The sequence below is a fragment of the Vibrio sp. THAF64 genome, assembly GCF_009363455.1.
Lineage (GTDB): Bacteria > Pseudomonadota > Gammaproteobacteria > Enterobacterales > Vibrionaceae > Vibrio > Vibrio coralliilyticus.
In genome coordinates this window covers 1325571-1383241 of record NZ_CP045356.1, presented here as the reverse complement: position 1 = coordinate 1383241, position 57671 = coordinate 1325571, and the positions used below count along the sequence as shown (strand labels likewise).

Genomic DNA, 57671 nt, shown 5'->3' with positions numbered 1-57671 from the left:
CTCGGTGATCGCATCGCCATTCTAAAAGACGGCTTATTGGTTCAGCAGGGTACACCTGACGAAATCCTACTTCACCCAGCCGATGAATACGTTGAAGCTTTCGTCAAAGACGTGAACCGCGCGCGAGCATTAACTGTAGAGACAGTGATGCAACCACCAGCGTATCGTATCTCAGCAACCAACATCCAAGAAGCGATCAAACAAATGAAAGGCATCAGGCAGGACTATGCTTACCATGTCACGGATGAGGGTTATCAAGGCGTTGTCACCAAAGAAAGCCTACTGGATGCAGCGAAAGACACTTCCAGTGAAGAGTTTAACGAAGGGATTTACGAAGAGGTCCCTTCCATTTCTCCAGATGCTGCTATCGAAGAAGTACTGATGGACAGCATCTCTTGTGATTACTCACTACCAGTTGTTGATGATGAAGGTAATTTGCAAGGCGAGTTGGAACGAAGTGCCGTTGCAGAGATTTTCTCAGATCAAGTGGAGGAAGATTCCCCAGCCCCAAAGTTGGATAAAGTCTCCTAGGCTCAACGAGAGCCAAGCTGGCTCTGCAAGCACGAAGCAAGAACCCCGTACTATTGTGGTATGGGGTTTTGTATGAATAGCCGCCCTTTCTAACACTCCTCCTTACCACAGCAAACTATCAATCCATCTCGGCTAACTTTTCGCCATTGCTTCAAACTTTGAACATAATCACGCAGTTGCATTTGAAATCAAAAAATTAGTCCGTATTGTGTATGGGAAAGTCAAAAATACTGTATGGATAAACAGGTGTTAGCCAATAAATTTCAAGTCCACTATTACTTCAACGACGATTCTCACTCGATAGATGCACTGGTGCGACACCAGTGCGAAGCTGAGATCATCGCCATACTTTTTGAAGTTGCCACCACAATTGATGAGAACATTCAGATAGAAAGCGAAGCACATCAGGAAGGCGGTCTGCGTGACATCTGGAAAGTCGCCAACGCGAACGCTGGTATCCTTTCCGTAATTGTTGGCATTGCCTCGCTGGCTATCCCCCTTCTTCCAAAATCAGACTCCGAGCTTGAACGTTTACAAAAAGAAGAACTGCGTTTGAGCATTGAGGAACGTAAGCTGAGAATTGAAAAGCTAAAAGCGGAAGTAAAGTCTGAACGTGTCAACCCAGAAACGGTGTCAAAGGTTGCTGAAGTTGTTAACGAAAATTATAAGGTCATCACCCGACGTTCCAACCTGTTTAAGTATCTTAGTGCATACCCTAAAGTCACCAAAATTGGCATCAATGGACTCACCAAATCCGGCTCTGATGCGATGCCCGAGTCACACATCAGCAGGGCCGTTTTCAAAAAATTTGTCTTACCTTCTCACCGGCTGCCAATTCAAACCATCGACGATGCAGTCATAGAAATAGTTTCGCCAGTATTAAGGCAGGGCAACTATAGATGGAAAGGCATCTGGCAAGGACAAAACATCAGCTTTACGATGAAAGATATCAGCTTCAAACAAGATGTTCTGAGCAAACAAATCAGCTTCCAACATGGCTCTTCTATCCGCTGCGTCATGAATATTCGCTCGAAGCTAGACCACATTGGTGAAATCGTGATCACCAGCTTTTCCGTGGAGACGGTTCTTGAACATGGTCATGGCGTAGGCTCTCATGAAACTCCGCAGGGTAGCGCCTATCATCATCGACGAAGTTTAGAGGCCGCTCAGGGCGATCTGTTTGAAACCTCTTAAGAGCTGAGATAACTCAGCCTTTACCCACCGAAGGCTTTTCTCTCCCAAAATGTGCTCTAGAAAATCAAACACATTTTCGTCTTCAATCACTGCTTAAGGCTACGTTAATCCCCATATTCACAGCGATTTGACCGCTATCTCCCAAAAACTGAACTGTATGTATACACATATTGAATTTATAAAATTAGAATCAAAACTATTCAGTCTAGTGGTAAGGAATAATAATGATTGAACACTTAGAGTCAGGTATCCGAGAATTGGTTGAAGGGTTCATCGCAGCCGGAAAGCCTTGTCCTTCTGAGCAACCCATTGAAGCGAGACGTGCTGGTTATCAATCAACAGTTGAGTTGGCAGGCAAAGGCCCTGAGATGGCGCAGGTGTATATCGATATCGTTGACGGGATTACGCTCAAAATTTTCAGACCCAGCAACGCTTCTCACTTGCCGATAACGATTTACTTTCACGGAGGTTGCTTTATCAGTGGAGGCTTTGACACCCATGAACAGCAGTTGCGTCAACTCGCGGCTGAATCTAACAATGTGGTGATCAGCGTTCAATACCGATTGGCGCCAGAGCACACTTATCCTGCCGCTCACGATGATGCCTACAATGCCGTTGTCGCAATCCGAAAAATTGGCTCGAAATATGGTGGTGATACCGAACGTATCTCCTTGGTAGGCGATAGTGCCGGCGGCCATCTCGCGTTAGTGACAGCAATGCGCCTTAAGCAAAGACAAGACTGGCTACCTGAGCGCCAGATTCTCATTTACCCAATGCTTGATCCGCACGGTTCATCGGCCAGTTACAAAGTTAATGCAACCGACTACATCATTACCGACAAAATGCTGCTGTCTGGCTTTGATATGTATCTTGGTGATAAAAGTCCAGAGCACATTGATGCAAACCCTGAACTCAACCCGCTGTTATGTGGTGACTTTCGAGGTTTACCTCCAACTTCTATTATCACAGCAGAATTTGATCCATTAAGAGACGAAGGTGAGCTGCTTTACCGTCAGCTGTTGAAGCATGGTGTAGAAGCGCATTGTGAACGATATTTAGGTGTCATACATGGTTTTTATCAACTTTCTGCTGTCAGTCAATCAGCAGTACGTTGTATTAGTCGTATTGCCGCCGAGCTGGCTAGCTCGACTCCAAGTACATTAACCAGAGGCCACTGACATGATTGAATTGGATTACCTGGTTCAAGTCACTAAGCTACCGAGCGATCTACAGAGTGCTTCTGGGGATGTGAATCACCATCTGTACGACACCTATGAAATTTATCAACGTGTCATCGATTCTAACTTGCTGTGGCGAGTCTGGTTAATTGACGAATACGATCAGGTGTGGCTTGAAGTTAATTTCATCAACTCTGACGGTGAGGCAGAGTTTCACACCATTATGATCGATGAAGGCACCTACCACAAAGTGGACTTTGATCGTTACCAAGCGCTAGATAAGCTTGAGTAGATGTACCGAAACCAGTAAATGATAAGAACAAAAACGCATCACCGACTGGGTGATGCGTTTTTATTTTTCCTTTGTTTACGAACGTTTAATGATATCGAGTACCCGGAAAGCCTTGATGCAACCCTGTCGATATCACTTCATAGCGATCAGCGCTGAAGTTAGGAAACGGATCGAATACGGCTCTCGGTAAACGAGGAAGCTGGACTAAATATCCCTTCGGAGCGGCCAGAAAGCCAACGTCAATGCCGATTTTCTTTAGCTCTGTTTCAAGCTTCGATAAATAAAACCCTCCACCAACGTTACATGACTGCACCTTTAGTACACCAACCTGTCGAAGACCCAACTCGAAAAGCTTTCTTGCCAATCCTGTCGGTGTCAGTGATGTTTCAATACCACTTTGATTCATACAAACTGGGCCATAAGGATTACCGTGAGCAACCACATCCAAACGATGATTGAACGTCAAAGATGACAGTTGATCGGATTGCGCGTGAGGGAACAAGTTATTGAGGTGGCGAGAGCTTACGTCACCGTCACTATACAAATTCCCTTGAGGGATACCATAGCGACTCTTAACGTTCTCTCCAAAATGTCGAAACAGTGACGCCGGCTCTCCTTTCCCAAGTAGTAGTACATGACGATATTCACCCGAGGAGACCCAATTGTTGAGGCTGGTAGCGGTTTGATTCAGCAACCACCCCGTGGCTCCGGCTCGGGTTACCTTATGCACGCCGAAAGAACCAGCTCCTTCAAACAAAGCATACTCGTTACTTGAAGGGAAGCGTCGAACTCGTTGCCAAGCTCCTTGTATATTCGCGACAAAATCAGCGCCTTCTGCAGCCCCTTCACCTAAGTAGTAATGCAACCCTGGCTCCACTTGTTGCCCAATGAGTGTTGAGTCAACGACCTTACTCACCTGTAAAGCGCCACTTTGTGTCATCTGTTCGCCCAATACCGCTGTTTCTTCTGTGGCAAGTTCAACAACTTCGCTCGTATAGACGGCATCAGCCACTCTCGCTCCATTAAACATCGTCCTTGAAAACAGTAGCCCTTGCGCGATTTCTCCCAACGCTAACTCGCCAACCACCTCAGGAGCAATTAGCGTCACTATCGTGATCGCAGCTAGCGAAGGAAAGCTCCAACGACTATGATGCGGTTGTTGTTTTATTTGACGAACATCGTTAACCAAAGCTTCGCCGACCATAGAGTAACCATATTTTGAGCCAGGTAGATTCTCAATATGTTGATACCAATCCTGTAGGTTTTCCCTATTTGCCTCTCTTAGCGATGGCCAGCGGGCCAAAAGTGTCGTTTGCAACATAGCTCCAACTCGAGCATAGGGATGTGAACCATTTTGATACTGCGAAAAGTCGTCATAGACAGGCTTCCAGTCAGTTGCCGATTGCTTAAGTTCAGCCAATAACACCTCTTCTAAGCGATCTTTGAATGCTCCTCCTCCTGAGAAACCTGAAATCAAAAATTGACGTATTGAGTCTGCATAACGACTACCCGTTTGCTGTGCTAGCTTTTGGAGCAGTTGAGATTCTCCATACTTTTCTAAACTTATGTTCAACGCTATCGAGTATATGGCCAAACCAGGAAGATCATTTTGATAATAACGTTGCAGATACAGTGCTTCATCTTCCGCTGAAGGGGAAGCAAGCTCTAGCTCTCGTGACAAGTTGTCCAGAAAAGTCTGCTTCATATACTCTGCTGGAAACAGCTCATAATGAGGCAAATCGTGAGCCTGTGACATAACGAATAACGTAGCTGACTCATTAATGATGGCGACATCTAATGAAGAGAGACCTTCTGTACTAAAATTTTGGTTGGCAGATTCCTTCAGCCGCGTAAAAAACAAGTCTGGCATATAGGTAATGCCGTGCTTCTTTTTCACCACATTGAGCGCGTCGACTGCACTGAGTGAATGCTCCTGAGATTGCCAGTCCACCCACTGACTGACCTTATCCCTCATCGCTTTATGATGTTCGTATTGATTGTACACAGAGGAAGTCGCGCTCGTGGGTAAACTTAGCCCAAGCGCTAAAATAGACAACAGTATTTTTTTCACAATTTTATATTCTGTAGTGTATTGAAAAAGGGCACAATCTGATGAGTAGTGCCCTAAATGAGGTAAGAACTTCAGTTCGTCATGAATCTAGGGATTAGCGATTGAAGTCGACTGGATTTGCCACTTCTAAACGAGTTAGAACATGATCAGGAAGGTTATTAAAGAAGGCATTAAGGTCAAGCTCAAACGGGCTGTTTGCTCCCGAGCGGCACATGATTAAATCGTCACCCATTATGGCCAGTTTAGGTGTAACTCCATCCCATATCAGCTTAGCGGTAAGGTTTAAATCACTGATATTAATGCCACAGTCGTAAGTTCTAGACCTCAGAACCCCATCTTCAACTGTGTAGCCGCCTAACAGAGCGATCGGGTGCTGAGATTTCGGAAAGACAATAGGTGCATCTGGAACTGAAGAAGAAGCTTCAGGAAAGGTAATGGTTTCAGTAGCTGAAACGCAGGTTGCAGCAAGTAGGGCCACTAAGCCAATGACGTTGTTAGTTTTCAATTTTAATTCTCCAAATATTTATAGCGGGAACAATCCCAATGAGAATGTATATCACTAACAAACAGCCATTCAATCCGCATAAAGCTACGATTACTGTAGGAAATAGCCGTTTTATCTTTTTATGCACTCAATGAATAAAAATAAATATAAAACAACATCTTAAATATACAAACTTCATATTAACCATCTCCTAGGCATACCTAAAAAAGCGTCACAAGACTAAGAACACTAAGAAGCCACCAAATTCAAGCCCCAAAAAAACAATTTTAATCAAATAGTTAAAGTAACAAATCCAACATTAAACAAGGGAGCAGCAATAGGCCAAAGCACCACATCTATGTATTAAAGTCAGCAAAAATTAAATGGTTGATATCTCACATCAAAAAAGGAAAATGTTTATACAATAGAGTCTTGATCAAGTTTTGTTCACCCAAAAACCCAAGGAATCGTTTTGATAGATACCGCAATCAACAAAGAGGGCTGTGAGATTCAATGGCCCGCTTTACTTAAGTTCGAAGGTGATAACGAACTCATTTTCCTCGCTTCACAAGATATGCTTTTTCGAGAATTAGAATCACTGATACTCGACACCAACGATTTGGTCATCGATTCTGGAGGGAGGTGTTTCCAACTGGAATCAGACTCTGAAAAAATCGGGTTAAACATGATGCCAAAAACATACGACTTGACCGAAATAACCGAACTAATTCAGGCACATGAATTCAGCAAAGCTCAAGTTTGTATTATAAAGATTCAATTTGATTCCATTCACACCGCGATCGATTCATTACGCGATCAATAAAAGATCAACATTTGTTCACGCCGGACGTTCGCGCTTACAATACGCTTCTCTCCTATAGCGGATTCGCTGCTCACACAAAAGGTCTCTATCATGTCTGAAATGTACACCAAACACGCTAAACAGTACGATGCTGTCGTCAAGGACAACATTTACAACGCCTTGCTAGAACGCCCTTCAACCATGGCGCTTCTCGATGACCTTTCAGGTGCTGATGTCGTTGACATGGGCTGCGGTTCAGGCGTGTATGCTGAGTGGTTTATCAGCCAATCGGTGAAGCAACTAACTTGTGTTGATGCGTCTAGCGATATGATCGATCTTGTTCAGGCCAAACTGGGCGATCAAGTCAGCGCTTACGTACAGGATATTGCGAAAGGCCTTCCTCAAGAGTCAAACAGTAGCGCCGATGTCATCGTCTGCCCTCTAGTGTTGCACTATATCGAAGATCTCACATCAGTCTTCGCGGATATGTATCGAGTCCTTAAACCCGGCGGCTACATCGTATTTTCAACCCATCACCCTTTTGCAGATTTTGAATGTTCAATCTCGGGCAATTACTTTGAACGCGAATACATCGAAGAAGAGTGGAACACGGTCGGTACGCCGGTCAAAGTGAGCTTCTATCGACGCTCTCTGATGGAAATAAGTGAGGCAATTAGTGCGTCTGGGTTAAAGATATCTCGTATTACCGAAGGTAACGTGGATGAAAAAGTGAAATCCGTTTGTGAAGCTACTTATCAGCGTTTGAAGAACAACCCTAATTTCATTTTCTTCCGTTGTGAAAAGCCAAGCGCAGACTAATCAAACAAAACCTGTTGGATAAACGATGATAACCGGACTCAACCACATCACTCTCGCTGTAAGTAACGTAGAACGTTCGTTGGACTTCTATACTCGTGTTCTTGGCTTCGAGGGAGAGGTCAAATGGGAGAAAGGTGCTTACCTCTCGATAGGGGAATTGTGGTTGTGCCTATCTCTAGACTCACCTTGCCCTAAAACCGATTACAGTCATATTGCATTTAATGTCGCTGAGGAAGACTTTACTACATTATGTGAACACCTAGAAAAGCACAAAGCTGAGCAATGGAAAAGTAACCAAAGTGAAGGTTCCTCTGTGTATATTCTCGATCCCGATAGGCATAAACTAGAGATTCACTGTGGAAGTTTGGAAAGTCGCTTACAAAGCTTAAAATCAAAACCTTACCATGGTTTAAAGTGGTTGAAACCCTAGTCTGATATTCGCACCTATGCTTAAATAGTGCACATGGTGGAGATGCAACTATGGAAGTAGTAACAGTATCCAAACTGACTTGCCCTAAATGCGGTTTTTCGAGTCTAGAATCTATGCCAGATAACGCCTGCGTTTACTTCTATGAATGTAAAAGCTGTGGCGAACTACTTAAGCCACTGGCAGGAGACTGCTGTGTATTTTGCTCTTATGGCACGATTCCCTGCCCACCCATTCAGATTTCAGGAAAATGCTGCCAGTAGCCTAGCGGCAAGCCATTAAAGGAAAGGCATAACTAAAGATGGAACAAACACTTATCATTGGTTTGGCTCAGGCTCCAGCCAAGCGAGGAGACATTGAAGCCAATTTGCACACTCACCTTATGTATGTGGAGCAATCTTCTCAACTTGGTGCAAATCTCGTCGTGTTTCCCGAACTGTCTTTAACAGGGTACGAGCTGGATCTAGCCGACGAACTTGCCTTTGATCTATCAACTCCTGCGATTAATACACTTTCGTCCGCAGCTACTGCGCATAATATTACGGTCATTGCGGGCTGTCCGCTTGCAGTGCCAGACTCAAAACCATATATTGCCGCGGTTATTTGCTTTCCAAACGGAGAGATCGAGTTCTACTCCAAACAGTATCTGCATGACGGTGAAGGCGCGTATTGCGCTGCAGGAAAAAACAATTACGTGCTCAACATTAATAATAAGTGTATTGCGCTTGCCGTATGTGCAGATTTTACTGAACCTGAGCACGCCCAAGGCGCAGCCGACAACAAAGCCGACCTTTATCTTGTTAGTGCTCTGATCTCACCAACTGGTTTCACCCCTGATGCTAATATTTTGTCTGGCATTGCTCGTAACCATGCGTTCCCAGTCCTCCTTTGCAATCACATATCGAAAACAGGTGGATGGGATACTTGCGGCAAGAACAGTGTTTGGAATGCTCAAGGGGAATTAGCAGGTACATCCGACAATGCTCAACAAGGCTTGCTTATTTGTACAATGAGTAAAAACCACCTTTCAGCACAGTTTCACTCTCTTCAGGAAAGCGGCTATTAGGCGCCAATTTTGACAAAGCGGTAACTTATTGATAGTTATTGACTTAAAACATTTTTACGTCCAACATCATCTGCTTAGCAAGGAGGCTAAATTGGTGACCATCCGCCCAATGACAATCGAAGATTACGACGCCGTAATCCGGTTGTGGCTTCAGACTGAAGGCATGTCCGTAAGAGATGCCGATTCTCGTGAGAACATTGCGCTCTACCTCGACAGAAACCCCAATTTAAGCTTCGTAGCAATCAGTGAAGGTAATATTATCGGCGCCGTCTTAGTTGGAACCGATGGCAGGAGGGGCTATCTGCAACACCTAGCAGTCTTGCCTCAGTTTCGTGGTCAGAGAATTGGCTATCAGTTAATAAGCCAATCCATTAACGCACTAGCCAAGATTGGTATTCCTAAAACTCACCTGTTTGTCTACGACGACAACCTCAATGCCCAAAAATTCTATGAGAAACTGGGGTGGTTCCCTAGAGATAACATCAGGATGTATTCGTATAATTCTTCTAGTAATTCCAACGTCTGAATAATCCGCTAGTCGAAAACCTTAGACTAGAACAAAGGCAGTTAACCCATGCCAACTGCCTCAAAACATGCTCTAGCTGAAAAGCCTGCCATAACGTTCAATCTTGGCATCTGAGCCAATTGAACGTAATGCGTCCCACAAAATTAGCTGATTCCCAGTGATAATGGTAACACCTAATGTTTCTTCAACCGCTTTAATAATGCCAACAGATCTTTGTCCGTTACCACCGACAAAAACAGTGTCAGCACCTGAGTCTAAAACAACGTCTTTTATCCAAGTGTAAAGTGCTTGAGGCGTAACATACTTTTGCCCACTTTGAATACCACAAGAACTATGATGAACGACATTGAATCCCGCTTTTTCAAAGTAACTCGCGCCTTGTGCGCTTAGGTCATAGTCAAACCACGCAGGGTTCACTACCGCTAGCTTTTGAGTTCCCAGTTTCTTAAGTGCACGCTCCGCAGAAAGACAAGTTGAAACAATCGGTATCTCTCTTGCTACTGGTTTAAGGCGTTCAATCAGCGCTCTTTCTCCATCCGGTCCATGTTTATAAGCTGAACTGGTAAAGGCTAAACCCACACAATCAATTGGTGACTGACAAACTGCCTCTACAGCCTCATCCAGATAAGGTGCCTGCACAAAAGATTCCACAGGAGCATGAGGAATTTTGTCATCCATCTCACCACCCGCTCTCATCGCTGAAAAAAAGATACGACTGCCGTGAACCGTTGCATGATCTCCTGCCATGGCGCCAATTTCGGCTTCTGGGCCAACATCAGCATGCGGTACCACAACACCAATTCGAGCCGTTCTGTTCCAGCCATCTGGCTCGAATAAATGTTCAATTGATTGTGTGTTCTGAACTTCCAGTTCCAGCTTACTCATTAAAATTTCCTTTTACTTTGCAATAGCTTGAATGGTTCAAGCGCATTTTCCGTTGATTGTTTACGAACCAGCATTCCCCAGTTTTCGGGGAACCCTGCCAATGCCGAGTATGAGTTGCGATAATCAAAACCATGACGTGCGGCTTCATCTCTATCAGCGACATAAACCACCTCACTAATACCAGCGAATAGTGCATTCAAGTAGCACATGGCACATGGTTCACCTGAGGCGAGCAGCGTTAAACCTCTGAGATGAGAAGACTTGGTATTTCGGCATGCATCACGAATCGCTTCCACCTCTGCATGCGCTGTAGGATCATGGTTTTCCAGTACTCTATTAACCCCTTTGCCAAGCACCTCTCCTTTTGAATTAACAACATAAGCCGTGAAAGGGATGCCGCCCTGATGCACATGATCGACTGAGTAATTCACCAGACCATCTAAAAGCGTATCCATATTTTCGATCTTGCTCTTACACATATTCACCTCGCATAGAATTAAAATCTGGGTGTAAGTGGGTATTTTCAGCACCACTTACACCTCAATCGATCATTGGTTTGAAGCTAATACTTGGTCAGAAGATTGAAGCTTTTCACTACTCGCCAACTTGAGCCATATAACACCAGCGATAATGACACTTAGCCAAAATGCTTGATACAGAGTCAGCGTTTGGTCAAAGACAATAGCGCCAAATACCGCAGCACCAATTGCCCCGATACCAGCCCAAACCGCATAACCAATACCAACATCGATTTCTTTAAGGGCCACACTGAGTGCATAAAGTGTCAGCAAAAAGAAAATGACGGCGGATACAGACCATTTTAAAACGGTGAATGCTTCACTTCCCGCCACACTCAATGCATAGCCGATTTCAAATACGCCTGCCAGCAGCAGCATTATCCAAGCCTGTTTTGTACTTGCTTTGTTCTGTTTAGTTGTTGCCATGTTATTAACCTCTTATTTTTTAATAATTTTTATGATTTATCGACGTAGTTTATGCAGCGCCACTCATTCTCAGACCAATCACTCCACCAATAACCAGAACAATGCCTGACAGCTTTTGTAAGCTCAGACGTTCACCAAAGAACAAAGCGCCTAAGATGACAATTCCGACACCAGCTGCAGAAGTCCAAATTGAATACCCCACCCCGACATCAAAACTGAGTAGAGCGAGGCTTAGGAAGAAAGTAGCTATCGCACCACTAATCAATGTCGCTGCGGTCCACTTTGGGTTAGTGAAGCCATTCGCATTGCCAGCAGAGATAGCCACTGCGATTTCAAATAGCACTGCCGTGCCGAGGTAAAGCCAACTGATCATATTAATATCTCCTAGTGTTTATGATTGTTGTGACTCAGTTTCCCTAAGCCACACTTTTAATGCCTTTTTAAGCTTGTATTTCGTCCAACGCTTCTATCGCGAGTCTTAGCTCTGTCGGGTCTGGGACGCCTGAGAACTTTCGTGAACCAACATAAATGGTTGGAACAGAGGAGATACGAGCCTCTTCAACCGCATGTTTCAGCGCCGTTTGGTGGTGCTCTAAGTAGGTTCCATTTGATAAAGCTTCAAGAACCTCATCTCTCTCCATGCCAATCTGGCTGGCAATATCGGCAAGAACATCTGGCTCACCAATATCTCTTTCCTGTTGGAAAAAAGCCTTCATAACGGCAACTGAAAATTCGTCCCCTAGACCCACTTGCTCTGCCAGTGCAAACACTTGGAAAGCTTTGTCTGTTCTCGGTTGAGGAGAAATTTCAGGGAGTTTCAACGCCACTCCTAACTTCGCTGCCATTGGGTACACAGAACGCTCCCAAATTTCTGGCAAATATCGGTCTTCCGTTCTTAGTGTCGGTACTGGAGCGGGCCTTAATTCAAAAGGACGCCATTTGATTTCAACATCTAATCCCTGAATGACCTTGTTAATCACGTGATCTGCAAGCAAGCAGTACGGGCAGACGTAGTCGGTATAAATCTGAATTTGCTTTTTCATAAAATCGACCTGTTCTCATTAGAAGACGTTGGTTTTCTAGCCTGCGGAACCGTACCTGACTCCGTCACCATGTTCGGGTGGTGGGCATCAACCAAATCGATCAATTGTTGGTAGTTTGGCTGTTCAAACCGAATCGGTTCACCGATGTAATTCATGGTGCCGCCGTCGCTATATGGCTGCGCAAGCGCATCGCTAAAGCCATCAAACTCAAGTGTTTCTAACCCATACAACTTGCACAGTAAGCTATTAAACACCGGGGAAACTTTAAGCCACTTACCGTCAATTTTGACTTCGTTGTACCAATGTAAGAATACTTCTCCACCGACTAGGTCCTGCAGCTCAGGCGTTGAGATATGGTTGTTCACCCGATTGGCGACGATACGACATTCAATACCTTGAGAATGACAGGTGGCAGCGTAAAGAATCGCCTTGTGCAAACAAAAACCTATACCTGCTTTGACAATAGAGCTCGCTCGGAGACCCTTCTCACTGATGTCTGTGTTGAACACCATGTACGCAATTTTGTCTCGCACTGCATAGTAGAGTTTGACCGCGGTCTCTCGCTTGTTGAGTTTCTCTGAACCTAACGCTTTTTGCACAAATGACTGCACATCAGGATGCTGATAATTAAACACGGCCTCACTCTCAGAATGTTCAGCTACTTTGAGGGTTTTCTTAACATTCGGCACGCGAATCTGGTTGCTCTCTGATCGCTTTTTACTTTGAGTTGCTACCCCCAACATCGCGGCGATTCGCCCTCGTTGGATATCATTTGTTCCCGAATAGATTGGCCCTGACAGTGCGTTACACACCTCCTCGCCAAAACCATTTGACGCGACATAACCGTATCCACCGTGAATGTGAAGTGCATCGACCGATGTCGCCAAAGCGTTTTCGCTAACGAACACTTTAGCGATAGCCACTTCACTCGTAATGTCCTTGTTATCAATCATTTTTTCAGCAACGTGGTAAAGCCACTGACGACTCAGTTCATAGCGGATTTTCATGTCTGCAATTCGGTTGGAGACCGATTGAAACGAACCAATAGGGCTATCAAATTGATGACGCGAGTTCACGTAGCTGACACAGCGATCTAAGCGACGTTTCATCTCCCCCACATTGAGCATAAAGGCAAAGAGAATTTCTCTTTGCATCACATGACTGAGAACGAAAAAACCAGCTCCACGTCGGCCAATCATATTGGCTTTGGGAACACGACACTCTTCCAGTGTCAGTTCACATAGAGGAGAAGTATGTAGGCCCACTTTCTCCATCTCTTTCCCAAGGCGCACACCTTGAGTTTTGGTATCAACTAAAAACGCGGAAACACAGTCTGCTGTACTCGAATCACTGGTTTTTGCGTATACAACGATAACGTCAGCGATGCTTCCGTTAGTGACAAAAGCTTTGTGTCCGTTGAGCACATAGTCATCACCCTCTTCTCTCGCCGTTGTCGTCATACTGAGTGCATCCGATCCAGCTTGCGGTTCGCTGATGGCATGAGCACCGATCAGACGACCTTTGACTAACGATTCCATAAACTCATGTTTAAGCTCCTGCGAGCCAAACTTATTCAGAGCGGTAATCGTGCTCGCTAAATGCGTAGCCACTGAGAAGCTCAGGCCGGAGTCTTTACATATTTCTCCCAGCCGTTCTAAGCCGTATAAGGTCGAGAGCACGGATTCACGCTTGTCGATAACACTACTGACTGCTCGCTCAAATATCCCAGTTCTGGCAATTGCTTCCCATTTATCACGCGGAAACCGTCCGCTACTGGCTTCATTTTCTAATTCATGTATCGCGGCATCGATGAAACTTCTCGCACGCTTTTTTATATTTTTATCCTGACGTTGCATTTTGCGTCCTTTAGAAACTGTTATTGGACAATCAAATTAGTACTGTGAAAATCCATCAGCACTTAGCTGATGTTTCTCTTGGCCAGTTAATGGAGGGTTGAATACGCTGACTAGATGTAAGTCGTCACTTTCATCAGCAATCAGGATATGTGGATCATTCTCATCAAGTGCGTAGATTGCACCCGGTTCAATATCATAGATTGTGCTGCCATCGGCTGAAATCACTTGCCCCTTGCCGCTGATGCAATAACAAGCTTCTAAATGGCGACGATACTGAAGACGAGACTCACTACCCGCCTCTACAACGGTGTGACAAACCGTAAAACCCATCCCATCTTTCTCAGTGAGTAGTCGAAAGCTTGAACCATTGCCCCACTGAACACCTTCAAGTTCCTTTTTATTTCGATGTATCATTTTTTGCTCCTTCAAATACGTGTTGTTTGGATTTAGCGTTTAATGCAAAGCTAAGCTGTTAGCGGTGCATGTTCATGAATAAATTGTTCAATGCGTTCGATCGAACTGAAGTCTTCAGGTGCGATTTCAATATCACCGGTTGGTATCTCAAACTCTTCTTCTAGCCAGGCCACAAGTCGAACAAGAGACAAGCTATCAATGACGCCTGTCATAAGAAGATCACAGTCTTCAGGCAACGTCTCAGCAGCAATATCAGGGGCTAGCTCCCCGCAGATGTAGTTTTTGATCTCGGTACGGTAGTTCATGTTTTTCTCCTATAGGTTTAATGTGTGAGCAATTTTTGTTCGGTCCGGCTTCCCTGTAGATGTTCTAGGCAGGGAAGTTTTACTAACGTGAAAACGAGATGGAATAGACGTTCTGGGAAGATGCTTGGCGCACAGCAGACGCAGGGACATCCCATCGAAATCCTGTTCTGAATTACAGTGAACAACGGCGTGAAGTACTGAGCCCGCAACCTCATCTCTCACCGCCAATACAAGTGACTCTTTGACCTGCTGCGAAAGGTTAATGACATGTTCGATATCCTTTAAATTAGTGCGCACGCCTCGAACCTTTACAATGAAATCAGTTCGACCAATCAATGAAATCTCTCCACGGTCACTGACGGAAACCCGATCACCCGATTTGTAGAACCATCGGTTATTGGCTTCATCAAAATAGAAAGCCTGACTCGTTTTGTCTGACTCGGTGTAGCCAAGGGACATGAAAGGCGTAGAAGTATGCAGTTCCCCTTCACCTGCACCGTTAAGCTCAAAACCTTCATCATTAACGATCTTAAAAGTTGAGCCTTGAATAGGTATTCCCAAAGGAAGTACTTCTAGCTGATTGATCTCTATAGCATCGGCACTAAAAACAAATGAGTCATTGGTTTCCGTACAACCATAAATATTGTGGAAGCGGGAAGAGGGATAGTATGCCGCGACTTGCTCTCTCAATGATTTCGTCGTGACGTCCCCCGTGAACACAATATGTTCAGGTGAATACACGCTTGACTCTGCCTGACTATCCTGGCAAAGCAACGTATAAAGCATAGGTACACCTTGTATAAGGTTTGGTTGAGTTCGAGAAACTAAAGCTTTGAGATAAGAAGCCTGCGTTGCTTTTTCCTGACTCACCATAATCACGCAAGCCCCGAGCATCAGTGGCGCCCATACTTCCAATAGGCTCAAATCAAAGTTCAGTGGTGCGTAACTCAAAACCTTGGATTCATTGCCAAGGCTAAAGAATTCTTCTGACCAGTTAACAAATGCATCGATTCCGCTTTGAGTTAAGCGAACAACCTTAGGAACACCAGTTGACCCTGATGTTGTGAGCATTAATGCCACATCTTTATCGTCCTCAGCATGAGGCGCTCGCTCAAAATCCCAGGACCCAACAACTGAAACCTTGCCTTCGACTTCACTTATCACCAGCTCACAGCAGACAGCGGCTTTTTGATAAATGTGAGGTTTAACTTCACTACCCAAATCTTTAGAAATCAGTAATGGAGTGCAGCCCTTTTGACCAAGAGCCACGCACAAAGCCACATTTGCAACAGACTTTACCGCAGACACAGCAACAGTTACCTGAATAGGGACCTTCAGTCGGACCAATTCTTGTTCGGCACGCTGAACAAGCTGATCAAATTGGCGGTAACTCCATGTTTTATCTTCAGTAACAAATGCCGTGCTTTCTGGATCTTTTTTCACTTTTTCCGATAGCGCTGACACAACCCTCGCCAGTTTCATGACTCTTCCTTGTCTAATAACATTAACTTGCATGTGCAAGCATATTATTAATCAGCGATAATCATGTCAACATGCTTGCACATACAACATGTTTGATATTTAGAATGAAAATTATGTGTTTTTATTACTAGAACAAGAGGTTAATCGACAAATATATATAAATAGGTTATATGAAACAGTTCTTTATAATGATGATTTTGAATTTAATAAAATAAATCGATGCAATGAAACGCCTAAAATGAGAACTTTATAAAACACTAAATATGTGAAGAGTTTCACAATAATCTGTTCTACTGCTATAATTCGGTCTTACAAATTAAATGCATGTACATATTTATATAAGCAAATAACAACAAATCGGTAAGGGTGACGCCTCACCAACGACGAAGAGGTCCTCAAATGAAAACGCAATTTCTTCTCTGGCAAAAACTGAAAATTGTCATCGACAGCGTTGAAGCCCAGATAGCGAAAGAGCTACAACAAAAACATGGGTTAGGTATTACAGAGTACCGAGCGCTAAGCTTGTTAATTGAGGCCCCTGATTCAGAACTAAGAATGCAAGAGCTCGCTAAATGCTTAGGATTGAATCAAAGTTCCGTCACCAGACTCGTAGAAAGACTCGAAAAAGGCGGCCACACTATCCGTGATTTGTGCCCAAAAGATAAGCGAGGCGTTTACACCGTATTAACTGGCAAAGGCCGAGAGGCTCAAACCTCAGCAGAAAAAGATTATGCTGAATTCCTTAACAATGCGCTGAGTGAAGCAGCTCTGACCGAAGACAATGCCGAAATAGTGCAAGGCCTGCGCGAGATGATCCAACTGTAGCGACACTGGAATATCCCCTCTCTTTTACCCTCGCGAAGGTTATGGCAGCACCGTCAAAAGCAAGGATCGCTGCCTGCCCATAAAATACTCTGCTTATACAGCGTTGGCCTCTCTAATGAGGAGAGCAAATCACCATTGAGGCTTGACACATTTCATTAGACCTCTACTTAATCTTCCTTCCATTATTTACTCAATTATTGTTAATAAACCAGACTCACTTTCGTTTGAACTAGCATTCTGTTACCCTTCTCCGGAAAATTTATTTCGAACTCTAAATAATTAGCGAGGATTAATGAGTAGTACTAAGGATAGGTATAGTATTGAAAATACCGATTATACCGTCGGTCAGGACAACGTTCAGAAATGGGGTTTTGACGTTCACAACCCAGTTTTTGGTGCCAGTGCGGGCCTGATCATTGTCTTTCTTGTCGCCCTTCTTATCGCCGATCCTACCGTTGCAAAATCCACTATTGATGGCGTAAAACTGCAAATCATCGAGTCATTTGACACGCTGTTTATGTGGTCAGGAAACGTGTTCCTGATTTTCTGTATTGGTCTGGTTTTATCGCCGTTTGGTAAAATTCGTATTGGTGGCGTCGATGCCAAACCTGAGCACTCCAACCTTTCATGGATCGCCATGCTATTTGCCGCTGGCATGGGTATCGGCCTGATGTTCTGGGGCGTTGCGGAGCCAGTTGCTTACTTCACTGGTTGGTTTGAAACACCACTAGGTGTCGAGCCATACACTGAAGAAGCAGCAAAAGTGGCCCTAGGTGCAACCATGTTCCACTGGGGTCTACACCCATGGGCGATTTACGCAGTGGTCGCGTTAGCGATGGCCTTCTTTGCCTTCAATAAAGGTCTGCCACTTTCTATTCGCTCGGTGTTTTATCCGATTCTGGGTGATCGCACTTGGGGTTGGTTTGGTCATATCATCGATATCCTTGCAGTGCTAGCGACACTATTTGGTCTTGCAACCTCATTGGGTCTAGGCGCTCAGCAAGCCGCGAGCGGTATCAGTCATGTGTTTGGTATTGATGGTGGTCTCGGGTTGCAGTTGGGAGTAATTGCATTTGTCACCAGCCTAGCTGTTGTGTCTGTTGTCCGTGGTATTGATGGCGGCGTAAAAGTGTTGAGTAACACCAACCTGATTGTGGCCTTCGCCCTATTGATGTTTGTGATCATTGCAGGTCTGGCGACGGCGCTGGGTACCATTCCAACAACACTGACTGGCTATGTGGAAAATATGCTCCCACTGAGTAATCCATATGGCCGTGAAGACGAAGCTTGGATGCAAGGTTGGACGGTATTCTACTGGGCTTGGTGGGTATCTTGGTCACCATGTGTCGGTATGTTTATCGCCCGTATTTCAAAAGGCCGTACCGTACGCGAATTCCTTTCTGCAGTTATCCTAATTCCAACGGCTATTACCCTAGTCTGGATGTCCGCATTTGGTGGTATCGCGATTGAGCAAGTTGTCAATCAAGTGGGTGAACTGGGCCAGAACGGCCTGACTGATATTACTTTGTCACTGTTCTACGCCTTTGACGCCATGCCAATGGGAACACTGCTTTCAGTAATCTCTATCGTATTGATTATGGTGTTCTTTATTACCTCATCTGACTCGGCGTCACTTGTTGTCGATAGTATTACGTCAGGCGGAAAAGTGGATGCACCGATTCCACAACGTATTTTCTGGGCATCGGTAGAAGGTGCTATCGCAGCAATGTTGCTTTGGATTGGTGGTACAGAGGCCATTCAAGCGCTTCAAGCAGGAACTATCTCAACTGGCTTACCATTTACTGTGATTCTGCTGACCATGTGTGTCAGCCTATTGATGGGTATGCGTACAGAGCTTCAACATCACAAGCTCAGCTACGCGTAGTAAGTGATACCAATAAAAAAAGGCCGCTCAGTGAGCGGCCTTTTTACTTAATGAAACTCTTAGAACTTAACTTGATAGTTCAATGTGTACGTGCGGCCGCGACCTTTGTAGTCATAGATAGGAGAATCTCCATACCAGTAAACGGCTCGTTGAGCCCACGTAGTCAGATAATCTTCATTCAATAAGTTTTTAATTCCGAAACCAAGGCTACCGACAGGAAGCTGATAGTTACCCACGAGGTCAACCACGGTATAACCGTCAAGTTTGCGATTGTCAGCATCGGTGTAATCAAACGTGGTCAGGCTTTGCAGCTTCACGTTGTAGTCGTACTCATACCAGCCAACCCAAGCACTCGCCTTAGAAGTACTAGCTTCGGTGGCTGCATAGTCTTCCCAACCATTATCCGTTTTACCTTCAGAAATAACATAGTGGCCAGAAGAGCCTAACTGAAGATTGTCCGTTGCCCAGTAGCTAATCTGCGCTTCAGCGCCGTATACACGCTTGGCATCTTTAAGCCCCTTAATTGTCTGGTCATCCGCATATTCGATCGATTTATTCGAATGTGAATAATAAAGTGCACTTTGCAATGATAGGTTATCTAGGTCAGTTCTATAACCAATTTCATAACTATCGGTCTTAATGCCATCAAGCTGCGTATCATTGACATTTATGTCCGCACTTTTGCCATAGCGCTTAGCAGGATCAGCAAGATCAAAGCCTTGAGCGAAGTTAGCCCACACTTGTGAAGATGGTGTTAGATGATAAATAGTGCCTACATTAAACAAGCCTTCCGAATAGTCTGTTTCACCACCAGGAACGAAGTCAGAGCTAGCATTTTTCTGGAAATCAGCAACTTTAGTATTCATGTACTGATAACGATAACCACCTTGCAGCAACCAATCAGGAGTAAGTGAATACTCTGCCTGAACGAAACCTGCCAACACTTCGGTGTCTACACCAGGATATTTGCCTTCAATGGTATCAATCACATTGACCATACCACCCGATCCTTCAGTAATCGTAGTGTTGTAAACCGCTTCATTGCTCGTCAGCTTATCTATAAAACCATCAGCACCGTACGTCACATTGAAAGATCCATAAGCTTTATTAAGAGCAACTTTTAATGATAATACTTCCGTATTCTGGGCTGATGACCTTAATTCTAAGCTGTCGGCGCCATCCTCAGTATATGGTGTGAAGGTGTTATCTTCTTTTCTGTATGAGAGCTCTGAAATAAGGTGATGATTAAGAAAATTAGCATGACTATATTGAGCACTTAACATGATTCGCTCTGTACCTTGCTGACGATCAGCCGAGTAACCATCACGCACTTCAACAAACTGATATTTTCCGTTACCGTCTTCTTCAAAATACAGACCATATGGCGAGTCTTGCTGGCTATCGTAGTACTGTGCTAGCAAGTTTAGGTTTTGGTCTTCAGCAAGATTGATCTGCAAAGTACCCAGTAGGTCAATCGTCTCATTAAACTGAGTAGAGCCTTGGGAAATGTCTGGCGTCACGATTGTGCCATCAGCGTCATAGTAGCCTTGAGTTTTGGTGTAGGCAACCGATGCTCGGCCTTGCACTTTCTCGTTTCCTCCTGCGACAGATTGCGCCAGTTTGTAGTCGAAATCTTCACTTGAATTCAGACCAGACGTACCGCCAACAAAAGACTCAAACTCTGGCACTTCGCCCTGCGCTTTTTTGGTGATGATGTTGATTACACCACCACTCGCACCAGCACCATAAATTGAACTTGCACCGGATAACACTTCAATTCGTTCTATATTAAATGGGTCTATTGAATCTAGTCTGCGGCTGATCGAACGAACAGACTGTAGAGACACGCCATCAATCATCACCATGATACTGCGGCCACGCAAATTTTGACCTTGATGCGTACGACCGCCACTGCTGACATCAAGCGAAGGAATCGTCGCCGCTAGGATTTCATCCAAGCTTTTACCACCGCGATACTCTTGCTCGATTTGCTCGGCATCGATGTACCAGACAGTACCCGGGATCTCACTGATCGCTTTTGGTGTTCGGCTGGATACCACCACCATTTTTTCTTGGGTCGTGGTGTATTCTTCAGCATTTGCTACTGAAGCAACGGTTGATGTTGCTGCTGCCACTGCAATTGCAACTAGGCTAAACGGGAATGCCCCTTTATTGAGTTTCATGTTTATCACTCTGTTTATAATTAAATCAAAAGCGCTATAAGAACGAGAATAGTACTCACTAACACTTTCATTTCCATCTTTATATAAAACTCTTATCGGTATAATTATTTATATAAATCAGTCATATGTAATTTACTCACGTTGTTGTCCTCTCCTCTCAAGCCGAGAGTAGTTGATGAACTTTTGAAGGTGTCGTCCATTCAATCATGCCCTTTCCGGCATCAAGGTCGTAGAGGGGTTCTTGCGCTAAGCAGTTGATGATTCTTGCGCTTCGCCACGCCATCAGGCTCAGCTGAGGCTCTGCAATGCCGTGAGTGTGCATACCTGCATTAACGGCGAAAATCTTGTTGTTTGCAGAACCGCTCCACTTGAGTTCAAAATCAGGACTCATCTTGTAGCGCTGCTGCTCGTCAAGTTCCAACAATGGCAGAATCGCATCGAGACAGGCGGGATAAGGTGACTGAAAACCGGTCGCCAAAATCACAATATCAGCATCGTGTGCTTCGGATTGCGAGCTAAGCGCATTGGCTGTCTCCAATTCAAAGCCTGATTGGAGTTCGTACATTCTGTTAAGCGTACGGTGAGGTAATAGGCGCACCCACTTATCTTCTTTTAAAACATCAAACCTGTAGTAGAGCTCCTGATAAATCTCCAACAAGGATTTCTGCGTTACGCCATCAGACGTAAGCTTTTGCGCCTGTACTTCTGCTTGCCTCACTTCAGGTGCTAAACCGACAAAAGCATCAACGTAATCTGGGGTAAAAAACTCATTGGTAAACGCCGCTTCATCCAGAGGTTGGAAATTTGATCGTCGTGAGATCCAGTCAAGAGAGGCGACCTTACCCCACTTGCCTCTTAGTACATTAAGGAAAATGTCTGCCCCACTCTGACCACCTCCAACAATTGCAACGCGCTTACCGTTAAAGTCACGTTGGCGCAGGCCAATTTCAGCCGCATGGAACACGCGCTCACCAATATAGGCTGTCGCGCAATCTGGAATAAACGGCACCTTGCCAGTCCCAATGCATAGGTTCTTCGCCGCCACTTTGCCCTGACTGGTGTGCAGTTCAAAATGGTCACCCGTGAACTCAACATGCTCGATACGCGAAGAGAACTGCACGTTATCTAACTGATGGGCCACCCATGCGAGATAATCAGAAAATTCGTGACGACTAATGCAGCTCAACTCAGCAGATAGAAAACGGTAGAACTTTTTGTTTTTAACTAAATAGGACAGAAACGAGTAAGGGTTCTCTGGGCATACCGCGCTGACCAGATCCTTGAGAAACATAGTCTGCATATTAGTGTTATCAAGCAACAACCCAGGGTGCCACGAAAAATGCTCCCGACTTTCAAAGAATCGGGCATTGATATGGTTTTTCTGAGCCAATAGTGCGGCAACACTGAGATTAAATGGGCCAGCTCCAATGCCAGCCAAATCAAGTATGGTGTCGTTAGTGCGTTCCATATTGAACGTTCCTTAGTTGTTATTAAACCAAGGCTTAAACAAGCATTAAGCCTTATTGCAGCTCTGTGGCTACTTCTTTATTTGCTGACAGATGGAGTGGGTTATCGAGCTGTTCGTCCATATCCGGCAGCATTCTTGAGGAGCTCGAATCCGTGTTGTGTCTGAACTTGGCGAGGTTAAGGCCAATTCGAAGTATTCTGGGCTTAAATAGATCAAAAGATCGGAAGCGCTCTTCCAGTTCTGGAAGCGCTCCTGCATAACTACGAATGCGGTTTCCAAGTATCTGGTAGAAGGTTTCCTCGCTGACACCGATTTGCTCCACCAGCGGAGAGATAAAGCGCAAGACCGTCACGAAATGTCCGGTTTGAAGATCATGAATGATTAGCTCTTCGGGTAATCGCACCGTGACTTCTTTTACTGAGTCAGACAATGAATCCTGTTCAGGGTAATGCTTGTCGACCAAGCGCATATCGCCTTGGAAGTCTTTAAGAAGGATTCGCTTTGGTAGGGAATCTTCCATTACCAAGGTGACGTTCTGACCATGTGCAATCAGAGAAACGCCATACTTGCACAGCAGATGGTAGTAAGGGATCACGACCGCATCGAACAGCTGGCTGAGCCATGACTCGATAGACACACCCGATGCGCGAATGTACTCGCTAATCAAAGATGCACCTTGGCAGTCCGTCTCCATCAAGGCTGCCATTAGTATCGCGCTTTCGCCTTGTTTGAGCTTAGAGATTGCCGACTCTCGCCAGATCACACCAAGCAGCTCATGATAACGATATGGCGCGTGTTGCAACTGCGCATAATCATGTTGAGCGGCAAATGCCGCTGCGGGCTCTTGCAATACTTCGGCTTGCTTTTCCAGCAATATTGGATCGCTTTGGAAAACAGAATGGATCCAGTCAGAAGCGCTAGGGCCTGCTAGAATATAACGCCCCGGAATACCGCGATAGCAGGAAGTATTCATCACCGTTAGCGGCAGTTTAATATCGAAATTCTGCGGACGGGTGGCATTACTCAGCGTACGTAAGGAAAGCTGAGGAAGAAACAGATCACCAAACTCACCCAGATAAATCAACTGCTTGCAGGCCTGTTCACGAGTAAATAGCAAAGCAAGTTTGTTGTGCCATTGCCAAGGGTGGACAGGCACAAAATGGTAATCAGCAACATCTTGATCCAATCCGGAAATCACCGATTGCATTTGGTCAATGTCAGCCTTGTTGACTGCGCTTTCCACCAGTTGGCCCCAATTGACTTCTTGATTGGTCGATACTTGAAGAATATCGTTGTGTACAGCGACCCAACCCAACTGAAAAGCTTGCTGAGATTCAGGTGCATAGCGCAGCAAGTCCTCACTCCCCCAGCCTCTTCTACCTTTGTTAAATGCAAATTTTGGGTGACCTTCGAAATAAGATTGCTGCTCTTCACACGACATTAGACTCAAATCTTTAGCCGTTATCGATGCCTTGCGCGCCATTAACTGACAATCACTCCACAAAGTTGCATTGAGGTCTTCAAGGTGCTCTGCCATGGCTTCATCTGGCATCTCAAGCAAAGCCTGAATGTCGCGCATAAACAGTGCTGCACTAAGCGGTTCTTGTTCACCATTTCGTGATGTGCGAGCCAGTGATTGCGGCTCAATCACGATTTGGCCCCAGATGTTTTCCTTTCCATCAAATTGATAGGTAGTGCCGTTATCAAGCTCAAGCACGAAACCTTGCTCTACACGGTGGATCGAAAACGCCTGCTCGTAACCAAATTCACTGATGAGCTTGGCAACCATTTTGAGGTTCGCAATGTGCCAATACTTGTGAAGTGCGGATTGTGTCATCACCATTGCTCCTCAAAGAATCGATCACGATTGAGCATTAACAACGCGGAACGTTTGTGAGGAAAATTGAATTCCATACATTTGTCATAGCCAAGCGGCAAAATGCGCTTGAATAGCCTCTGATTGTCGTGGCGAGGTTCAAGAACAATACGCTGAGTTCTGGCGTCATCAATAAAGAGATAGTGACTGATTGCTCTCATCCAGCAATCAAAATACTTAGGCCCACGAAAACTTTCTTCACCGACCAACAAGTGGATACCGCGGTCAAAACTTTCGACCGGATAATACGGGCTCAATCGATCTTCAGCGACCCAGTAAGCTTCGATGTAACCAAAAGGCTGGCCGTTGAACTCCGCTATCAAGGGGATAATATGCGGATCAGCTAGGCGCTGCTGAGCAAACTCAGCCAGTTTCTCTCGGCTCCATGCTTGCTCCCAAAATTCGGCCACACGCGGATCGTTCATCCAAATCGTAAAGTTATCGAGGTCTTTCTCCAACGTAAAAACACGAAAACTCACTGTTAATTCAGACTTAGCGTCATAACGCTGGTAAACCAAACCTTCCGGCATCGGTGGCCTCTGCGGGTGATGGCGATATCGGCTATCCGTCTGGACCTGAAGCAATGGATAGCGATCGGAAGGCTTGTGCTTTAGCCAGTTAAATTGGCTCTGATAGAATGCGGCGCGCTTTAACGTACAGTCAGTAAAGATAGGCAACTTCTGCTTAACTTTGTGCCAGACATTGATGTCCTGACATTCGATCTCAACAGCCAAAAGCTCAACATGCTGGCTAAACAAAGCATCCAGTTCATCCACCATCAAAGACAATAAATCAGCTTGGTTTAAGTCACTATCTTGTATAGCGATAGTGACTTTAGGCAGGCTATCAGGCTGATAAGTTACGGTGCGAAACTCATGCATGGCTGGTCTCCTTAACGCGAACTAACGGGTTAGGTAAATCGAAATAGATCACCGCAGGATCAGGAATAGAGTTTTCATTGAAGTTCTGCAGGTAGCAGAAGAAGTTGCCCTTACAACATAAGGACTGGCTTTCCAATACATAGCGCAAACACTGATCATCTCGAACCCCTGCGTCTAATAAACGACGGAGATGTTGATGCAGGATAGCCACGAGTTCCATCTCCTCAACTCCACATTGGGCGGCTAAGTTGCTGATGACGTTGTACGAGGAATTAATGATCAGATAGTAGGCGAAATAGCGTCTTACCTTGTCCTGATCCCAATAATTCTCAACATCTCGCTTGGCTTCTTTTAGCTGCTCACCAAAAAGTTCAAAAGCAAGATCGGTATAGCCTGTTCCTTGGCAGTCTCGGTAGTACATTCCGATTGGAAAACCATTCTCCAACTGCATGACTATGTTCTGCTGATGGGCGAGAAACACTACACCAAAGTTAGCTTGCAGATGAAACAGAGGCACCACTGTGTGTCGGCAGTAAGCGTCAAACCAATTTGTTGCCGCATGTTTCACATCAATGTTTTGTGTGCGGGCATATTCACTAACGCGGTTCGCCAAGAGATTTGCCCCACCATACGGGTTTTGTTGGGTCAAGGTTGCCAGTACGACGGCTTCTTGATCGGGCTGGGTGGCTAATGGGTTATCACGCAATGCGACAAGGCTTTCATCAATCACTTCACCGTTTTGATCCACTAAGCCAAGGAATGCAGGCTCCTGCATTAATTGGAAACCCGCCCCATCGCCAAGTGTTTCCTGCAGTGACGAGTGCTGGAAAAGATCATTCAATCGCGTACCACGTACGACTTCTTTGAGTGACAAATTGCGAATGGAGTTAGTCAGCTTCACGCTGAGAGAAAACTTCAGCATGTATGGTAACGACGGGGAATACAGCGAACGTGTCGACGATGTTGGATACCACTGTGCGCCCAACTGACCTAGCTGACGAATTTTGCCCTGCTGCGAATATTTCTGAATGCTTGGCAGCTCTTGCATCACTTGCCACTGCCAAGGGTGAGCAGGCAACAGCGTCTCGCCATCATTCAGTCGACCTTCAAGCCCATGGCACAAAGCTCCATCTTGTGAGACTAACGCCTGCAATCGCTGCGATAACGTAGAATCAGCAGAGCTATCGCCAATCAGCACATCTTCGCTAACCGCCAACCAAACTAAAGCAAAATGACCACCAAACTCTGGAGAGAACTGCTTCGCGTCTTCAAAACTAAATTGTTCACGACTCTTTGGTGCTGGGTGGAACGAGTGGCCAACCAAAAGACTCTGCTCTGCTTGAGTAAAGTCCAGCCGCTGTTCAAACAATTTAGATCCATTCGGATGATTCTGCGCAGCCAGATACGTATTGTGGTAGCTCTCAGTCACACGCTGGGTGAATATCGCTTTCTGCTCTTTGCTGAGCAGCCCAACTAAGGCAGGCTCATCAAGCACTAACGCGAGCAACTGAGAAAACCTAATAGGTTGAGAAACATCGGTTGCCTGGTCATTCAACATGGCTGGAAAGAGGTATTCGTGACCTCCAAGTGAAGAAAAGTGACTGAGCTTAATTGAAATACTTCGTTCACCGGACAAGGGAATGTTGTACAAGGTAACAGAGGAGTTATGCTCAAACTGAATAAGCTCACTTTCGCGCGCAAGGGCATTAAGAAAGCATGCAGCGGGAACATCATTAACTGCTTCGAAAGGGGGGATCTGATCGTTTAAACGATTCATTAGATATCTCGATTTCCATATAACTGACATCGAGAACGATAAGAATTCTTATTTTCGTTAACAAATAAAATTAACTAAATAATTAAAATAGCCACCTCATTAATATAAAAATATCAAAAAAATCTGTGCCGTATACTCATTACAAAGTTGGCACAGCTTTAGTCCAGTAAGGCTTAGCGAGTGGTTTGAACAAACTAAACCACTCGCACCAACAGCATTACTTTCTCATCAGATATAGGAAGTAGGCTCCGCCTAAAATCGAGGCTAGTAAGCCTGCGGGGAATTGCCATGGGAACCACAGCGTTCGACCGATCCAGTCCGCCATCACCATCACCACTGCACCGATAAGCGCAGCGGTAATTAGTTGATTCTTGGCTTGATATTGATTGAGTGATCTCGCCATATGCGGCGCCAACAAGCCAATAAAACTTAGCGGGCCAATAACAATCGTACATAGCGTAGTAATGGCCGCAACTAAGATCAGCAACAGCAAGCGAACCTTGCGACAATCAATACCAATGCTGCTGGCGGTAATTTCGCCAAGGCCAATCAGTTCAATCCAGCGATGAGCCAGTAATGCCGCTCCGCCAAGTACAGTCACACCCACGAGCAACAGGCCAATATCGTAACTTGAAACCAAATAAGTAGAACCGGAAAGCCAGGTAAGTAGCGCGCGGACATTGTCCTGCCCTGACGTCATTGCGATGCGCAAAAAAGCATCCAAGCCAGCACTAAGTGCAATACCAGTCAGCAAAGTCTGAGTAGGTGCAAAATTGTGTTTACGACCGAACAACCACACCAGCCCAGTCACCAGCAATGCGCCGCTTGTACCAAGTAGCATTTGCTCATGGCGCTCAACCGCAAAACCCAGCATAGCTCCGAGAACGAGTGCCAAGGCTGCGCCTGAACTGATACCGAGAATTTCAGGGCTCGCCATTGGGTTGTTTGATACGCGCTGAATGATGGTTCCCGCAAACGCCAAACCAATACCTGCAAGTAAGGCAACAAACACGCGTGGCAGGCGGAGTTCAAGCACCGCCATCGAATCAGCAATCGACCAGCCCGTCTGATTCTTACCGACAAGTATCCCTACCACAACTGCGACAACAAGCACAATCACCAAACCGGATACGACTTTGAGTAAGCTGCGATGGCGATACTGCTCAACCACCTCATCACGGGCTTTGAGGTCCGATTGTAAGGATTTACGTTGCAATAGCCAAAGCAGGAAAGGCGCACCCAGTAACGCGGTCATCGCGCCGGTTGGCAGTAGCTCACCACCCACTCCGGAGAAAGGCTGAATACTCAAGTCTGCGAGTAGCAACATGGTCGCGCCGACTAAACCACTGATAAGAATCTGCCAGTGCAGCGCTCTCGCGCCTAACATTCTTGCCAGTGCTGGAGCGACGATACCGACAAAACCAATCAAACCGACTTCACTGACAACCGCCGCGGTCACAAAGATTGCCAGAGTCAGGCACGCCACTTTGATTTGTTTGACGTTCACACCCAGTGATGAAGCAACCCCATCGCCAAACTGCAATGCTGATAATGGTCGTTGCAAGACAAGCAACAACAGGGTTGGGATAATCACTAAAGGCAATAAAGTCGTGACACTCGACCAATCATTCTGATTCAAGGTGCCCGCACCCCAAACAAATACGCTGGTTAGCTGCTGCTCGTGTAACAGCAATAGCATGGTGTTGAGCGCACCAAAGAACAGGCTGACCACCATACCGGCCAACACCATATGAACTGGCGAAAAGCCTCGTTTAGCACTTAGAGCAAACACCAGAAAAGTCGCCAGACATCCACCAATAAAGGCCGGAATAAAACCAGCAACACTCATTCCAGCAGGTAGGAGAAGTATTCCCAATACCATGCCCAGTTCTGCGCCTGCCGCAACGCCTAACGTAGTGGGTGAGGCAATCGGGTTACGCAACACAAACTGCATCACACAACCTGCAATTGCCAGCGCAAAACCGCAAATGACGGCAATCGCCAAACGCGGCAGGTAAGTCAGGTGAGTGATCAGGTGTTGATAGTTTGCCGCATCATAGTGAAACACCGTATCCCACAACAGAGACCAGCCTTGTGAGTAAGGGGCGGTAATCTGTACTAGCCAAACAAGGGTTGCCAATAACAAAAACGCCACTAAAGGCGTTTTTAGATTTATCGCAGCACGACGTTCAGTCTGCGTTTGTGTCACGTTCATTATTTATCGCTGGTCAGTTGTTCTGTGATGTGGTCACTGAACCTTTGTGCAGCAATCAGGCCGCCGAAAGTCCAGATAGCCGGTAGCTCATACACGGAATCGGTACGAGTGAATTCCATCGCCTGCCACAGCGGCGATTGGGTCAATTGCTTACGCTCATTGTCTTTTAAAGGACCAAAGATCATTAGGTTTGTTTTCTGATGCTCAGCTAACTTCTCAGTCCCAGCGGTGGTGAAGCCCCACATATTGGTTGTTTCGCGCCAATCGTTCTTCAGACCCATCTTCGTAATCGTCGACTGTGCAAGCGAGCCATCACTATGAATTCGTAGCGTTTTATCGTTAATAAAGCGGATGAACATCAAAGGTTTCAGATCCGCATTTGCCGCTTTTATCTTGTCACCATTGGTTTTAAGACGAGCCGTGGTTTGCTCAATTACCTTTTGTGCTTGCTGCTCTTTGTTGAAAAGCTTGCCAAGAGAACGGGTGATGCTCTCTGCCGATGCAAGCGGTGTTTTTGCATCGCTGTAGACGGTATAAACCAGAACTGGTGCAATCTGCTCTAGCTGCTTGTAGGCAGGGGCAATGTGCTCACTAATCAGGATCACATCAGGTTTAAGGTCAGCAATCAGCTCCAGATTTGGCTCGCGGCGAGAGCCAACATCAATGACATTTTTATTCAGCTCAGGTTGTGCCACCCATGTATTGTACCCTGCCACATCGGCAATACCTCGCGGCATAACACCAAGGCTTAATACGGTTTCAGTTAATGCCCAATCAAGCGCGACAACCTTCTTTGGTGCCTGATCAAAAGAGGCAACCCCGAGCTCGTGTTTGATTTCGAATGCATTCGCGGCAAAGGCTAGAAAAGAGGTCAAAAGTATGATGATTCGTTTCACAAGCGGATTCCTCAACGATCAAAAATTATGGGATGTAACTGATAGGGTGGCCGGTATCCGGATGCGGGAACAAAGCCAGCTCCATACCGTAGATCTTCATGAGAGTGTCAGGTGTCATCAATTCTTGTGGCGTGCCCTTGGCGATAACCTGACCAGAATGCAAAGCCACCAGCTCATCACTGAACTTGGCCGCCATGTTCACGTCGTGCAGCACCATGATAACCGTCAGCCCTAAGCTCTGATTCAGCTCTCGAATCAGCGCCAACAACTCATATTGATGCGCCACATCCAGCGCTGAGGTCGGTTCATCCAGCAAGATGCACTGACTTTGCTGGGCAAGTAGCATCGCCACCCACGCACGCTGCCTTTCACCACCAGACAAGGTAGCAACAAATCGGTCACTGAACTGGGTCAACCCGACCTTTTCAATCGCTTCGTCCACTAACGCGTAATCTTCTTTACTGTAGCGGCCAAAGGCGCCTTTCCACGGATAACGTCCGAAGCACACCAACTCTCGCACAGTCACACCATCCGTCATTGGTGGATGCTGAGGCAAATAAGCAACATTAAGGGCAAAGTCTTGGCTGGTGTAAGAAGACACGGCCTTGTCATTGAAAAGTACTTGACCACTGGCTGGTTGATTCTGTCGACTGAGTAATTTAATTAACGTCGACTTACCGCAACCATTGTGACCAAGCAAGGTCGTCACCGCGCCCTTTTTAAAGGTCAGACTTGTCGGATGTAAGATGGTTTTATCTTCGATTGCAAACGAAGCATCCAGTAATTGAAACATGAAAATGAAGAGTTGTTTTATTTGGCACCAGCGGTTAACTTTATCACACCGCAAGGTTAATGATAATTATTTTCATAATCATTAAATATCACGTTATTTCGATGCATTTTCATCACCAAGATCAATAAGAAACCGACAAACGGTGCTTTCTCATGTCAGTTGTAAAAAATACACGTATCCAACTCAGTGTGATTGGTTTAATCGCCGCCTTGATGGGAATTGGCCAAAATGGGCTTTTGGTGTCATTACCCTTCCTGGTTGAGCACTCCGCTTTTGCCTTACCAACGTGGTCAATCTTAATTGCCGTCGGGAGCTTTCTGTTTCTCCCCGCCGCCCCTTACTGGGGGCGCCACAGCGATCAATTTGGCCCCAAACGAGTCGTCATTCAAGCACTGCTGGGAATGGCTGTGAGCTTCTTGCTATTGCTGGTGTTTGCAGTACTCAGCGCTCAAGGTCAGCAATGGATCGGGTGGTGCCTAGCGGGGCTTGTGCTTGCTCGAATTATCTACGGTTGCACCGTCGCCGGCATGGTTCCCGCCAGCCAGCATTGGGCGATTCTCCTTTGTGGTGAGCAAAACCGGATTCAGGCCATTACTTCCGTGAGTATTGGTCTCAGTACGGGGCGTCTACTTGGGCCTTTGCTTTCTATTGTGCTATTGAAGTTCTCGCCTTTCGCACCATTAATGGTGATGGTGTTATTCCCTGTCTTAGCGTTAATGGGGGCTTACTGGCTCCCTTCCCCACAATTGGACAAGCCATTTTCAGGTGAAGAAAAATCTCGGCATTCTTGGATCCCTAACGCTCACCTGATGCCATTTCTGTTGTCTGGCTTACTACTGTGTGCGGTCATCGCTTTGTTGCAATACAGTTTCTCTCCACTGATTTTCAGCGTGACAGAATGGTCGACAGACCAGATCAGTAATGCGATCGGCATTCTTCTGACCATCAGTGCTGCCATGACTTTGAGTACTCAGGTACTGGTTATCAAAAAGAAAAAGTTGACGCCGACGGCAATGTATCAGTTAGGCGGGTTGGCAATGCTGACTGGGTTTGTTTTGTTCCTCATACCTAACATCTGGCTATTCGGCGTTGCAATGGCGATTGCAGCCAGTGGCGCTGCACTCTTGGTCCCTGCTTATACGGCGAAAGCCACGGAAACAGACAAAAGCTCACCTGGTGCGATTTCAGGGTATATTTCAATGTCACACACACTCGGATATGGGTTTGCTTCGCTATTGGCTTATAGTGCGACCATCAATCCAATTTACCCGATCTACATTTGTATCGGCTTTTCCGCAATCATTCTCACCATCGCGCTTAAACAACGTAGCGCTGGAGCGTTGGAAACACAGGGCTAGGCTTTATTATCCGGATGTCTCGGACAATCCTCGCAGAGTTTACGTCCGTGACATTTGTATACCAAGCAACAACTGGTACGCACCAGTTTCAGCTCTCCACTTTGTTCATCCACGGTCAGTGTTTTAGCCAATTTAGCGGGCAGCCCACACGCATCCAACCAAAGTGAAGCCTGCTCAAGCAGATAGTCATTCGGAATATGCGGGGCAAACTTGCTCAGCTTGACCAAACAACCCAGCACGCCATCAGCGAACAAGTGGTTGGTAAAGCCCGGACGAATCCGCGTCCACTGGCTCATCTCTTCACGGAAAAAAGCAAACAAGGCCTGCAGTTGAACGCCTGCTTTTGCTACTAACTCCGCCTCTGTGCCATGAACATGCTCTGTCGACTCGAATTGAAAGCCCGCCACAAACTCCGACTGCACTTTTTGCCCAATACGAGTGAGATCGGGCAAGCCATGCAACGCATAAATCGAGATGAACGAAAGATAGACAGGCTGCCAACAAATCAGATCCCACGTTCGCGTTAACCAATAGGCAGAACCGGCTTCCGGATGAGCCGCCTTAAGGCGTTCGTACAACTCTTGGATATTTTCACTGCACGGATGATCGACGTGGAGAATGTCTTGCTGAGGCGCATCTTCGGGGATCGGTGAAACCGTTCCAGCCAGATAAGGCGTGACCTGTTGAGAGTATTCGAAGAGGTGGTCGAAGAAAGCGTCTGAGCTCATAACGGTGATATTTATACAATCAAAATCAGCTTGTTAGGATAGTGATAACATAAGGTTAATGCAATTGATTATTATTAACTAAAGTACCAAATGCCAAGGTTCGAGTAGCTTTTTCTACCTTCATTTATTAACCTTAGCTATATGAATGGCAATTTATCCGTAGTTGTAGTTATTTGTTTTGTCTCCATAATTACCCCTGTTGGATAGTTCTGGTACGTGATTAAAGCCAACACGTACATAGATGATAGGCGTATTGCAGTTTGATGAGAAAATCAGGTTTTACATTAATCGAGTTGGTTACCGTCGTGGTGATCCTAGGTATTCTGGCCGTCGTAGCTGCGCCTCAATTTCTCAACCTTCAAAAATCGGCTCGTGAAGCAACGTTAGAAGGCATTGCAAACGCAATGGAAGGCGTGATAAGTCAAGTGAGCGCTAAAGCCTACGTTAACGGATTAACGCCAAGCACCTCTAACCCGGGAAATCAGCAGAACTATATCTTGGATTTCGGTATCGGAACTGTCGAAGTCGATTGGGGGGCTCTATGCCCAGAAAGTGAGGGCGAGTCGGGAGATGCATTGACCATGCTCGATTTTATGACGCTGGGTACAACCGATGATCTCACAACCGCCATCGGCAATCGACATACTGTAATTGGCTTTGAACACTCTTTTTCTGATACTGAACTTAACAGTAGCAACATTACCACGCTGCCGCAGGGTTGCTATGTAATCTATGACTCCTTCGGTGGAAGGTCATCAGGTACCTGCCCTGCAGAAGGCTGTGTCTGTACCGTACGGGTTGAAAATACCAACTGCTAAGTCAAAGTTCTCTCTCCCTTCTTATAACGTCCGTTTTGCTTACTTTCAGCACAAAAAAGCCCGGTCATGCCGGGCAAAACAGAGAGAAAAATCCCTAAGACTTATCGTCTTAAAGCAATAAGAACAAGAAGGCAGAAATCAGAACACCCGCCCCCAAGACAAGTGGATACGCATGACGACTGATATCCCTTGCCATTTCGGGTTGCTCTTCTTCTACTTCCGGTTCAGGGGCTGCTTCTGTTGACGCTTCTTCTTCAGCGCCAAACAGCTGCATGACTTCTTTACTCGATTTCGCTGCCACCAGCTGGTCACGGAAATCGTCATCTACCAAAGAGGAAGTGAGCGTAGTCAGCACTTCCATATGTGTTGAGCCAGCTTCCGCCGGCGGAATGGCGAGCAAAAAGATCATGGTCACAGGCTCATCACCATCCAGACCTTTCCACATCATTTCATCTTTAACGAATGCGCAGGCAAATACGGGCTCTGTGACCGCAGCAGATTTACCATGCGGCACAGCGAGGTATTCACCTAGTGCCGTCGGGCCCTCGTCTTCACGCTTTAATACAGCTTCTAGAAACTGACTCTTATCCGTCAGTTTTCCTTCTTGCTCGATTTTGTCTGTCAGAGCATGAATAGCAGCGATTCGATCATCAAACGCCGCATCAAGCATGATCAGATTTTCAGAGGTGAGGTTCGCAAGTTTCATAGTGTGGCTCCTATTGCTCTGTCAGCCAGACAAATTGATACGGATTAAGAGTAAACTGGTTATCAAAGCTCTGATCGCTGACCAGATCCTTACCACCAGTGTTCAGCGTGACGGATTGCGCCTGCTGAGACAAGTTGACGACGAAGCGAATCGCCTTTTCACCTTCGCCACGCTGTAAGCCAAACAGGCCATCACCCAGCTCCAATACCTGCTGAGATGAACTTGGTGAGAAAGCAGATTGCTGCTGGCGTACGTTTAGCAAGCGTACCATTTCACTGTAGACGTTATTGCGCAGTGAACCTTGCTCAGCCAACTCGGCTTCGAGCGATTCGACCGAGAACTTTTTGCGGTTGATACGACGATTGATGCCAGACTCTTCCATTCCGGCCACATCGTTCTCACTGCCAAGGAAGCTGTGGTAGTAGACCGCAGGCACACCAATGAAAGAGAGCAAAATTGACTGCGCTGCGAGAAACTTCGCCGCTTTCGTCTGTGTGTCATCTTCAGGCTCAGTAATGGCACTCAAATAGTTAATGTTGAGCTCGTACGGGGACTGGGTACCATCGCCATTGTTCTTGTAGTTGACTCGGCCACCCTTGCGCTCAACCTGCTGACACATCATGTGGCGATCGTCGTCGCTAAGAATACCTTCCGTCGGACGTACACCAATACCATCATGGCTGGCAAGGAAGTTAAAGTAAGTGGTTTTACTCCCCGCTTGCAACGATGCCATGGCTTCGTTCGTTAGTCCCTTCGCCCATTCGGTCAGCACACTGCTGTCCTGACTAAGGAACGCATGCAGCGTTAATGGTGGCAGTGGGAACTGGTACACCATATGCGCTTCATCGCCCTGACCAAAGTAAGAGATATTCTCTTTATGCGGCACATTGGTTTCTGTAATCAGCAAAGAGCCCGGCATGACGTCATCGAGAACAATGCGCCATAGCTTGATGATTTCATGGGCTTCCTCAAGGTGAATACAGGTTGTGTTAAGCACTTTCCAGATAAAGCCGATGGCATCAAGACGAATAGAACGGCCACCGTTCGCTGCGTACATCAGCAAAATATCGATGCTTTCCAACAGCACTTTCGGGCTTTTAAAGTTAATGTCGATCTGATCGTCTGAGAACGTTGTCCAGACATGTGTCGTCTCACCCGAGGCCTTGGTAAACGGCGTCAGGAGCGGTAGTGCGCGGGGACGCGTAACGCTCGAATAATCAAGGCTCGGGTCAGACTCTACAAAATAATCCTGATAAGCCGCATCGCCCGCGAGATAGCGCTGGAACCAGTCGCTGCTCTTAGAGATGTGGTTAATCACGCAGTCGTACATCAGGTCAAAATGTTCCGCCAGCTCATTCAGCTCTTTCCAGTCACCCAAGTTCGGGTCAACCTTGCGGTAATCCACTACGCTGAAGCCGTCATCCGAAGTGTATGGGAACATAGGTAGAATATGGATATTGCTGATCGCGCCACGCAAGTACTTATCGGCAAAGTACTTCATGGTATTCAGCGTCGGCTCTCCCTCGCGGCGAATACTGTCGCCGTATGTGATGAGGTACGCCGTCGATTCGTCGACCCAGCTCTGATAAGACGGCGCATGACCACGCCACTTATCAACCAGTGCTAAAATGTCCTGTGTCAGTGATGGTGCTAGCTCTTCACCGTACAGCTTGGCAACTTTATTAAAAATCTTCTCTTTCATTGTGATTCCAACCTGTTAAATCTTGAAACTAACGCGCAGGTCAATGGCATTGTTTGGTTTGACTGTCCAATTCTGCTCGACACTCTGCTCTCGGTGATTGACACGCTCAACATCAGCGAAATGAGCGAACGCGGTGACATCGAGTTGCTGTTCACTGTCCGTCGCATTAAATAGGCGCACAATGACCGCATTGTCTTGATAGAATGAATGGCCAACGCTGGATAAAACCAACGGCTGATTCAGTTCAAACAGGCTGAATTTTTTCTCAGCTTCGCGGCTATCAAATCTAACCTGAAAACGTTCGAGACGATTCTCAAAGCTATTGAGCGACTGTTTCTGGTAGCTGAATGGGCTATCAAGATATTCACTTTCCAGCTCTCGGATTGTCTGATGCTCAGCGTTGTCCGCCAACGCAATAGCAAAGCTGAACTGCATGGATTTTTGCAACTGAGCATCCGGCGTGTACACCACGGTGTTGTTGATGCCAGAGGCGCGGCCAGGTCGCCATAACAGGTCATCTTTACCAAGCTTGCCCGTTGCCTTGAACAAAGTCAGAGCAATCAAGTCACTGGTATCACCTTTCAGGATCTGGAACTCTTTCAAACCACGACCGTTAACAATCAAAGCTCGATCCTCTGCCGCTACCGCAATCGCGCCATCGGTGGTTTCAATGTCTACCGGACATTCGCGGAAGCTGTCACGCCAGCCATCAACATTTGGTGCCACTGGACGAGTCATCAACGCAAATGGCTGAGTGCTGATGGATGTATCGGTCTGAACATCTGAATTAATCAAAACGCGCACACGGTGATCATCAACCTGATTAAGCGTATCGATCTCTACTTCCAGCGATTGTTTACCTTGAGTAAGCGTCAAGCGAACGATAAATTCCGCTAGAACAGATTTTTCACCGTTCTGGCGAGCTTCTAGGTTTTCCGGAAGCTCAAGACTTGCTTTCAGGATCATCGACTGCTGGCTTTCACCCACATGAGATTCAACCCAGCTGAGTTCACTAGTGTACAGTGGCGTATCGCCTTCCAGCGGTGAGAAGTCATAAGAATCGCCGTCATCGGCCTGCTCTTCAAAGCGGATAAGCTGCTCAATAATACGCTCTGAACGTTTATCTTTAAGCTTAAGCTGACCATCTTCCAACCAAAGCGCTAGTTGGCTGTTTTCAATCTGAGTTGCAACAGATACCTGCACTTGGGTATCGCAATCTGTTTCCACTACCTGAAATACCTGATAACCCATTGCTGGCAGATCTGCCACATCAACATTGAGCTCAAATCGGTAGTAAGGAGGAACAGGCACTTCTTTTTCGCCATCCTTAGTCACTTCGATGACCTTACCGCCATCTAGTGTTTCACGAGTGACCACTTCACTGCTAAGGATTTTCTCGCCATCTCTTAGCGCGATGGATTCGTGCTTGGAAAACGCAACAACACGGGTAATGCCGCTAAACGGCGTTGTCTGACCGTTGAAGATCATCACTTCCGAATCATCACAGGCATTAGTGGCAATTTCTTTGACCACCAAGTTGTATAAACCATGACAGATTTCTTCCGCCTGCTTAAGACGATGCATGATATCAGCGTTGGTCGCATCGCTATTACAACCACCCATGCTGTCGTGCGCATGGCACTCAAGGATCTTCTTCCATGCCAAGTCCACAAGCTCTGTGTGTACCGTTATGCCCTGTGCTTTGGCAATCGCAATCACCACTTCCAGCTTCTTGAGCAAGAACTGTTCGATCTCAAAGTTAAGCTTTTTGATGTCGTAACGCACAGAACCAATGGTCTTGTGAATACGTGTGTAGCGTGGTGTTTTGAACTCACCATAGTAAGTCTCAAACCCTTCACTATTTCGGCGTAGGAAATCGACAAAGCTTTCCATCGAAGAAATAGAATACACATCGCCAGATGGAGAACGCTCAGACGCAGCCGCTAACGTGGCTGGCAAATTCGGGTCGATATTGACTTGGTCGCCACCCGATGGAATCAATACTTCATCAAGGCCTGACAACGACTTGATCTTCTCAATCATTGGGAAGATTTTCTTATCCAGATGCTCAGCATCCGGCACGATGTTCTTCGCTGCACCGTAACCATGAACTAGGTTGTAAGCGTATATCTTATCGCCACCGTGAGATTGCCACATGAAATGGGATTTGCTGACATGTTGGTCATAATCAATACCGCGCCAGAAGACGATGTTGTCGATACCCATACCGCGGAATAGCGTTGGCATTTGCGCGTTATGACCAAATGTGTCAGGCAGGTAGCCGACTTTCATGCTGTGGCCCAACTCTTCTGCGATGTGCATGCCGTATTTCAGGTTACGGATGATGGACTCACCCGCTACGTTGTAGGTATCGGTCTGGGTGTACCAAGGGCCAATGAATAGCTTTTTGTCTGCCACCAGCTGTGCCATACGCTCACGCATATGCGGCAGAACCTTCAGATAATCTTCTACAATCGCAGACTGACCATCAAGGTGATAGCAGCTGTAATCTGCCTGACTTTCCAAAGTTTCAATCACTTTGGTGAAGTTGTAAGTCGCTAAAACGTCACTGTCTTGCTGAGTAAAATACCACTCACGATCCCAGTGAGTATGTGGAATGACATGTACTTTAGTCATGGGAGTTTCTCTAATCTAAATTCTGATTCTTGTTACCAGAGGCTCAATTTTGGAGAGCAGAGCCTCTGGTAAGTGACGTGTTAGGCGTTAGCGCTTTGTGGCTTAGTACACAGCAGTAGTGCTACTGCAATAAATAGTGAGCCAGCGAAGACGGAAATGGTGTAGCTGATTGGGTCTGAAGATAGGAACCAACCCCATACAGCTGGTAGTGGCAGGCTTTGCCATACATCCAGTACAACCGCGAGCTGTGTGCCGATGATAGAACCCAGAATCATGATTGGAATCATCTTCGGATTCTTCAGAATGAATGGGATTGCGCCTTCTGAAATACCGATCATACCTAGCATCAGTGAGGTTTTACCTACCGTCTGCTCTTCAGGAGTAAAGACACGTTTGCGGAACTTGCCATCCAGAATCGCTGCCAGACCAACACCAATCGGCGGAATAACGATACCCAGTTCGCGAGCAATCAAGTCAAAGCCTTCGCCCATGCCGTTCAGGCCAAGTGCCACCGAGCCAGCAGCTTTGTTGATCGGGCCGCCAAGGTCAAACGCAGTACCCGCAGCAATCACCATTGAGTAGATACCGCGACCTGCATCACCTGCCTGAGTGAACAGTTCAATCATCGCAATGTTCAAAGCGCCAAAGAATGGGTTGATCACGTATTCCATGGTCAGCACCATCACGACACCTGTGACGGCTGGAACCAACAGCATAGTCTTGAGCGTGGTCAGCTCTGACTTCACTTTGATCACATCATTGAGGTAACGAACCAGATAACCAACAAGGAAACCAATCGCAATCGCGCCAAAGAAGCCCGATGGCGCCCAGCCTTCAAGGTCAAAGAAGCGCTTGTAGACCTCATCACTCATGATGCCGCCGATAAAGGCTGGAATCAGAGCCGGTTTACCCGCAATCGAATACGCCAGATACGCAGCAAAGATTGAGTACATAAACTTGATGGTCATAAAACCAAGCTTATCGAGCGTTTCGATTGGCGTGCCGGAGATATCGACAAATTCACCCGTGATCTTCGCGACTGCCATTAACAGGCCGCCAAGTACCACCACTGGCAACATATAGCTGATGCCCGTCATGATGTGGCCAATTGCCACCTGATAGGCGGAGCGTTTTTCTTCTGCCACTTCAATATCGGCGTCAGACTTCTCTTTACCGCGTAGGAAGACGGTTGGCAGGAGTTCATCTACGCGCTTAATCAATTCCTGAGTGCGAACTTTTAGCGGGTTGGCATTATCAAAACGTTCCATGTCCATGATCGGCACATCAACTGCCAGAACCACACCGTCTGCTGTCGCAATATCATGCGCTGTCAGCTTGTTCTTAACGCCATCACTGCCCTGGGTTTCAACTTTGACTTCGTAGCCTTGCTTCTCAGCCCATGCCTGAATTTTTTTCGCTGCCATAAATGTGTGTGCAATGCCGGTAGGGCAAGCGGTCACTGCAACGAGCTTTTTCTTACTCATGGTTGTTCACCGTATTCTTATCAACTCCGCCAAGTATATTTAGCCTCCATGTACCAAGGTACAGTTTCCTGATACAACCTACGTATGACGATACTTTTGTGATAGCAATCAAGGAAAATATTTGCTAGTTAGCGCCTAATAATGACAATTTCATTACTAATGATTGTATGCGATGAATACATTTAAGGGCATTGAGCGCGTTATCTATGAGTACTTGATCAGTCACGCGAGTGAGCTGGCTGAGATTTCTGCGAAGACCATTGCAAACAAAGCACTCACGACGACGACCTCAGTCAATCGTGTGTGCAAGAAGATGGGCTACGCCAGTTACACGGAACTCAGGTACAAGCTCGCCGATGATCTGAAAAAACAGACAAACTCTGTGATTGAAGAAGATGACCAGATTCAACGCATCGAAAAGATCGCCCAGTCATTAGATCAGTCGCCAGTGGTGTACCTATATTCCCGTGGCGCCTCGATTGTCAGCGTCTCTTACCTTTCGCGATTTCTATCACTGGCGAATGTTCCCCACTTAGTGATCACAGACATACACCAACTGGCGCGCGCCGAAAGTGGTACGGTTATGCTGATCAGCAAATCGGGAGAAACGCAGTCTGTGGTGGATATGGCCCACAATGCAAAACGCAAAGGCTTGAAAGTATTCGCGATCAGCCATACAGGGTCAACACTCGCAGGGATTGCCAGCACCAACTTAGATCTTGCTGAACAAGTCGATGGTATCTCGCCATACAGCCGAGAATCCCAAATCCACATTCTTGAACTCGTTGATGCCATTGGTCGCGCGTTATTAACGCATTAAACCGCAGTAATTAAAAGTTCATCGCTCCAAGCTAACTCAAGATAACTTTGTGCCTGTTGTGGCGTTGCCGTTAACCACTGCTCGACACCAATATCAGGGACAAGAAATGGCATACGATGATGGTATGGTAAGCATTGTGTGTTCGGGCTTGTAGTCAGAATGACCAAATTGCCATCATCCGCCAGAATTCCGGCCATATACAGAGGCATGCCATCTGAATTGGTAAACAAGAACTTGTTCTTTTTTCCTCCACTCTCACACCACTCATACCAACCGTTACAAGGCACAATGACACGCCTGCGGATAAATCCGTTACGAAATGTGGGCTTACTGGCCACCGTTTCTGACTGAGCGTTAATAATCAGTCGCTTAGTCCATTCAGGCCGAGTTCCCCACTTGATATCTTTCTGACAATACGCCTGTGCTTCAAACGCCACCACAGAGACATTTTCAGTCGGTTTCAAGTCAAGGTTCATCTGAGGGAAGAAGTCGATCCCCACCAGTTGGGAAACCACTCTTGCCAGTGGATCATCCGTTACATTCAAGCGTCCGCACATCTTGCTCCACCTCTTGTCGAGCACTCTGTCTAATTATGGACAATTATTTCCATAATGATTGGAAATTTTCGCTATTTTTCCCCTTCTTTAATGTCGTTAATCTACGCCCATCGACATTGTTCATATCGAAGTCTTCGAGTTTTTGAGCTTGTTCGTTTACTTGAAATAAGGGTTCAAAATCGTCCGAGCGGTTCGTGAGACCTAATGCAATTATTTAAATTCAACTAGGAGCCAACATGACTCACCCAATCATCAAAGATCTAAATACTCGTTACACAGCAAAAAAATACGACGCAAGTAAGCGTATCTCTGCTGAAGATATGGAAGTCATTAAAGAAGCGATTCGTTTATCTGCTTCTTCTATCAACTCACAACCTTGGAAGTTCATCGTTCTTGAAAGTGACGAAGCAAAACAACGTTTCCACAACACGTTTGCCAACATGCACCAGTTCAACCAACCGCATGCCAAAGAAGCGTCTCATACGATTTTGTTTGCTCACAACCCTCGCTTTACCAAAGACAACTACAAAAAAGTGGTCGATGCAGAAGTGACCTCAGGCCACCTGCCAGCAGAGCGATACAATGACATGCTAAATGGTGCGTTCGGCTTTGCGGAACTCAACACAGATGAGACAGGTTTCAACGGTAATTGGACAAAAGCTCAGACCTATATCGCACTGGGTAACACGCTACACACGTTGGCGCGTATGGGCATCGCTTCAACACCTATGGAAGGGGTAGACCCAGAGCTAATCGGTGAAGAATTCAAAGAAGAGTTAGAAGGCTTTGTGTGTGATTTTGCTCTAGCACTGGGTTATCACAAAGACGGTGAGGATTATAACCACGGCCTGCCAAAAGCACGTCTACCTCTAGAAGACGTCATCACAACACTGTAAAGCATTAGAAATTGACGAAAAAGGTAAGCACATGAGCAAGTTAACGATTATCGCCAATATCATTGCCAAAGAAGGCCAGGTTGAATTGGTTAAAGCTGAGCTAATCAAGCTGATCGACAAAACACGCGCTGAAGATGGCTGCATCAACTACGATCTGCATCAAGACAACGACAACCCGGCACATTTCGTTTTCCATGAAAACTGGACGTCAGAAGCCGCACTGGATACGCATCTCGCCAGCACGCATATCGCTGACTACGTCGCAGCTGTTGACGGCGCGGTAGAGACTTTCACAATCAACCGCATGACGCATATAGCCTAAGCGCAGAGTTATCGGGATAAAAAAGCCGCATTAAGCGGCTTTTTTGTATGTGGAGGGGTACTCCACTAAAGAAATTAAGCTCACAAAGATGTGCCAATTGTTTTAGCAAGTTTTTGGACAATTCCGATTTTCAGGGATGGGTTGATTCCTACCCTATCGATTAGTATTAGTATCCTGTCGTTTAATTAAGCACTGCTTGTTGAGCTGTTACCGAGCCCATGGGTTAAACAGATTGCTGAGACATATACTCAAGAAAACAAGCCACCCTACGCGTCTGCCGGTTTTCCGGGTCATAGTACATGTACACGGTGGGTACTTCGCACCAATATTGTTTTAAGATGGGGACGAGTTGCCCACTTGAGAGTTCGTCTTTGATGCTTGCATCCATCAGGTAGCCTATGCCGATTCCTTTTAATGCGCAGTCAACCATGACCTTTGAGTTATTGACTACCATGGCCGTATTTGATGGCAGTAATGAAACAAGCTCACTGCTCTTGTCTTTCGTTTTGTGTAAACGTATTGGCAGAAGCTTGTGACTTGAAGGGGCTCTAAACTGGATCATTGAATGTTGCTGAAGCTCATCGACAGAAGTTGGTTCACCAAAACGGCTAACATAGTCAGGAGAGGCGAACAGTGCCAATTCTGTTCGTTGTTCACCACTATTGAGGCGCTTAGCAATCATGCTGTCATTGACCGTTTCTCCGAAACGAAAGCCGATATCAAAGTGATGCTCTACTTGACTGTCAAAAGAATCAGATAGGGTGATTTCGAGCTGGATAGTCGGGAACTGCAACTGAAAATCCATAAGCACGTCTTTGAGAAAAACATCGTAAATGTCTCTTGCCATATTTAGTGACAAGCTGCCACTTGGTGCTTTGTTATGGTCGCAAACAAGCTCAATTGCGTTTGTTAAATCGTCAACGCTAGGATGAATTAACTCATACAATCGTCTACCGACTTCTGTTGGCGAGATAGCTCGAGTAGTACGATTAAATAAAGGTTCGCCTACATTCTTCTCTAATACTTTTAATGAATTACTCACAGAAGCGGAGCTGATACCAAGCAGTCTTGCAGCCTTACTGATATTTCCTTCTTCATAAATCGTCTTAAAAGAAATCAATTGGTTGTAAGTAATATCATTTTTAAATTCTTGCACACTGACCCCAATTGTTAGCTTCAGGTTGATATTTATTCAGTTTAACACCTTCTAGTTATCACCTGAAGTTACATATAGTCTAGTAAACACACTCATTAAGAACGATAACTGATTGTTGAATACATCAGATATGCAGGAGTTATAGAAATGACTAATCAATTAAATGAAGAACAAAAAGCAACGTTAGCGGCGGTGGCAAAAGGCTACGTGAGCCTTCCTGCTGACAGAGCGCCAATTTTAGAAACACCAAAAAATTACGGCCTTGCATATGAAGACGTTAGGTATATGACCGAAGATGGCGTTGAGCTGGCGGCATGGTTTATACCGAAAACAGGTTCAGAAAAGCTGATCATTTGTAACCATCCTGCGACTCTTAATCGTTATGGTTTCCCAGGACATAAAGCTCCTTGGAGCCAGTTTCAAGACATCGAAGTAAAATTCGGTAATGTTCATAAAGTCCTTCATGACGCTGGGTACAACGTACTTGCATACGACTTACGTGGTCACGGTGAAAGCGGCGATGCTAAGAACAACTCTTGGGGACAAGGCTTTGGTGACGAGCATAAAGATGTCATTGCTACGTTTGAGTACGTGAAGTCTCGAGTGGATCTACGACATATGATAATCGGGCTTTTCAATCCTTGTGCTGGTGGTAATGCCGCAATCAACGCGCTGAATAAATACCCTGAATATGCTGAAAACATAAAAGCATTTGTCTGCGCCCAGCCGGCTTCTATCAACATCATGTCTAAAGTTGCGTTAGATGGTATGGGGCTAGGTGCATTTTTTGATGTATTTGCTGAAGAAGTTGAGAAAAGCATAGGCATCAAACTTGATGACATGACACCACATAAATATGTGCAAAACCTCCACATCCCGACTTTTATTGTGCAGAACAAAGATGATGTTTGGACAGTGCCTGATGATGTACAAACTACCTTTGACTTGATTCCTACAGAGGAAAAGAAACTGCACTGGATAGAAGACGGTGATACCAGACGCTTTGTCGGCTACAACTACTGTGGTGAGCACCCAGAGCAGATGATTGAATGGTTTGACCGCTACATGAAACTTTAAGTCATGCGAATTAGCATTACTCGATACATTGAGGATCCATTATGAAAAAGACTGTTTTGATTACAGGTACAAGCTCAGGTTTTGGAAAGCTAGCGGTTAAAAAATTTCAATCTGAAGGGTGGAACGTTATCGCCACAATGAGGACACCTGAAAAAGAACAAGAATTGAATACACTCGAAAACGTATTAGTGCTCAAGTTAGATGTGACCGATAAAAGTTCAATAGACCAAGCGGTATCTGATGGTATTGCTCACTTTGGCAAAATTGATGTGTTGGTCAACAATGCTGGCTATGCATTACAGGGGGTATTTGAGTATACGTCTGATGAGCAAATGCGAAGAGAGTTTGATGTCAACGTTTTTGGCTTGGTTGATACTACCAAAGCATTGTTACCACATTTTCGCACCAGCATGAACGGAGTGGTTGTTAATGTCTCGTCGATTGCTGGGCGTGTAGCATTTCCATTTACGACATTTTATCACGCATCAAAGTTCGCAGTGGAAGGGCTTACGGAGTCGCTTCAATATGAACTATTACCTTTTGGTATTGGCGTTAAACTGGTTGAGCCAGGGGCGTTTGGCACAAACATAAACAGTTCCGCTTCCTGGGCAAATGGTGAACACAATAACCCTTATTCTGATAAATTGCATATCGCAAAAACTGCAATGCAGACGATGGCTGCAACTTTGCAACAGGATCCAAAAGAGGTCGCAGACAAGATATTCCAAGCTGCTACTGATGATTCATCTACTCTGCGTTACCCTGTTGGTGGAGATGCGATACAAGTTCTTGGGGCTAGAGAAAAAATGGGCGATTCAGAATTCAAGGATATGATGATCACTAACCTTGGAATCTAATTTCAGTAGAATATTCGCCCAACAGAAGAGAGGAGACATCCATGAATTAGCATTAAGAAATGTTAGGCAAAATTCGACAGGGTTTCTCCGCCCACCTTTCATCCTAGCACGCAAAGGGGCACTTTTGAGGTACGAAGTGTCGCCTGTGAAGGTCCTTGGCAGAACTGCTCTAGAATTACCGCCGAATTTTCTCAGCTCTCCAACCCAACTTATTTATGATGCGCTGTGTGGGTTATATTAAGTCTTAGTGATTTATCTAACCTAGTTCCATAGAGACGCTAATGACAACCAAAATCCGTAGTATTCAGTCTATCGAGCGTACCTTCTCTATACTTGAGGTACTTTCTCTTCACCCAGCTGGACTCTCTCTACAAGAGATCAGTAACAGAGTCGATATCAACAAAACAACGGTTCACGGCTTGCTCGCAACACTTCATTCACTTGGATATGTGATGAAAAGTAAACAAGGTTATAGCTTGGGGCTGCGCTTTCGCGAGCTATCTAAACCTTTGGAACAAAAGGACGAGACTATCCGAACGCACTTTGCCCCACTCATCGGGAAAATGGCCCAGCTCACCCATAACACTGCCTATCTAGCGGTTCAAAGCGGCTTGCAAGAATATCTCTATATAGATGCTATCGAACAAGATAACCTTCTCACTATTCGCAGTCCGCGTGGAAAACGTGAAGGGTTAACGTCATCAGCTATCGGCAAAGTGTTTTTAGCTTTTGATGAGGGCCTTTTACGAAATTTACGGCTCAATAATCAGATCTCTAACGCTCTTGAAGCAGAGCTTACAGAAGTGAAAAAGCAAGGCTTTGCCCTAGATCTGGAACAAGCAGAGCCCGATCTTCATTGTCTAGCTATCCCGCTTTATATAAATGGTGAGTTTGTCGCCGTCGCTGGCGTAAGTGGCAATGCAAAAGAACTCAATCGTGAGCGGCTCATCCATTTTGCCGGTACTTTTCTGAGTAAGTAGATGAGCTCAGCCAAGCTGAGTTTGATAATGTCGAATCTCGCCCATTTATCCATGCAATCTTGAGGTAATCGTAGCTCTCTGTAATAGGCTTCTTTTACCCAAAGAACCTATTGAGGATAAATTATGTTTACTGTACTGATTACTGGGGCTAATCGTGGTCTTGGCCTTGAGTTTGTTCAACAATATCATGCAAAAGGCTGGAATGTATTGGCTGCTTGTCGTGCCCCAGAGCAGGCAAGTGAGTTGGTTAACTTATCTGAAACCCATAATATTGAACTGCTTAAGTTGGACGTGACCTCTGAGCAGGATATTAACCAACTTGGCAAACAGCTAAAAGATCGCCCAATTGATCACTTAATCCTCAATGCAGGTGTTTTAGGTGAAGATTGTGCAACACTTGGTGAAATGACTCAGTCCAAATGGCTTGAGGTTTTGAACATTAATACCGTTGCGCCAGCCCTTCTTATCCAAGCGCTTAGAGAAAATGTTGCTGCTAGCAAGCTTAAAACTATTGTTGGTATCTCAAGCCGAGTTGCCAGCATTGGTGACAACAGCTCTGGCAATATGTATAGCTACCGTACATCAAAAGCTGCGCTTAACCAGATCCTAGTCTCTGCAGCACGAAACCTAGCAGAACAAGGGGTTAAAACCTTAGCGGTTCATCCTGGTTGGGTTCAAACAAATATGGGGGGGAAGGATGCAACCTATACTCCACAAGAGAGTGTGGCAGGTATCATCAATGTGACAGAGTCTTTAACACTAGAAGGGTCTGGTAGCTTCCGAGTATTTGATGGCTCAAACATAGAGTGGTAATAAACAATTTTTAATATGTGTAATTCATAGACATCCTTTCAACTGTACTGGATGTCTATGGACAGAAAAATCCAGACAAAATCTGCAGTGGGTACAGATGTAGTAGCTAAGTAAAGCCACTAATTCTCTACTCCGCTCTCCCCCCTGATAGTGATACAATCCCCGCATCAGAATTACCGAGAAACTCTATGTTTATCCATCATGTTAACGGCATCGATTGGCTGGTGATTACCGCCTTTAAAGAACTGAAACCTCTATTTATTGAAGAAGCTGGTGCGATCCCCTCTTGCTTCTCTGCTGACAGCGAATTGAGCCTGATTGATCAAGCCAAGCGCGCTTATGGATATTTGCCTTCACTCGACGGAGTAATCACTGATACCGGCACTTTTCAAAGCCGTGATAACGAAGAAGATTTAAACCCACAGCTTGCGTGCTTAGTTGAGGGACGTGGTCGAGTGTTTATCTACCACGGCGGCTTTGTCGCTTTTGTGGATGACGAGCAAACCTTTATTACTCGAATGCACTGAAAGCTATTCAGTAAGTTGAAATCGGCAAGTTGTCCCCTATCAGGATTGGGGCACTTTTGAGTTACGAAGTGTCGCCTGTGAGGGTTCTGGACATAAACGTGTAGTACTTTGCTTTAATTCACTTTGCCCAGAACAGAACAAGAATATCTGCTAGCTCGCATCACTTCCTGAAAGCTGGAGGATCCAAGAAGCTATCTCTTCGATTGTGGTTTGATTGCCATTTAGTAGTCGAGTCATTAAACCGCCCAATAACAAAGCATAGGCCTGATTAGCATTCTCTTTACCTACAATTTTATGTAGCTCTGCCAAAAATTTGCTATCTGCCATTTTTAGAAGCCGATCATTGGCTATGTCTTGACTGTCTCTATTTTTAACATAGTCCAATAGCACCGTCATTTCGCCCCTAAAGCGACTATCCAAAGCCTTTATCAATTGGGTAATGGCTTGCCCTTTGTCTTCAGGTAGGGCTGAATTACGCTCTACGCCATAAAGTGAGTGAGGCTCTAGCACAAACTCTGTACAGGCAGTAAATAGCTCTTCCTTACTTGAGAAGTAGTGGTAAAGAGCACTTTTGGATACGCCTAGAGCTTCTGCAATGCCTCGCATTCCTAATCCATTCAGCCCGTGCTCTGAAAAAACATCAACGGCTTTGGTGATAAGTTCATTACGGTATGCTTCTCGATCTACGATTTTTGGCATTATTTCGCCTCTTTTAAAGTCCATCTGGACTATATCCTCACTGAGTTTAAAAGTCCACTGGTCGATAAAACGAAACCTTTAAAAGACCACCTGGACTAAAAACATTGACAAGATCAAAAATGATCAAGTAATCTTATTTAGACCACACGGACTAAATAAGATTACATAATTACTCGTTCGTAGTTATTTCAGATAAAGGGGGACACCATGAACAAAGATCAACTTACCTTAAAAGATGCACCTATTAACTGGCAGTGCAATGGTAAATTCAATTTCACAACGGGCTATGGTGCGACTAAAACTGAGAGTGCGATTGCAAATTATGCCGCATTCATCGCACCAGCAATCCTATACTTTTTTGCATGGAAAGAGCTTGATTGGAGTGTGCTACAAATTATCGTAGCCGCTGTTTTAACCTTAGATATGATTGGTGGTGTGCTAACGAACTCGCTTGGTTCAATGAAGCGTTACCTTCATACCAATCAAGACCTAGATGTTAATTGGTTGGGGAAACTAGTGAAAAGTAAATTCCTATTCCCAGCAATCCATTTTCAATTGTTCGCGATTCCACTGTGTTTTGACGTCGCATGGTCTTATGCTTTCTTTTGGTATGGCATGATGATGGCATCAATTGTATTTATGCTTTTTATACCTTTGTATCTACACCGTCCTGTCGCACTGTTGATCGTAATGCTATCGATCATTCTTGCTCAACTTATACCTTCACCTATCGGTCTTGAGTGGATTGCTCCCATTTACATGATTAAGTTAGTGCTTTCTCATGGCGTAAGAGAAGAGCCATATCGTCCAACACTAGAAAGCTAACGACACTGAAGCAATGGTGACACAAATTTAGTCCGCTGTTGCTTCAAAGTAATTCAATCCGGAGAGTACGTAACTCCATACCTAAGGGTCAAAACATGTTAGAACCACCAAGAGTATTGGTCGTCGGTGCAACAGGCTACCTAGGCTCACACATTATCAAACAGTTACAGCGAGAAGAATATGACTTTAAAGCTCTCGCCCGGAATAGACAGAAGCTACTTGATCTCGGGTTGCATGACCATCAGGTAGTTGAAGCGCAGGCAACGGATCCTGATTCCCTTGTGGACTTATGTAAGAACATAGATGTTGTCATATCTTGCTTAGGTATTACCCGACAACGAGATGGTTTGAAATATATGGATGTTGACTACCAAGCCAACTTTAATATCTTGGTAGAGGCGGAAAAATCAGGCGTAGAGAAGTTTATCTACATTTCAGCATTCAATGCACAAAAATATACCAATGTTCGCATGTTAAGAGCTAAAGAAAGATTTTCTGACCGTCTACTTAGCTCAGAAAGACTACAACCATGCGTAATTAGACCAAATGGTTTCTTCTCTGATTTAGAAGAAATCTATCGCATGGCAACCAAAGGTAGCGTTTACATTTTTGGATCTTCGGCTATGAAGTTAAACCCGATACATGGCGAAGATCTCGCTGAATTTTGCATCAAATCTATCCAGTCGAATATGAAAGAATTAGATGTAGGAGGCCCAGAAGTATTAACAACAACCCAAATTGCCCAGTTTGCTTTTGAAGCCCAACATAAAGACGAGAGCATTGTCCGATTACCAGACTATCTAAGACGCGTAGCTTTATGTTTAGTGGAGCGTCTACCTGAGAAATGGGGTGGTGCCACAGAGTTTTTCTTAACTGTTATGGGGAATGACTCCATTGCTCCAACTTATGGGAAACATAAAATAAGCGATTACTATGCAGAGTTATTTACGATGAATAACAATTAGTGATCGTAAAGAGTCTAAGACATAATCGGGCACAGACTTTTCGGAAGAGAGAAAAGCCTGCATTAGCGCTTATCAACAGTCTGCTTTTTCAGAGGGCCTCAGAAAGGGGGAATTGTAAGTCAGCCCCCCAACCAGCCTTATTGCCCCGTTAACTCAAAGGCACATGGAAAGTGCTCTTGATCTCTTTAACCGATACATTGGACTGAATAGCGCTAACGCCTTTGACTCGTCGTATGGAACTAATTCGTTCAAAGTACTCATCTAAGTCTTGTGCCACGACCTGTACGATATAATCTGCGCCACCAGCGATGCAGTGACACATAGTGATCCAGTCTGACACCGCTACATAGTCTTCAAACGGGTCGGTGTTTTCTACTTCATGGCTACCCAGTGTCACCAGAGTGAAGCCCGAGACCTGAAAGCCAAGCTTCTTACGGTTCAGTCTTGCGGCATAACCTTCGATATAACCCTCTTGTTCCATCTTCTTCCAGCGTCGCCAGCAAGGTGTTTCACTCAGATTAACTTCTTCGGCTAACTTGCTGTTGCTGATACGGCCATCTTTCTGGATACGTTCAAGAATGGAGAAATCTGTACTGTCCAACTCGAAATTGGTTGATTCTTTCTTTTTCATGACCTGTTTAGAAATAGTCTGCTCAAATTTACGAATACCATAACCCAGATAGCAATTTTATTCCTGCGGAGATCGGTAGACTGGATCTCATATTGCAACAATGACTTTTTGGGAGTGAGCAATGAGTGCTCAGTTAATGACAGCTTTTATGCTGTTCGCAGTATCAATTTCGATGACCCCTGGCGCGGGGAATATCGCTTTGATTGGTCTTTCTAGCCGCTATGGTGTAGGTGCGACCTTACCTTTTATCGTCGGTAACGCAGTTGGTGTGATCGCCATTCTCGCTGGAGCCAGCCTTGGCGTTGCAGGGCTACTGAATCTCTATCCGACGTTGTACCTAGTCTTGAAGTGGCTTGGTGCCGCGTATTTGCTATACATGGCATGGGGTATTGCCCATATGGAACTCGACAGTGATACCAGTGTGAAAAAGTCCGGCCTGTTGTCCGGCGTCTTAGTACAGATCCTTAACCCGAAAAGCTGGGTCGCATCCATCACAGTGTTTTCCCAATTCGTCTCGCCTAGCAGTAACTATATCGCTCAGGTGGTGTTTATTATTGGAGTGATGGTGATAACGGGTGTCATTGGTATGTTGGTCTGGGCTTACTTTGGCTCAATGTTGACGCGCCTGATCAACTCTCCTGAGAAAATGGTGATGGTGAACCGTTGTTTTGCCGGCAGTTTGGCAGCAGTCGCGGTGTTTGTGGTCACTCAACCGATCTAACGACCTTTCGCCAAGACTCGCGAGATTGCTGGACAAATAGAAAAGCCTTCAATAAATGAAGGCTTTTTATCGGGATACGCTACCTTAATCAGTTACTGCTTAATCGCAGTACAAAAGCTCACATCGGAGTGTTGAGTCACTGGGTCATAACTGTGATAAAGCTCGAAACAAGGTCGATCATCGTTTTCCATTCCAGAATTAATCACGTTACTCATTAGATCATCCCATGCTTTTGAGTACTGAGTAGGCTCGGTAATCTTCTGACGCATAACCGCGTAATCGCCACCCGGAAAATCCTGCAGTTCTATATTGCCCGGTACTTCCGTGCCCTCTGGCACCATTAAGCAGATATCGGTACGGCACTTATCATTTGGGGTAATTTCTGGATTGTCGTGGAAAATAAAGATACAGGTGTTTTCAGCCAGTCCCTTCATTCCAGCCCACTGATAAAGGCGACTTGATGGTTCCTGATAGCCTTCGCCATAAGGACCAGTAACTCGAACATAGGCTAATTTTGTTGCTTCAAACTTTTGAATTTCCATTGTCTTGCTCCACATCGTTGGTTCCGAGCCAGTATATGGATCGCCACTCTCGCCTTCGTTTCCATTCTTGCGCAACGTGTGTCCAATCTTGCTGTTTCGCGCCAGTTTGGAAAATTCTTGATAGTTTTCACAATCTCTAAACTCAGTTGGTGTTACGCCATAGTGCTGCTTGAATGCCTTAGCCAGACTCTGCGAAGAGGAGAAACCATACTCAAGTGCAATGTTGAGTATTGGTTGCTTAGACTTGAACAGATCATCAGCGGCGGCGGCCAGTCTCAGACGACGAATGTAGTCAGCCAGAGTCTCACCCTGTACCGCTTTAAACGTGCGGTGAAAATGGTATGGAGAGAGGTTAGCCAAGGCGGCGACTTCTGGCAGGTTTAAAGGTTGGTTAAAATGTTTTTCCAGATAGCGAATGACTGGAGTTAGCCGTTTTTTGTAATCAACGCGCATTCTTGGTTCATCCTTGCTTAATTTGCTGAAAAGCCTACCCCACAGCACGCTCGCTTCAAAGCTATGATTGGATAAATGTATAGCGTGTCTCGATTCGCCTCAGACAAGAACAACTTTCAGCACCCTCCAGCCGCACATAGCAGGCTGGAGGGTGATATAACAGTAATAGTAGGTATCTGACTGATATACAGAGAGTTGTGTTTAGTAGATCATGAGTGGTTACAAAATGACCATTGTAAAGAAAATAAAAAAGAGGAATATGGACTTAGGAGCTGCAAACAGGAGATAGTTTTATGACTTTATTTCTGACAATCATGATTTTTCTGAGCTTCATGGCTATGCTCGCTATTGGCGTTATGTTTTCCCGCAAGCCTCTAAAAGGAGGTGGATGTTTCAAAGCATCCGACGTAGATAGTATTACAAAAAACAACATCAAGAATCGCACTGATATTTAACTGAGTAAACGTGCTCTGAACATCTACTCAAACGATTCTGGCACAATAGATTTGTTCACCAATTTGTCTTTCAACATCATTGACTCTTAGCGCTATGTTTTAGCCATGCTGCTAACTCTTTTTCTACATAGCGAGTCAGTATGAACCTAGAGTTACGACATGACAAAAGCGCTTTAGTGCAAGCACACTAAAGCGTTTTTCTTGATCAGATTATTTATTGAAGAAATCCGCTACAGCATTTGCTGATAATGCTACCGCTTCTGGTTTGTAGTAAAAATCGACATGACTAAACTCGCTCAATGCTAGCACTTCGTGCTCATTAGTTAGTTTCTCAATAAATGCAGTTGAGCAAATCGCAGTTGGTGCATCCTGACCATATACCACTAATGTTGGCTGCACGATTTTGTCGGCGTAATGCTCACAAAGAGAGAACAAGGATTGCATTGGTTGATCAGCGACATGCATATTAGTGAAATTCTCGACCGCTACAGGGCCTCGATAGCCATCACGACCATAATAGTCATAGGTCTCGCCTGCCATTTCTGGGAAAGCTGCTTCACCAACAAACTCCTCTTTCGACTGTTCGTCATTCAAACCAAATGGAGCAACATAATCTGGCTTCCCCGTATCAAACATTTGCTGTTTCGAAGCGTTTGCTGCCGTAATCATCTGGTGAACCATTGTTTTATCTGTCCACTGGAAGGCATCCGTCGCCATCATTCCTGACACTAGGGCCAGCTTTTTAATACGATGGTCAGTCACAGCGGAAGACGCCATGATTGAACCACCTTGGCAAATACCAAGGCCATAGATTTCATCGACATAAGGTAGTGAGCCCAAGAAAGAAACCGCATCCCATGTATTCTCGATTAAGCGAAACATGTATCGAGCTTGCATGTGCTCTCCAGGGAGTGATGGAGAGTCCCCCATGCCTAAGTAATCAAACGCAAGGAAGATAAAACCACGCTCTGCCATTTCTGGACCGTAAGTGGCTAGCACCTGCTCTTTGACTTGTGGAAACGGGCTCGCACCAAGAATTGCTTTGTATTTTTTCTTCTCATCAAACCCTTCTGGCAGGTACATATTACCAACGAGTTCCACACCGAATGATTTAAATGTTACTTGTTTAATATTCATCGCTATACCTTTTGTCTCTGTCGCTCTATGGGATTGATTTGATTAGTTTTCAAATACAGGAACCAACTCTAATGTTGTTGCTTCATGCTTCTCTTTATCAAACGTTAAACGCATTATTGGATAAATAAGCCCTAGTAACTTTCGATAGGCTTTATTAACTCGAGGAGTCACCATTTTTAAGTCATCAGGGACTTTGCCATTCACGAGCACTTCTAGATCACCGATTTTCATCGCCCCATTTGGTCGACAATCAGTGCTCGGGGCGTTGATGAATGCGTCATACCAACTACGCTTGCTGAACTTATACTGTCTGATAAAAAATCTACCTTCTGTTTGCACAATGGTGATGTCTATAAAGCGGTGTTCGCCACATCTAATTTGATGCACTTTTTGACCATCAACGGCTTGAATCAACTTATTCAACCTTGCTTCATTTCGCATGATAGTTATCACCCCGTATAAGCTGTCTCGTAATTGATAGCGTTATCTTAGGCGGGAATTGCTGAAGTAGCAGTGCACAAAACCACGAGAGTTGTATACAAATCTCCGAGATGCCCCTTTTCGTTATTTTGTATACACATTACGGTGTTTTATGTACTGTGATATTGCCTAGGCTAACGCATAGTAGCTTTAGCAATAACCGACATTTGCGTGAGTTATTGTCTTTGACTGGCGCCAAAGTTGCGTTACGAAATGAGGTTTAACTATGAAAAAATTCCACTTTGATACGATTGCAGAACAAAATGAAATCCTTGGGCTTCGCCCACCAGAGCACCCTCTAATTGACGTGATAAAGATAAGTTCAAACAGTGATGATAACCAATTGAACTGCGAAGAGGATATTTCACTTTCTACTAGCTTCTACTCGATATCGCTCAAACATATCATTTCTGGTGAGCTCATGTATGGGCGTACGCGGTACGACTGCTCGAATGGCACCATGCTGTTTTTTGCACCTAATCAAGAGGTATCCGCCAGTGGAATTAAAGTGGATGCGGTAGCTCGAACTATCTGTTTTCACCCAGACTACATTCGTGGCCACAAGCTACAAGATGAGATAAGGAAATATCAGTTCTTCAATTATTCTGTCAATGAAGCTCTTCACCTTTCACCAAAGGAAGAGCGACATATGGCAAATATGTTTGATGCACTTGAGCTTGAAAACAGCAATAGCCTGGATGCCTTCAGCAAAGAGCTTATTTTGTCACAAATCAGCACCCTACTGATGTATGCCAACCGTTACTATCACCGCCAGTTTTTAATGCGCAAAGAAGCAGATACATCTGTATACGATAGATTTTCAATGCTATTGGAGGCTCGCTTAGAAGCTGTTGTTCATGAGTCGGCTACAATCCCTGAAGTTGAAGAACTGGCTCAAGGCATGAAAATGACTAGTCGATACCTAAGTGACGCTCTGAAAGCGGAAACTGGCAAAACAACCAAAGATTGGATTCATTATGCTTTAATCGAAAAATCAAAAGATCGCTTGCTTTCAAGTAAGGATTCTGTGGCGACTATCGCGTACGCTCTTGGTTTTGAATATCCGCAATATTTTTCACGTCTGTTCAAAAACAAGGTAGGGATGACACCATCTGAATATCGAGCAGAAAACATTCGTCATTGACAGAAAGTTGCACTCAGCAAGAGTTAAAAATTCTTATACTCGAAAAGACTGCTATCTCTTTTTGCGGGAAACAGTTCATTAATGTTATTTACTCTTGCCAATCGGAAAAATAAGAGACCAAGTAATCTATCGCCATTCTCGCTTTCTGAGGTAAAAACCGTCGATTCTGATACACAATCCAACTGCTTGAGCCTTTTCCCCAAAATGGTTCCAGAACTGGAGTCAGTTTCCCTTCTTCAAGCGCATGGTTAAAGCTGCTTTTGGGTAAATACGCGATACCGAGGCCTTGCTCACAAGCTTCAATCACCGCTGTGGAGTTATTGCTGCGCCACCGACCATGAACACGGACGGCATTCAGTGGTTTACCTTCATGTTCGAACAGCCAATGATCATTGTTGGCAATAATACAGCTATGTTGCTTTAACTGTTCAGGATGAGTCGGTTGCCCAAATTGTTCGAGATAGTCACGACTTGCCACGGCGGCCATAGGCCTGTCTGCCAATTTTCTTGCCACTAACCCTGAGTCATTAAGCCGACCATAGCGAATAGCAAAGTCGATACCGTCTTCAATGAAATTGACCATGCGAGTATTGAAGTCGAGTTCCACCGTCAAGTTTGGATACTTCTTTGCAAACGCCATCAAAGCCGGCGCTACATAATTCTCCGCAAATGCCCCTGCGGCGCTCACTCGCAGCGTACCACTAAGCTGAATGTGCTGTGAGGAAAGCTGCTCATTCGCATGCTGAAGCCCGTTCACCAGCTCTTTGCATTGGCGATAGTAAATTTGCCCGGCATCCGTCAATGACACCATACGCGTCGTTCGGGCAAGCAACGCCACCCCAACACGCGATTCAAGTCGGGAGACTTGCCGGCTAACGTGACTCGTACTGCATCCCAGCTGCTTCGCCGCAGATGAAAACCCTTGGCTCTCTGCAACCGCAACAAACTCATTGATCCCTTCGAAACTGTCCATACTCACCTTTGCTATATGGCAATAATGTTTTGCAGATTACTCATATTATCAATCAAATGATTCACAATTAGTATGTGGGTGAACTAAAAA

58 protein-coding genes (1 of these 58 only partly in view) are annotated in these 57671 nt (G+C 45.4%); 26 read left to right on the top strand and 32 right to left on the bottom strand.

Annotated elements, in window-relative coordinates:
* The 4 genes from FIU99_RS22735 to FIU99_RS22720 form a co-directional block, all read left to right on the top strand.
* Positions 1-531 carry the final stretch of a glycine betaine/L-proline ABC transporter ATP-binding protein gene (locus FIU99_RS22735; protein WP_006961620.1) on the top strand. 693 nt of this gene lie to the left of the window's left edge, so only the last 531 of its 1224 coding nucleotides appear in the window; its start codon lies off the left edge, out of view; the stop codon is at positions 529-531.
* Positions 532-777: 246 nt separating this feature from the next.
* A complete protein-coding gene (locus FIU99_RS22730) occupies positions 778-1725 on the top strand; it encodes a hypothetical protein (RefSeq protein ID WP_236612189.1) in 948 nt (315 codons plus the stop codon).
* A 224-nt stretch (positions 1726-1949) separates the two neighbouring features.
* Positions 1950-2903 (top strand): alpha/beta hydrolase, encoded by a 954-nt coding sequence (locus FIU99_RS22725; RefSeq protein WP_006961622.1) that lies wholly within the window; start codon positions 1950-1952, stop codon positions 2901-2903.
* Position 2904: 1 nt separating this feature from the next.
* Positions 2905-3195 (top strand): hypothetical protein, encoded by a 291-nt coding sequence (locus FIU99_RS22720; protein ID WP_006961623.1) that lies wholly within the window; start codon positions 2905-2907, stop codon positions 3193-3195.
* 85 nt (positions 3196-3280) lie between these two features.
* Here the strand turns inward: FIU99_RS22720 and FIU99_RS22715 are convergent, their stop codons facing one another.
* Together FIU99_RS22715 and FIU99_RS22710 are read right to left on the bottom strand one after the other, a co-directional pair.
* Positions 3281-5266 (bottom strand): hypothetical protein, encoded by a 1986-nt coding sequence (locus FIU99_RS22715; RefSeq protein WP_006961624.1) that lies wholly within the window; start codon positions 5264-5266, stop codon positions 3281-3283.
* Between the two features lie 94 nt (positions 5267-5360).
* Complete coding sequence (locus tag FIU99_RS22710; protein WP_006961625.1) at positions 5361-5771, bottom strand: hypothetical protein; 411 nt, start codon at positions 5769-5771, stop codon at positions 5361-5363.
* 451 nt (positions 5772-6222) lie between these two features.
* Here FIU99_RS22710 and FIU99_RS22705 point away from each other — a divergent pair, with 451 nt between their 5' ends.
* The 6 genes from FIU99_RS22705 (at position 6223) to FIU99_RS22680 (ending at position 9390) form a co-directional block, all read left to right on the top strand.
* Positions 6223-6573, top strand: coding sequence for a DUF4144 family protein (locus FIU99_RS22705; protein WP_006961626.1), 351 nt, complete (start codon positions 6223-6225; stop codon positions 6571-6573).
* A gap of 90 nt (positions 6574-6663) precedes the next feature.
* A complete protein-coding gene (locus FIU99_RS22700) occupies positions 6664-7371 on the top strand; it encodes a class I SAM-dependent methyltransferase (RefSeq protein WP_006961627.1) in 708 nt (235 codons plus the stop codon).
* A 25-nt stretch (positions 7372-7396) separates the two neighbouring features.
* On the top strand, positions 7397-7801 hold the full coding sequence (gene fos, locus FIU99_RS22695; RefSeq protein ID WP_039952185.1) for a fosfomycin resistance glutathione transferase: 405 nt from the start codon (positions 7397-7399) through the stop codon (positions 7799-7801).
* Positions 7802-7851: 50 nt separating this feature from the next.
* Positions 7852-8061: a GDCCVxC domain-containing (seleno)protein gene (locus FIU99_RS27570; RefSeq protein ID WP_080555946.1), complete on the top strand. Its 210-nt coding sequence runs from the start codon at positions 7852-7854 to the stop codon at positions 8059-8061.
* 38 nt (positions 8062-8099) lie between these two features.
* On the top strand, positions 8100-8864 hold the full coding sequence (locus FIU99_RS22685; protein ID WP_006961629.1) for a carbon-nitrogen hydrolase family protein: 765 nt from the start codon (positions 8100-8102) through the stop codon (positions 8862-8864).
* Positions 8865-8955: 91 nt separating this feature from the next.
* Positions 8956-9390, top strand: a complete 435-nt coding sequence (locus FIU99_RS22680; protein ID WP_039952186.1) for a GNAT family N-acetyltransferase — start codon at positions 8956-8958, stop codon at positions 9388-9390.
* A gap of 72 nt (positions 9391-9462) precedes the next feature.
* On the opposite strand, the gene FIU99_RS22675 is transcribed toward FIU99_RS22680, so the two are convergent.
* The 9 genes from FIU99_RS22675 to FIU99_RS22635 form a co-directional block, all read right to left on the bottom strand.
* A complete protein-coding gene (locus tag FIU99_RS22675; protein ID WP_006961630.1) occupies positions 9463-10275 on the bottom strand; it encodes a maleate cis-trans isomerase in 813 nt (270 codons plus the stop codon).
* Entirely contained in the window at positions 10275-10754 is a 480-nt protein-coding gene (locus FIU99_RS22670) for a nucleoside deaminase (protein ID WP_006961631.1), read from the bottom strand. Before FIU99_RS22670 ends, FIU99_RS22675 begins: the two co-directional genes overlap by 1 nt.
* Before the next feature lie 69 nt (positions 10755-10823).
* Entirely contained in the window at positions 10824-11219 is a 396-nt protein-coding gene (locus FIU99_RS22665; RefSeq protein WP_006961632.1) for a multidrug efflux SMR transporter, read from the bottom strand.
* 49 nt (positions 11220-11268) lie between these two features.
* Entirely contained in the window at positions 11269-11589 is a 321-nt protein-coding gene (locus FIU99_RS22660; protein ID WP_029236175.1) for a multidrug efflux SMR transporter, read from the bottom strand.
* A gap of 70 nt (positions 11590-11659) precedes the next feature.
* Positions 11660-12262, bottom strand: coding sequence for a DsbA family protein (locus FIU99_RS22655; RefSeq protein ID WP_019276344.1), 603 nt, complete (start codon positions 12260-12262; stop codon positions 11660-11662).
* Entirely contained in the window at positions 12259-14118 is a 1860-nt protein-coding gene (locus FIU99_RS22650; RefSeq protein ID WP_006961635.1) for an acyl-CoA dehydrogenase family protein, read from the bottom strand. Before FIU99_RS22650 ends, FIU99_RS22655 begins: the two co-directional genes overlap by 4 nt.
* Positions 14119-14154: 36 nt before the next feature.
* Entirely contained in the window at positions 14155-14532 is a 378-nt protein-coding gene (locus tag FIU99_RS22645) for an ectoine synthase (protein ID WP_006961648.1), read from the bottom strand.
* Between the two features lie 50 nt (positions 14533-14582).
* Positions 14583-14837 carry an acyl carrier protein gene (locus FIU99_RS22640; RefSeq protein ID WP_006961650.1) on the bottom strand — a complete coding sequence of 85 codons (255 nt, stop codon included), beginning with the start codon at positions 14835-14837 and terminating at the stop codon, positions 14583-14585.
* A gap of 9 nt (positions 14838-14846) precedes the next feature.
* The gene (locus FIU99_RS22635; RefSeq protein WP_006961652.1) at positions 14847-16319 is read right to left on the bottom strand and encodes an AMP-binding protein; all 1473 of its coding nucleotides are present in this window, start codon (positions 16317-16319) and stop codon (positions 14847-14849) included.
* A 399-nt stretch (positions 16320-16718) separates the two neighbouring features.
* On the opposite strand from FIU99_RS22635, the gene FIU99_RS22630 reads away from it, so the two are divergent.
* Positions 16719-17144 (top strand): MarR family winged helix-turn-helix transcriptional regulator, encoded by a 426-nt coding sequence (locus FIU99_RS22630; RefSeq protein ID WP_006961654.1) that lies wholly within the window; start codon positions 16719-16721, stop codon positions 17142-17144.
* Positions 17145-17436: 292 nt separating this feature from the next.
* Positions 17437-19029 carry a BCCT family transporter gene (locus FIU99_RS22625; RefSeq protein ID WP_006961656.1) on the top strand — a complete coding sequence of 531 codons (1593 nt, stop codon included), beginning with the start codon at positions 17437-17439 and terminating at the stop codon, positions 19027-19029.
* Positions 19030-19088: 59 nt separating this feature from the next.
* Here FIU99_RS22625 and FIU99_RS22620 read toward each other — a convergent pair whose 3' ends face one another.
* The 8 genes from FIU99_RS22620 to FIU99_RS22585 all read right to left on the bottom strand — a co-directional run bounded on the left by FIU99_RS22620 (position 19089) and on the right by FIU99_RS22585 (position 31118).
* Positions 19089-21212, bottom strand: coding sequence for a TonB-dependent receptor (locus FIU99_RS22620; protein ID WP_152472560.1), 2124 nt, complete (start codon positions 21210-21212; stop codon positions 19089-19091).
* Positions 21213-21369: 157 nt separating this feature from the next.
* Positions 21370-22680: a lysine N(6)-hydroxylase/L-ornithine N(5)-oxygenase family protein gene (locus FIU99_RS22615; protein ID WP_006961660.1), complete on the bottom strand. Its 1311-nt coding sequence runs from the start codon at positions 22678-22680 to the stop codon at positions 21370-21372.
* Positions 22681-22732: 52 nt separating this feature from the next.
* Positions 22733-24517, bottom strand: a complete 1785-nt coding sequence (locus FIU99_RS22610) for an IucA/IucC family siderophore biosynthesis protein (protein WP_006961661.1) — start codon at positions 24515-24517, stop codon at positions 22733-22735.
* Positions 24517-25437 carry a GNAT family N-acetyltransferase gene (locus FIU99_RS22605; protein WP_006961662.1) on the bottom strand — a complete coding sequence of 307 codons (921 nt, stop codon included), beginning with the start codon at positions 25435-25437 and terminating at the stop codon, positions 24517-24519. Before FIU99_RS22605 ends, FIU99_RS22610 begins: the two co-directional genes overlap by 1 nt.
* Positions 25430-27214: an IucA/IucC family siderophore biosynthesis protein gene (locus FIU99_RS22600; RefSeq protein ID WP_006961663.1), complete on the bottom strand. Its 1785-nt coding sequence runs from the start codon at positions 27212-27214 to the stop codon at positions 25430-25432. Before FIU99_RS22600 ends, FIU99_RS22605 begins: the two co-directional genes overlap by 8 nt.
* A gap of 217 nt (positions 27215-27431) precedes the next feature.
* Positions 27432-29429, bottom strand: coding sequence for a Fe(3+)-hydroxamate ABC transporter permease FhuB (fhuB, locus tag FIU99_RS22595; protein ID WP_006961664.1), 1998 nt, complete (start codon positions 29427-29429; stop codon positions 27432-27434).
* The gene (locus tag FIU99_RS22590; RefSeq protein ID WP_006961665.1) at positions 29429-30325 is read right to left on the bottom strand and encodes an ABC transporter substrate-binding protein; all 897 of its coding nucleotides are present in this window, start codon (positions 30323-30325) and stop codon (positions 29429-29431) included. The genes fhuB and FIU99_RS22590 overlap by 1 nt, the downstream gene beginning before the upstream one ends.
* Positions 30326-30350: 25 nt before the next feature.
* Positions 30351-31118, bottom strand: coding sequence for an ABC transporter ATP-binding protein (locus FIU99_RS22585; protein ID WP_006961666.1), 768 nt, complete (start codon positions 31116-31118; stop codon positions 30351-30353).
* Positions 31119-31270: 152 nt separating this feature from the next.
* On the opposite strand from FIU99_RS22585, the gene FIU99_RS22580 reads away from it, so the two are divergent.
* Complete coding sequence (locus tag FIU99_RS22580) at positions 31271-32476, top strand: MFS transporter (RefSeq protein WP_006961667.1); 1206 nt, start codon at positions 31271-31273, stop codon at positions 32474-32476.
* Here the strand turns inward: FIU99_RS22580 and FIU99_RS22575 are convergent.
* The gene (locus tag FIU99_RS22575) at positions 32473-33204 is read right to left on the bottom strand and encodes a siderophore ferric iron reductase (RefSeq protein WP_006961668.1); all 732 of its coding nucleotides are present in this window, start codon (positions 33202-33204) and stop codon (positions 32473-32475) included. The two genes, FIU99_RS22580 and FIU99_RS22575, sit on opposite strands and share 4 nt — an antisense overlap.
* Before the next feature lie 263 nt (positions 33205-33467).
* Here FIU99_RS22575 and FIU99_RS22570 point away from each other — a divergent pair, with 263 nt between their 5' ends.
* Positions 33468-34022 carry a type II secretion system protein gene (locus FIU99_RS22570; RefSeq protein WP_006961669.1) on the top strand — a complete coding sequence of 185 codons (555 nt, stop codon included), beginning with the start codon at positions 33468-33470 and terminating at the stop codon, positions 34020-34022.
* Between the two features lie 109 nt (positions 34023-34131).
* Here FIU99_RS22570 and FIU99_RS22565 read toward each other — a convergent pair whose 3' ends face one another.
* The 4 genes from FIU99_RS22565 to FIU99_RS22550 all read right to left on the bottom strand — a co-directional run bounded on the left by FIU99_RS22565 (position 34132) and on the right by FIU99_RS22550 (position 40551).
* Positions 34132-34728 carry a fructose PTS transporter subunit IIA gene (locus tag FIU99_RS22565; RefSeq protein ID WP_006961670.1) on the bottom strand — a complete coding sequence of 199 codons (597 nt, stop codon included), beginning with the start codon at positions 34726-34728 and terminating at the stop codon, positions 34132-34134.
* 10 nt (positions 34729-34738) lie between these two features.
* The gene (locus FIU99_RS22560; RefSeq protein WP_006961671.1) at positions 34739-36430 is read right to left on the bottom strand and encodes an alpha-amylase family glycosyl hydrolase; all 1692 of its coding nucleotides are present in this window, start codon (positions 36428-36430) and stop codon (positions 34739-34741) included.
* A 15-nt stretch (positions 36431-36445) separates the two neighbouring features.
* Positions 36446-39067, bottom strand: coding sequence for a glycoside hydrolase family 38 C-terminal domain-containing protein (locus tag FIU99_RS22555; protein WP_006961672.1), 2622 nt, complete (start codon positions 39065-39067; stop codon positions 36446-36448).
* A gap of 80 nt (positions 39068-39147) precedes the next feature.
* Entirely contained in the window at positions 39148-40551 is a 1404-nt protein-coding gene (locus FIU99_RS22550; RefSeq protein WP_152472559.1) for a PTS fructose transporter subunit IIC, read from the bottom strand.
* Between the two features lie 172 nt (positions 40552-40723).
* Between FIU99_RS22550 and FIU99_RS22545 the strand changes: the two genes are divergently transcribed.
* Positions 40724-41371: a MurR/RpiR family transcriptional regulator gene (locus FIU99_RS22545; protein WP_006961687.1), complete on the top strand. Its 648-nt coding sequence runs from the start codon at positions 40724-40726 to the stop codon at positions 41369-41371.
* On the opposite strand, the gene FIU99_RS22540 is transcribed toward FIU99_RS22545, so the two are convergent.
* Positions 41368-41928, bottom strand: a complete 561-nt coding sequence (locus FIU99_RS22540) for an SOS response-associated peptidase (RefSeq protein ID WP_152472558.1) — start codon at positions 41926-41928, stop codon at positions 41368-41370. The two genes, FIU99_RS22545 and FIU99_RS22540, sit on opposite strands and share 4 nt — an antisense overlap.
* A 236-nt stretch (positions 41929-42164) precedes the next feature.
* On the opposite strand from FIU99_RS22540, the gene FIU99_RS22535 reads away from it, so the two are divergent.
* Both FIU99_RS22535 and FIU99_RS22530 read left to right on the top strand, forming a co-directional pair.
* The gene (locus FIU99_RS22535) at positions 42165-42824 is read left to right on the top strand and encodes a nitroreductase family protein (protein ID WP_006961689.1); all 660 of its coding nucleotides are present in this window, start codon (positions 42165-42167) and stop codon (positions 42822-42824) included.
* 31 nt (positions 42825-42855) lie between these two features.
* Entirely contained in the window at positions 42856-43146 is a 291-nt protein-coding gene (locus tag FIU99_RS22530; RefSeq protein WP_006961690.1) for a putative quinol monooxygenase, read from the top strand.
* Between the two features lie 223 nt (positions 43147-43369).
* Here FIU99_RS22530 and FIU99_RS22525 read toward each other — a convergent pair whose 3' ends face one another.
* The gene (locus FIU99_RS22525) at positions 43370-44302 is read right to left on the bottom strand and encodes a LysR family transcriptional regulator (RefSeq protein ID WP_006961691.1); all 933 of its coding nucleotides are present in this window, start codon (positions 44300-44302) and stop codon (positions 43370-43372) included.
* A gap of 147 nt (positions 44303-44449) precedes the next feature.
* On the opposite strand from FIU99_RS22525, the gene FIU99_RS22520 reads away from it, so the two are divergent.
* The 5 genes from FIU99_RS22520 (at position 44450) to FIU99_RS22500 (ending at position 48556) form a co-directional block, all read left to right on the top strand.
* Complete coding sequence (locus FIU99_RS22520; RefSeq protein ID WP_006961692.1) at positions 44450-45379, top strand: S9 family peptidase; 930 nt, start codon at positions 44450-44452, stop codon at positions 45377-45379.
* Between the two features lie 41 nt (positions 45380-45420).
* Positions 45421-46236 (top strand): SDR family oxidoreductase, encoded by an 816-nt coding sequence (locus tag FIU99_RS22515; protein WP_006961693.1) that lies wholly within the window; start codon positions 45421-45423, stop codon positions 46234-46236.
* A gap of 281 nt (positions 46237-46517) precedes the next feature.
* Positions 46518-47216, top strand: a complete 699-nt coding sequence (locus FIU99_RS22510) for an IclR family transcriptional regulator (RefSeq protein WP_006961694.1) — start codon at positions 46518-46520, stop codon at positions 47214-47216.
* A 123-nt stretch (positions 47217-47339) separates the two neighbouring features.
* The gene (locus FIU99_RS22505; RefSeq protein ID WP_006961697.1) at positions 47340-48029 is read left to right on the top strand and encodes an SDR family oxidoreductase; all 690 of its coding nucleotides are present in this window, start codon (positions 47340-47342) and stop codon (positions 48027-48029) included.
* Between the two features lie 188 nt (positions 48030-48217).
* Positions 48218-48556, top strand: coding sequence for a hypothetical protein (locus FIU99_RS22500; RefSeq protein ID WP_006961698.1), 339 nt, complete (start codon positions 48218-48220; stop codon positions 48554-48556).
* Positions 48557-48706: 150 nt separating this feature from the next.
* Here FIU99_RS22500 and FIU99_RS22495 read toward each other — a convergent pair whose 3' ends face one another.
* Positions 48707-49255, bottom strand: coding sequence for a TetR/AcrR family transcriptional regulator (locus FIU99_RS22495; RefSeq protein WP_006961699.1), 549 nt, complete (start codon positions 49253-49255; stop codon positions 48707-48709).
* 207 nt (positions 49256-49462) lie between these two features.
* Between FIU99_RS22495 and FIU99_RS22490 the strand changes: the two genes are divergently transcribed.
* Both FIU99_RS22490 and FIU99_RS22485 read left to right on the top strand, forming a co-directional pair.
* The gene (locus FIU99_RS22490; protein WP_006961700.1) at positions 49463-50080 is read left to right on the top strand and encodes a hypothetical protein; all 618 of its coding nucleotides are present in this window, start codon (positions 49463-49465) and stop codon (positions 50078-50080) included.
* Positions 50081-50175: 95 nt separating this feature from the next.
* Positions 50176-51045, top strand: a complete 870-nt coding sequence (locus tag FIU99_RS22485) for an SDR family oxidoreductase (protein ID WP_006961701.1) — start codon at positions 50176-50178, stop codon at positions 51043-51045.
* 148 nt (positions 51046-51193) lie between these two features.
* On the opposite strand, the gene FIU99_RS22480 is transcribed toward FIU99_RS22485, so the two are convergent.
* Positions 51194-51676 (bottom strand): Lrp/AsnC family transcriptional regulator, encoded by a 483-nt coding sequence (locus tag FIU99_RS22480; RefSeq protein ID WP_006961702.1) that lies wholly within the window; start codon positions 51674-51676, stop codon positions 51194-51196.
* Between the two features lie 121 nt (positions 51677-51797).
* On the opposite strand from FIU99_RS22480, the gene FIU99_RS22475 reads away from it, so the two are divergent.
* Positions 51798-52397 carry a LysE family translocator gene (locus FIU99_RS22475; protein WP_006961703.1) on the top strand — a complete coding sequence of 200 codons (600 nt, stop codon included), beginning with the start codon at positions 51798-51800 and terminating at the stop codon, positions 52395-52397.
* Positions 52398-52489: 92 nt separating this feature from the next.
* Here FIU99_RS22475 and FIU99_RS22470 read toward each other — a convergent pair whose 3' ends face one another.
* From FIU99_RS22470 to FIU99_RS22460, 3 genes are all read right to left on the bottom strand, one after another.
* Entirely contained in the window at positions 52490-53392 is a 903-nt protein-coding gene (locus FIU99_RS22470; protein ID WP_006961704.1) for a GyrI-like domain-containing protein, read from the bottom strand.
* A gap of 665 nt (positions 53393-54057) precedes the next feature.
* On the bottom strand, positions 54058-54984 hold the full coding sequence (locus FIU99_RS22465; RefSeq protein ID WP_039952188.1) for an alpha/beta hydrolase: 927 nt from the start codon (positions 54982-54984) through the stop codon (positions 54058-54060).
* A gap of 42 nt (positions 54985-55026) precedes the next feature.
* The gene (locus FIU99_RS22460; protein ID WP_152472557.1) at positions 55027-55425 is read right to left on the bottom strand and encodes a hypothetical protein; all 399 of its coding nucleotides are present in this window, start codon (positions 55423-55425) and stop codon (positions 55027-55029) included.
* A gap of 265 nt (positions 55426-55690) precedes the next feature.
* Here FIU99_RS22460 and FIU99_RS22455 point away from each other — a divergent pair, with 265 nt between their 5' ends.
* Positions 55691-56608, top strand: coding sequence for an AraC family transcriptional regulator (locus FIU99_RS22455; protein ID WP_006961707.1), 918 nt, complete (start codon positions 55691-55693; stop codon positions 56606-56608).
* A gap of 88 nt (positions 56609-56696) precedes the next feature.
* On the opposite strand, the gene FIU99_RS22450 is transcribed toward FIU99_RS22455, so the two are convergent.
* Positions 56697-57581: a LysR family transcriptional regulator gene (locus tag FIU99_RS22450; protein WP_006961708.1), complete on the bottom strand. Its 885-nt coding sequence runs from the start codon at positions 57579-57581 to the stop codon at positions 56697-56699.
* Positions 57582-57671 lie beyond the last annotated feature (90 nt).

Coding starts and splice junctions, on each gene's coding strand:
- FIU99_RS22475 (WP_006961703.1), top strand. CDS start 51,798: ATGAGTGCTCAGTTAATGACAGCTTTTATGCTGTTCGCAGTATCAATT.
- FIU99_RS22725 (WP_006961622.1), top strand. CDS start 1,950: ATGATTGAACACTTAGAGTCAGGTATCCGAGAATTGGTTGAAGGGTTC.
- FIU99_RS22600 (WP_006961663.1), bottom strand. CDS start 27,214: ATGAATCGTTTAAACGATCAGATCCCCCCTTTCGAAGCAGTTAATGAT.
- FIU99_RS22640 (WP_006961650.1), bottom strand. CDS start 14,837: ATGAACTACCGTACCGAGATCAAAAACTACATCTGCGGGGAGCTAGCC.
- FIU99_RS22515 (WP_006961693.1), top strand. CDS start 45,421: ATGAAAAAGACTGTTTTGATTACAGGTACAAGCTCAGGTTTTGGAAAG.
- FIU99_RS22570 (WP_006961669.1), top strand. CDS start 33,468: ATGAGAAAATCAGGTTTTACATTAATCGAGTTGGTTACCGTCGTGGTG.
- FIU99_RS22625 (WP_006961656.1), top strand. CDS start 17,437: ATGAGTAGTACTAAGGATAGGTATAGTATTGAAAATACCGATTATACC.
- FIU99_RS22700 (WP_006961627.1), top strand. CDS start 6,664: ATGTCTGAAATGTACACCAAACACGCTAAACAGTACGATGCTGTCGTC.
- FIU99_RS22580 (WP_006961667.1), top strand. CDS start 31,271: ATGTCAGTTGTAAAAAATACACGTATCCAACTCAGTGTGATTGGTTTA.
- FIU99_RS22460 (WP_152472557.1), bottom strand. CDS start 55,425: ATGCGAAATGAAGCAAGGTTGAATAAGTTGATTCAAGCCGTTGATGGT.
- FIU99_RS22450 (WP_006961708.1), bottom strand. CDS start 57,581: ATGGACAGTTTCGAAGGGATCAATGAGTTTGTTGCGGTTGCAGAGAGC.
- FIU99_RS22540 (WP_152472558.1), bottom strand. CDS start 41,928: ATGTGCGGACGCTTGAATGTAACGGATGATCCACTGGCAAGAGTGGTT.
- FIU99_RS22620 (WP_152472560.1), bottom strand. CDS start 21,212: ATGAAACTCAATAAAGGGGCATTCCCGTTTAGCCTAGTTGCAATTGCA.
- FIU99_RS22655 (WP_019276344.1), bottom strand. CDS start 12,262: ATGAAAAAGCAAATTCAGATTTATACCGACTACGTCTGCCCGTACTGC.
- FIU99_RS22565 (WP_006961670.1), bottom strand. CDS start 34,728: ATGAAACTTGCGAACCTCACCTCTGAAAATCTGATCATGCTTGATGCG.
- FIU99_RS22675 (WP_006961630.1), bottom strand. CDS start 10,275: ATGAGTAAGCTGGAACTGGAAGTTCAGAACACACAATCAATTGAACAT.
- FIU99_RS22490 (WP_006961700.1), top strand. CDS start 49,463: ATGAACAAAGATCAACTTACCTTAAAAGATGCACCTATTAACTGGCAG.
- FIU99_RS22555 (WP_006961672.1), bottom strand. CDS start 39,067: ATGACTAAAGTACATGTCATTCCACATACTCACTGGGATCGTGAGTGG.
- FIU99_RS22630 (WP_006961654.1), top strand. CDS start 16,719: ATGAAAACGCAATTTCTTCTCTGGCAAAAACTGAAAATTGTCATCGAC.
- FIU99_RS22500 (WP_006961698.1), top strand. CDS start 48,218: ATGTTTATCCATCATGTTAACGGCATCGATTGGCTGGTGATTACCGCC.
- FIU99_RS22495 (WP_006961699.1), bottom strand. CDS start 49,255: ATGCCAAAAATCGTAGATCGAGAAGCATACCGTAATGAACTTATCACC.
- FIU99_RS22510 (WP_006961694.1), top strand. CDS start 46,518: ATGACAACCAAAATCCGTAGTATTCAGTCTATCGAGCGTACCTTCTCT.
- FIU99_RS22550 (WP_152472559.1), bottom strand. CDS start 40,551: ATGAGTAAGAAAAAGCTCGTTGCAGTGACCGCTTGCCCTACCGGCATT.
- FIU99_RS22610 (WP_006961661.1), bottom strand. CDS start 24,517: ATGACACAATCCGCACTTCACAAGTATTGGCACATTGCGAACCTCAAA.
- FIU99_RS22605 (WP_006961662.1), bottom strand. CDS start 25,437: ATGCATGAGTTTCGCACCGTAACTTATCAGCCTGATAGCCTGCCTAAA.
- FIU99_RS22665 (WP_006961632.1), bottom strand. CDS start 11,219: ATGGCAACAACTAAACAGAACAAAGCAAGTACAAAACAGGCTTGGATA.
- FIU99_RS22485 (WP_006961701.1), top strand. CDS start 50,176: ATGTTAGAACCACCAAGAGTATTGGTCGTCGGTGCAACAGGCTACCTA.
- FIU99_RS22465 (WP_039952188.1), bottom strand. CDS start 54,984: ATGAATATTAAACAAGTAACATTTAAATCATTCGGTGTGGAACTCGTT.
- FIU99_RS22545 (WP_006961687.1), top strand. CDS start 40,724: ATGAATACATTTAAGGGCATTGAGCGCGTTATCTATGAGTACTTGATC.
- FIU99_RS27570 (WP_080555946.1), top strand. CDS start 7,852: ATGGAAGTAGTAACAGTATCCAAACTGACTTGCCCTAAATGCGGTTTT.
- FIU99_RS22645 (WP_006961648.1), bottom strand. CDS start 14,532: ATGATACATCGAAATAAAAAGGAACTTGAAGGTGTTCAGTGGGGCAAT.
- FIU99_RS22635 (WP_006961652.1), bottom strand. CDS start 16,319: ATGAAACTGGCGAGGGTTGTGTCAGCGCTATCGGAAAAAGTGAAAAAA.
- fhuB (WP_006961664.1), bottom strand. CDS start 29,429: ATGAACGTGACACAAACGCAGACTGAACGTCGTGCTGCGATAAATCTA.
- FIU99_RS22535 (WP_006961689.1), top strand. CDS start 42,165: ATGACTCACCCAATCATCAAAGATCTAAATACTCGTTACACAGCAAAA.
- FIU99_RS22670 (WP_006961631.1), bottom strand. CDS start 10,754: ATGTGTAAGAGCAAGATCGAAAATATGGATACGCTTTTAGATGGTCTG.
- FIU99_RS22575 (WP_006961668.1), bottom strand. CDS start 33,204: ATGAGCTCAGACGCTTTCTTCGACCACCTCTTCGAATACTCTCAACAG.
- fos (WP_039952185.1), top strand. CDS start 7,397: ATGATAACCGGACTCAACCACATCACTCTCGCTGTAAGTAACGTAGAA.
- FIU99_RS22720 (WP_006961623.1), top strand. CDS start 2,905: ATGATTGAATTGGATTACCTGGTTCAAGTCACTAAGCTACCGAGCGAT.
- FIU99_RS22560 (WP_006961671.1), bottom strand. CDS start 36,430: ATGAAAGAGAAGATTTTTAATAAAGTTGCCAAGCTGTACGGTGAAGAG.
- FIU99_RS22520 (WP_006961692.1), top strand. CDS start 44,450: ATGACTAATCAATTAAATGAAGAACAAAAAGCAACGTTAGCGGCGGTG.
- FIU99_RS22455 (WP_006961707.1), top strand. CDS start 55,691: ATGAAAAAATTCCACTTTGATACGATTGCAGAACAAAATGAAATCCTT.
- FIU99_RS22480 (WP_006961702.1), bottom strand. CDS start 51,676: ATGAAAAAGAAAGAATCAACCAATTTCGAGTTGGACAGTACAGATTTC.
- FIU99_RS22685 (WP_006961629.1), top strand. CDS start 8,100: ATGGAACAAACACTTATCATTGGTTTGGCTCAGGCTCCAGCCAAGCGA.
- FIU99_RS22615 (WP_006961660.1), bottom strand. CDS start 22,680: ATGGAACGCACTAACGACACCATACTTGATTTGGCTGGCATTGGAGCT.
- FIU99_RS22650 (WP_006961635.1), bottom strand. CDS start 14,118: ATGCAACGTCAGGATAAAAATATAAAAAAGCGTGCGAGAAGTTTCATC.
- FIU99_RS22530 (WP_006961690.1), top strand. CDS start 42,856: ATGAGCAAGTTAACGATTATCGCCAATATCATTGCCAAAGAAGGCCAG.
- FIU99_RS22470 (WP_006961704.1), bottom strand. CDS start 53,392: ATGCGCGTTGATTACAAAAAACGGCTAACTCCAGTCATTCGCTATCTG.
- FIU99_RS22505 (WP_006961697.1), top strand. CDS start 47,340: ATGTTTACTGTACTGATTACTGGGGCTAATCGTGGTCTTGGCCTTGAG.
- FIU99_RS22585 (WP_006961666.1), bottom strand. CDS start 31,118: ATGTTTCAATTACTGGATGCTTCGTTTGCAATCGAAGATAAAACCATC.